Genomic DNA, 57,671 nt, shown 5'->3' with positions numbered 1-57,671 from the left:
CATTCCAGTCGCCAGATCCCATCAGCGGCAGCCCATGCTCACCAAAATTCAGGCCATGCTTGATGGCGCGTAACGCATGATCCCACAGGTTTTCACTCTGTTGGCTGATGTTCGGCAGGCTATACACCGATTCCTCCTCAGCAGGCAGAGGTGGCGCTTCGAGATAGGCAACCTGCTGTTCGAGTAGCGCCAGATCGTCCGTGGCGCTGATGTAATGACAAAGCGCAAAGGGGAGCCAGAGGTAATCATCCGAACAGCGCGTTCTGACACCGCGTCCTGAAGGTGGATGCCACCAATGCTGCACATCGCCTTCAATAAACTGTCGCGAGGCACACAACAGCAATTGATCGCGCAGCAGCTGCGGTGCGGCATGGGTGAGAGACAGCGTATCCTGCAACTGATCGCGAAAGCCGAAGGCGCCACCCGACTGATAATAGCCGCTGCGTGCCAATAATCGGCTGGCCAGGGTTTGATACAGCAACCAACGATTCGCCAGCAAATTCACCGCGCGATCGGGAGTAAACACTGCCACTTTATCTAACAGGCCGCGCCAATGTCTTTTGACTCTCTCCAGCTCGGCTTCCGCGCGATCGGTCGGCAGGAACTGCTGCATTAGCGCCAAAGCCGATCCGCTATCTTCTGCCGCGCCTAAAACAAAGACGAAGGTGCGCGTATCGCCATCAATGAGCGTGGTCAGCGTCTGCAGGCTGGCGCAGGGATCCAGGCCTGCACCGGTATTACCCGAAAGTCCGCGCGCTTGCATCATCGCCGGGTTACGCGTCGAGCCATTACGGCCGAGGCATTCAAGACGATTGCCGCTGAAGGCGATTTGATTGCCCGATGCGGCAAAGAACGCAGTGCGAGTCGAGCCAGCACTGACGTAAGGATTCACCGCAAGGATGGCGCTGCCAGACTCAACGTTCGCTGAGGAGGTCTGTACATGGCGTGCAGACTGGCTTACCCGTTCACCTAACACCCATTCAACGTAGCCGGTAATCGACATATAACGGGTTCTTCCGGATAGGTTGCTGAGCTGAATCAGGGTAATTTTCGCCGCATCTTCACCGGCGACAAAGGTGGTGACGCTGCTACAAATGCCTTGCTCCTGATGCACAAAGCGGCTGTAACCCATGCCGTGCTGGGTTAAATAATCGCCTTTACCGCGCAGCGGTAGCGGCATCGGCGACCAGACATCGCCGCTCTCTTCATCGCGCAGATAAAAGGCTTCGCCCGAGGTATCGCTTACCGGATCGTTATGCCACGGCGTCAGCCGATACTCATGCGCATTTTCATACCAGCTGTAAGCCTGGCCACTTTCAGAGATCACGCTGCCAAACTGCTTGTTGGCCAGAACGTTACACCAGGGAGCAGGCGTCTGATGCTCCTCAGGCAGCAAAATATGATACTCGCTGCCATCCGCGTTATAGCCGCCGGTGCCGTTAAACAGCTGCAGGGTGTCAGGCAGCGTGAGGCTGACGGGCGCAGGCGCGGCATGTTTATCGGGCAGGAAGTGAGCGGATGGCGGCGTGGGCTGAGGTTTTAATAGCACCGTGAGCTGATCGGCTAAACTGCCGTGACGTCCTTCCAGCACTACGGCCGCCACGCTGAGTAACAGCGTGATGTCCTCAAACACCAGGTGATCGCTTTGGCGGATGAAGATGCCGCCAGGTTTGTCGGTGAGCTGCTGGACATCTCCGCTGGCAATCATCTTAACCAACTGGTTTTGCAGCAGTTGCTGATAGCCTCCTTGCTCACCGTTGAGGATGACTAAATCCACCGTTAGCCCTTTTTGCCGCCAGTATTGATGCGCCTTAATCAAGTTACTCACCAGACTGAGTTGCGTACCGTTTTCAATGCGTACCAGCACAATAGGCAGATCGCCCGACAGCGAGTGGCGCCACAAGGCGGTCTGGCCCAGACGATTCTGCAGCAAACGTTGACTGTCGCCGCGCATTTCAGGACTGGCAAAAATCACCGCGCTGGCGAGTTGGTTATACAAACTGGCATCTTCAGCGGCGATATTGAGCTGACGCAGCGCCACCTGGCTGTGCGACGCCGCCATTTCAAACACCCGATTGGCGTAGACGTTGTTGCGATACTTATCAATCAGCGCCAGGCAGGCGGCACGCTGCTCGGTGACGCCATACAGCAGATCGAGCGTGATGGATTTACCGGGCCTGAGCTGAATTTTCTGGCGAATGGAGAGCAGCGGATCAAGCACCGATCCCGCACTGCCGCTGAGAACGCCGCCGGGCGCAACGGCTTGTGGATTGGCGGTGGTATTGCCACGGCCAATAAACTGCGCGCGATCGGTTTCATAGTGGGTGTCGCGCTCGCTCGCGCCATGAATCAGCAGGGCGTGAAACATCCACACCGGCTCGGTTTTGGCTTCGCGCGGACGGCGATGCGTGAGAATCGCCTCAAGCTCGGCAACAATCTCGGTCTGCACGAACAGGTTGCTGAACGCCGGATGCGCCAGATCGCTGGCAGCAGGCGCCAGCACCACTTCGGCATAACTGGTGATATCGATTTCGCGCAGCTGGCGTGAATGGTTGGTCAGGACCAGGCGGCGTATTTCCACATCATCTTCCGGTGATACCACCACATGTAGACGTGCGCTGAGGCTTTCACTGCGTGCTTCAAACTCCGCGCCGGCGTTGGTGAAACGCGCCAGATGCTGCGCCTGTGTAACCCCGCTCGGCTGGAATGTTGGGCTAATTACCTCGCCGGACTGGCGATCGCGGATATAGCAGAAGATACCATGCTGGTTGCAGGTGCCATCCGCGCGCCAGCGGGTTAACGCCAGCCCTTTCCACAGGCTATAGCCGGTGCCAGATTGCGTGACCATCACGTGGTAATTGGCGTTCGACAGCAGTTGCAATTGCGGCAGATATGCGGCCGCACCGCTAAACTCGCGCAGTTCGGGCGCGTTAGAGCGCGGCTTATTATCTGAATTGTCGACAAACTGACGACGCGGCGTATAGAGCTCAATGTCGTCCGGCACTCGCTCCTGCAGCAGTAAGTATGAGGACTGAAAGCGTGCACTCAACATGAAACGCGCCACCATCGGCGCATTGAATAGCAGATGCGAAATCGCCAGTAATCCCATGCCCTGGTGATGCGCCATGTAGGTTTTAACGGCGACAAATTGCTGACCGCGCGCCAGCCGATGAGCAGTAAAGTCGAGCGCCTCGTAAAATCCATACTTGCCGCAGGCACCCATTTTTTTCAGCTTCATCAGGTTATCGATGGCCTGAAGCGGCAGCACCATTAACGCCAGCATCGATGCGTAGGGCGCAACCACATGATCATCGCTCAGGCCGCGCTTCAGGCCCAGTTCCGGCGTACCAAACGCTTTGTATTGGTAGTTCTGGCTATCATCAAAGGCGGCGTAAGCCGATTCTGACACCCCCCACGGAATCTGCGCGGCTTCGCCAGAGGCGATTTGTTGCTTCACTGCGGATAAGGCCATTTTTTCCAGCAGCGTATCCGGGTACACCGGCATCACCAGATGCGGCATCAGGTACTCGAACATCGATCCGCTCCACGACATCACCGCCGGTTGGTTATCAAGCTGCGTGAATAAACGGCCCAATACGAACCAGCTTTTTACCGGAAGCTGATTGGCTGAGATCGCAAAGTAGTGTGTAAGCCGCACTTCGGAGGGGAAGAGGTCATAGCTGCCTTTATCGAGCAGGCCGCTGTCGAGGCTATAACCGACGCTGAGCAGCGCGGTGCTCTCAACATAGAGAAAGCGGAAATCCATTTTGGCGTGATCGTCCAGTCGACCTTCCAATTCCAGTAAGGTCGCCATACGTTCCCGCGCCGCCCACATCACCGGAGCTGATTGCTGCGCGTCCAGCTCAGGATAATGCGTACCTAATTCGCTCAGCCACAGAAGTGAAGGCAAGGTGGCAGGCAGCGTATGTTCAGGAGTGATCCAGCTGAAAAACAACGCCCACTCTTGCTGAAAATCGACAAGCTGACGGATGAACAATTCAAACCATTTCACCTGCAGCGGCGGCATCTTCATCTGCGCCAGCAAAATTTCACTCAGCGTAATCAGGGCGGAGAGCTGATGAGTGATGGCAGCAGGTGCAGCCTGTTGCAGCACCACAAACTGTTCGGCCACTTCATCCCAGCGGTCATTGCGTTCGGCACCGAGCTGCGTTTTAGCCAGTAACAAGGTGTCGTTTAAGCCCGCCATGATGACCGCCAATGACAGCAGCGGCTGCTGTTTCCACTGCGCCAGTCCAGCCTGCAAGGTTGCCAGATGCGCCGCAAGGTTGCCGCTGTCCACGGTGGAGACGTAGCGCGGCTGCAGCGGTTTAAGCGTGTAGGTGTCATACCAGTTGTAGAGATGACCCCGAAAATGCTCCATGCGATCAAGACTGTCGAGCGTGGCGAGGGTGCGCGAAATCACCTGTTTCTGCGTCACGTAACCAAAATCCCAGGCCGTTAACGTGGCAAGCAGGGAAAGGCCAATATTGGTTGGCGACGTGCGGTGCGCCACGGTGGGCTGCAGCACCTCCTGGAAATTATCCGGCGGTAAGTGGTTATGCTCGGCGGTGACGAAGTCATCAAACCACGCCCAGGTATGTCGCGCGCTAGAACGTAAAAACTGCTGCTGCTCAACCGAGAGCTTTTTCTGGCGGGCTTCGGCGGGTTTACTTAAGCGCCATAACAGCCACGGTGTTGCCAGCCAAAGCAGTGCCAGCGGCATCACCAATGCGGTCAATGAGGGGTTGAGCAGGATGGTCAAAAGTGACAGTGCAACGCCGGCCAGTGGATTAATCCACATAGCACGATAGAAATAACGCAGGGTCGGGACATTTGCGGCACTGCCAGCCGAGGCGCTTTTCCATTCGTTCAGAAATTGCCCGCTCACGTTGAGCCGCCACAGCGTGATGATAATCGCTTTCAGCGACCAGTAACTTTCATGCGGTAAGGTCGCCAGGGTGAGTCCCGCTCTGCTCAGTCGCGTCAATGCATCGGTGGCGAGGATAGATAAATGATGTTGCCAGGCGCGCTTTTTACTTTTGCGCATGCCCTCAATGCCCAGCGCCAGAATGCCAGGTAGTAGCAGGAAGAGGACGATGCAACTGAGCCAAAACAGGGGATTAGCCACAGTGGTGAAGCTCAGGCAGATCAGCAGCAGCAATGCCGGTGCCACCAGGCTACGTCGCAGGTTATCGAACAATTTCCAGCGCGAAAGCGCGCTGAGCGGATTAGCCTGATGGCCGCCATCTTCAAGACGCACCTGCAGCCGCAACCAGTTAAGTAGCTGCCAGTCACCGCGCACCCAGCGAAAACGGCGCGCGACATCGCTCAAATAGTTGTCAGGGTAATGTTCATACAGCACCACATTGCTGACCACGCCGGATCGCGCATAACAGCCCTCAAGCAGGTCATGACTGAGCACCAGATTTTCCGGGCAGGTATTACGCGTCGCGCGCGAAAACGCTGCCACATCATAGATTCCCTTGCCGACAAACGAGCCTTCGCCAAACAGATCCTGATAGATATCTGATGACATTGAAGAGTAAGCATCATTTCCGGGCACGCTGCTGGAGAGGCGCGCGTAGAGGCCTTGTCCGAACGGTGGAATCTCTTCCGCCAGGCGCGGCTGAAGAATGGCATAGCCTTCCACCACGCGGTTTAAGCGCTCATCGAAAACGGGGGCATTCAGCGGGTGCGCCATGATGCCAATTAGCTTGTGGGCGGTTTCACGCGGCAGGATAGTATCGCTGTCGAGGGTGATGACGTATTTCACCGTGCGCATTTGCGCCTGATTGGCACCGACGATGACGTTAAACATCTCCGCTTCACCCTGCAGCCAGCGATTCAGCGCATGCAGTTTGCCGCGCTTGCGCTCGTAACCCATCCATACGCCCTGCGACGGGTTATGTACCCGATTGCGGTGCAGCAGGGTAAATAGCACATCGTGGTTGGCTTTACTGCTGTAGCGGCGGTTCAGCGCCTCAATTTTCAGCACCGCATAGCCAATGACTTCATCATCCTGCACCTCATGTTCGGCCACGCTGTCGGTGAAATCGGCCAATAGCGCAAACGAAATGTTGTCGAGGGCATTGCCGAGATAGCTGGTTTCCAGCGAGCGTAACAGGGTATCCGTGCCGGTTTTTGTGCTGATCAGACAGGGAATCACCACCAATGTGCGGTCGCCATCGGGCACCGCCTGTTCGAAATTGAGGCGTGGCAAAGGAACCGGAAGGCGGGTGCGTGTCGTGACCTCGCTCAGCAGCTGCAGGGCGAGCTGACTGCTGATTAAGATCACCGCTGGCACTAATAAGATCCACAGCACCACAGACATACCGGCGTGATGGGTGACCAGCAGTGTTTCGGCGCTAAAGGCGGTGGTGAGGAGCGTCAGGCTGCCTAACCAGGAGAGAAGTGGCGTCTGACTTAGGTGATGGCGTGCCTGACTCAGCAAGGAACTGCGCGGCTGCAGCTGTTGCTCAAGCTGCGCGCGCCCTTTATCCAGCAAGAAATAACCGATATGTTGCTGGCGCGGCGGCAATCCAGCCTGACGACACAGCGTCAGTGCCTGATTGGCGACGGCAAGCTCATCAAATTGGCTCTGTCGCGCCAACTCCTCTATCACATGGCGATATTGATCGCGGCTGTCAAAGTGCATCTGCGGATAAATCCCCGCCGGATCCTGCACCAACACCTGTTCCACCAGACTCAGCGATTCAACAAAATCCTGCCAGTTGATTTCACCCAGCTGACGGAGTCCGGTAATACTGTTGCTGACGGAAAGCTGGCTCAGCGACAGCTGGCGGTTAAATTGTTCAATCACATCCGCGGTATTACGGCCGGTATTAAGCAGATGTTGTTCAACCCAGGTTAGCGCCAGTGAGTGATTCTGGCCATTGAGCTTGCGCGCCAGTTCAGCGACAAAGGCTCCGGACAACTGCTCATTTTTGTGCGCCATCTCAGCAATTACCTGAATGACGCGGGTGGCATCTTTGGCCGAATGATGAACGATCTCATCAATCCACGCACCCGCCTGGCTTCTTTCCAGATGAATTTCGGCTACGCCCTGGGCAATGCGCGCAAGGTTATCGAGTAACGCAAAGCGCAGCATGGCTGGCAGCGCCCAGAGCTCACCCATTAGCAGCGGGGTAACGCGCTGATAAGCTTGAATAAAGCGTGATAACACCGCCGATTCCAGACGACCGTCGCTGTGGCTGATCATCTCATCAGCAATCGCCTGAATGCGCAGCGTGTGGCTAGGTTCGGTTAACGCGGGCAATCCCTGACCAAATTTGGTCGGCAGTAGTTGGCGCACCATGCGAATCTGTTCTTCGATAATATAGAAATTATCCAATAGCCATTCGCCGGCAGGCGTCAGATTACGCTTATCACCGGTACTTAATATTTCCGCACTTTTTATCAGCGCCTGCTCGTTCTCTGCCAGACGTTGCAATAATTTATAACTTTTCTTCGCTGTAGAGAGGTGATGAGTTTTTGCTAATCGCGCGCCATAATTTTCCATTTGCTGCTCGGAAAAAACATCTGGCCGGTTCGCCTGATAAATGCCGCTTTCATGTAAAAATTCAATACTGGTACGTTCCGTTGCCGGCAGCGCACTACTGTTTATGATCAACCCGGTGGGAAGTTTATTTTTCATAATGGCATCACAAAAAAATCCAATGGATTATAAAAGCCAACACTATCAACAGGAAATTGACGGCATGAGGGAAGGTGAGGGAAATTAATGATTCTATTGAAAGTATAGCGTTAAATGCATTTAACGTCTGGTTTAAAAAGTAAAACTAAATCTAAAACATTTAACTGAGCGTATTGATGGAGTTGAGTGGTTTTAATCTTAACCTAAAGGGTTTGTCGGCGTGAAAAAAATCTGGTGTGTTAGAATGAGTTATCTGAAAAAGGAAAATAATTATGAGCTGGTTAAACCAATTTTTAGAAACGCTGGGACGCCGCGAGGTCAAAGCGCAATGTCCGGTGTGTAAAAAGCTTTGCTCACAATCCTCAATAAAACAAGCACGCGGTCAGGCAATGTTGTGCCCACACTGTAAATCGTTATTTATCATGGAAGAATAAATTATTATTGCTTCGTCACTTCTGCATGTTAATCGATGAAATGATTCGGCCTGGTATTCAAAATATTGATGAAAAGGTTAAAGCTATGCGCCATATCCTTGAATGGATTGATTTAAATGAACAAGCACCAGGCTATAAGCAGGAGTGTATTGTGCAATTTGAAAGCGGCGAAGTGCAGGGCGGCTGGCTGTATGGCGGCCAGTCGCGTAGCGGTGAGCATATTTTTCTTGAATCGCATGCTGAGTATGAAGTGAGTATGGATGTCGCTTTCTGGATGTCACTGCCACCCGCGCAACCAGAGCAGTTAGCGGCTTTTCCTCCAACGATATGAATACAGTAAAATAATTATTTATCATATTCGATAAATGCACGCTGCGCTTCGGCCTTGTCGACAAATTGAAATGATTGCGGATGTATTAATTTCTCATCACAATACCAAATGTCATTTATACGTTTAAATTTGTCACCCTGATGAAATGATTGATCATTGTCTAAACGCATCACGGCATATTTACCGCTGGTAAAGGCAACTTCATACAAGGAAATTAAACTGAGTGACGATAGAGATCGTTCATGAACGATCTCGCAGCACAGTTCAGGAATGCTACTCTTTTTCATTGTTTCGTCTCCAGATTCGCTTTGCCTAAGTCTGGCAATAATTTTAATAATGTGGCGAGTTTATTTTTCAGGCTTCGCTTGTGAATTAACAATTGTTAACCATGATTAAGTCAGGCTTATGTGCCAGCGGGGATGAAGATTATCCCGCACCCACAATTTTATCTGACGATTTCACGATTATAAAAGGTAATAATATGACGATTAAAACATTACAAGATCTGTTCGTGCATGATTTATCCGATATTTATAGTGCAGAAAAACAGATCACTAAAGCGCTGCCAAAAATGATTCGCGCGGCGACCGATCCTAATCTAGTCGCTGCGTTTAAACAGCATCTGGAAGAGACGCGTGGTCAAATTGAACGTATTGATCAATTGGTTGAGCTTACCGAAGGTGTGCAGATTAAACGCATGAAATGCCATGCGCTGGAAGGATTAGCCGAAGAGGCGCAGGAAATTATTGATGAAGTTGAACAGGGCCCGGTGAGAGATGCTGGCCTGATTGGCGCTGCGCAAAAAGTCGAGCATTACGAAATCGCTACCTACGGGACGTTACGCGCATTAGCGCTGAAACTCGATTATCAGGATGCGGCTAAGTTGCTGGGTGAAACGCTGGAAGAAGAAAAAGCCACCGACGAAAAACTGACGCTGATTGCTGAAGAGCAAGAGTGATTTTAGTGAAAGATAGCTTGCCTTACGCACCTCTGCGTGAGGCTTCTTGCCTTAGATAAAACCCTCGACGCTTCTAACATCGCATGCTGCTAATGACAGCCCTCTCATTGACTTTATCTTTGTTCCATCTCCGCTACTTGCGCGATCGTAACGGCATTACTGGGCATATCCTTATTTCACGTGTTAAATAAACTTCCGGTAAAGCCTGATGCAGATCAAGGTATGGCAACAGCGGGTAGCCTACTTTACGCTTCGTAAAGAAATGTCAACCCGGTTGGCACGCAATGACTACGGGAGTGAGAAAAGTGATCAATACAAAATTTTTACGGGGTGCACTGCTGCTGATGGCGATTATTGCAGTTAGCCCGGCACAGGCTATCAGCGCTGCGCATCGTTCTGCCCTTGAACGTTCGGGATGCGACATGCAAACAGAGGCAACCTGGTGCGATATTCACAAAACCAAAGCGCAGAATGAGGCTAATCGTCCTGCTGCTGAGCAGATAAAAAATACGCAGGAAGCTGAGCGCCGCAAGATCGTTTCCTTTCTGGAATCACATGTTGTGGCACAACCTAAAGCGCGTGCTTTTGCGGCACTGGTGGAACAGGGTTTCATGCGTGAAAATGATGGCGATTATTTCAAAATTACCGATCGTTCAGCGTGGCACGTGTTGATGACATTCAACGCGGATGGCAAGGTTGAAACTGCTGACCTCAAGTAGCGGATGAATATTACTTTTTCCTGAAAACACCCTAAGATGTACTCCGTTTATCCCCGCCAAACTGTTCACTTAGCCAGACTGAAAACGCCGTCATGGCGGCGCTTTCGCTGCGCGACTGCAATCGCGTAAGCCAATAGCTTCCCAGATTGATCTCCGCATTAAAGGGGCGCACCAGCCGTCCGGTTTGCAGCAAGTGACTGAAGATGTTCACCGGCGCTAACGCTACGCCGGCTTCCTGCATCGCCGCTTCAATCATGGTTAACGACGAATCAAAAATCATCACTGGATGAGCGGGAGAAGGCGGATGCTCGTTGATGCTTTGCAACCATTGGCTCCACTCATCACGGCGAAAAGATCGCAGCAGGGTGAATTTGTGCACATCAGCAGGTTGCTGCAACTGCCGGGCGATGGACGGGCTACACAACGGTGACAACGGGGCGGGGCAAATACACTTAGCCTCGGTGCTGTGCCACGCCCCGCTGCCAAAGCGAATGGTGTAATCGTGACCTTCTGCTGCTGGATCGACGCGATTGTTATGGGTGGAGAGCTGCAGCTCAATATGGGGATGCCGATGATTGAAGTCATTCAGGCGCGGCAGCAGTAAACCCGTGGCGAAGCTGCCCACTACGCCGACCTTTAATTTTTCACGCATTCTACCCGCTGAAAAGCGATCCAGCGTATCGGCAATGCGATCGAAAGAGTCATTCAACACCGGCAGCAAACTCTCACCTTGCGGCGTCAACATCAAGCCGCGTGAAACCCGGACAAACAGCGGGCAGCCGAGCTGCTGCTCCAGTAATTTTACCTGCTGGCTCACCGCCGCATGGGTAACGTGCAGTTCAATCGCAGCGTTAGTAAAACTTAGATGACGTGCGGCGGCTTCAAAGGCTCTCAGCGCATTAAGTGGGATGTAGGGGCGAGTCACGGCTTTACCTGTAAGATTTTCTTTTATCTGCCACTAAAATTAACCGTTTGTTGCCCGCTGTCAAATTGGGCAAACTGCAGGCGAAATAACCACCCGGAAGACTAATAATATGAAATTGATTTCTCGCACCCTGCTAGCGTCGCTGCTGGCATCAGTTAGCGCAATCAGCATGGCCGCCCAACCTGAGGTTGAAGCCAGCGTGAGCCAGATCATCAAACCCCTAATGCAACAGCAAGCGATTCCCGGCATGGCCGTAGCGGTGATAGTGAAAGGCCAGCCTTACTTTTTCACCTGGGGCCTGGCGGATACACAACACCTGCTTCCGGTTACGGCAGACACGCTGTTTGAACTCGGATCGGTAAGTAAAACCTTCACCGGTGTCTTGGGCGGCGTGGCCGTAACCAAAGGCGAAATTAAGCTTAGCGATGCTGCTAACATATACTGGCCGGCACTTAATGCACCGCAGTGGCGTCCTATCACGCTGCTGCAACTGGCGACCTATACCGCAGGCGGCTTGCCGTTACAGGTTCCCGATGCGGTCACTGACGAAGATAAGTTGGTGAATTTCTATCAACAGTGGCAGCCGCAATGGCAGCCCGGCGCCACCCGACAATATGCCAATAGCAGCATCGGTCTGTTTGGTTTACTGGCGGTGAAACCCAGCGGGCTGTCATTTGAACAGGCGATGCAACAACGCGTGTTGACGCCGCTGAAGCTCGATCACACCTTTATCAACGTGCCGCAAAAAGAGCAAAAACGGTATGCATGGGGCTATCGCGACGGCAAGCCGGTGCGCGTTTCGCCTGGCATGCTGGACGCCGAAGCCTATGGCGTAAAATCGTCGATAAAAGATATGGCGCGCTGGATGCAGGCCAATATGGATCCGCAGCAGGTTGAGGACAAAACTTTGCAGCAGGCTCTCGAGCTAGCGCAAACGCGTTTTTACCGCACCGCGGCTCTCTATCAGGGATTGGGCTGGGAAATGCTGGATTGGCCAGGTCAGGCAGCAATGACTGAGAAGGGCGCAGACAATAAGGTAGCGCTCGGCGCGCAGCCGGTATTAGATGCCAGGCCACATCCGCGCGTGAACGCATCATGGGTACACAAGACCGGCGCCACTGGCGGCTTCGGCGCTTATGTCGCTTTTATCCCAGAGAAGCAGTTAGGTATCGTCATGCTGGCCAATAAAAATTACCCGAACACCGAGCGGGTAAAAGCCGCGATGCAGATTTTAACGGCGTTGCAGTAAGCGTGAAGGGGCGATAATTTCGCCCCATGTAAACCAGACAGCATTAATTTAATGGCTTAAATCGGCTTAACTCCAAAGGAGTAATAATCATTATTTGTGACTAATTTACAATTCTCTTTGCTCTCTAACTATCACGCAACTGACTGTTCTGGATGACTTTATTTTAACTGCTTAAATTAGCAGCGTTTTTTTACAAAGATAATTCTGTACTCTCAATGTGCATTTGTATATTTTTGTCATCCGGCGCGAAAGAGAAAATATCCTTCGTGCTAAACCTCAAAATATACTTACTTTCAGCAGGCTCTCTTGATAGATACTTTCTACTTCTTAAAAAATATTTTCCTCCTATTACGACCCCTTCGGTTGTTAAAAAAACAAGCAATCACTGCTAAGCGCGACTTTCGCTTATCGGTGCCTGAATGTCTGAACTGAGTAGAAAACACCGTTTTCGCGCAGTTTACGACGATGTAGATGTAATGAGTATCCCACTTAATGCTGGTCTTAATTACCAGGGAGCAGTCATGCAAAAAAATAATATGAGTACCGATTTTGTCAGCTATTTTAACTGTGGTTCGGTGCATTTAAAATCCGAAGCCGAAATTCTCGGCTCGGTTATCAGAACCCTGATTGCGGACAAGAAGAGCGTCACCAACAAGAACATTATTATGCATCTTATTGCCGAGCTGGAGAGTACGCATGACAGAGCATTGCAAGAGTGTTTACGCAGCACGCTGCAGATTGTTGTCGGGCGAACGCCGGACGATGCCGGTATTTAATATTGCGAGGAAGATAATCGTAAAATTAACCTATTGGCTTTAAGAAGATGTTTTTTCCTGAATCAGGATTAATCTGACAGTAACACACCACGGTAATTGGGTTATGATAACTGGACAGACCAGGTTTAACTGGCAAGATCCAACCCCCCAAAATAAGCGATAATTAGATGAATTACAGCAATTTTGAAGCAAAGGTCAGCTTCTGGCCACATATGCATTTCACAGCAATTGAAATGGCGCAGTGCGGCGAATTTTATGAAATCTACGCCACCGATTTGAGCCGTCTTAGCAAGAGCAAACTCTTTCTGGGCCGCACGCATGACAAGCATCTGGCGGATACCTACTGCAAACACTTCGAGGAGTGGCTGCCTAAGGTTAATCGCGCAATAAAATTGCGTACGGTTGCACCTTTATCACATGGAGGGGTTGCGCAAACCTTCACTAACCAATGTGAGTTAGAAACGCTTCCCGGCCAGATAGATGCCAGTCGTAATAGCAACCATTGGTAAGTCTGGATGGAAACAAAATCTTACTCACTCAACGGTTAAATTGTATGCGTTCGACATGTCCTTCGCTTTCTAATATTAAAAAATTGAACCAGGCTGAAATTGAAATAGAGGTTCAATGATTATTGAAGTGGAAAAGTGAGGCATGAATGGACTTTGTACAACGTACTATTGATTTGGCGATGAAAAATGTTGAGGAGGGTGGGCGGCCCTTCGCAACCGTAATTGTGCGTGACGGTAAGGTGGTGGCAGAGAGTGCTAATCGTGTTGCGCAGACTAACGATCCTACCGCGCATGCCGAAATTTTGGCTATTCGCCAGGCCTGTTGTGAACTGGGTAGTGAAAATCTTACCGACTGCGAAATCTATATTCTCGCCAGCCCTTGCCCTATGTGTTTAGGCGCGCTTTATTACTGTAGTCCCAAGCAGGTCATTTATATTACTAAGCGTGAAGAGTATTCAACTTATTATCGTGATGACCGGAAATATTTTGAATTGGATACTTTCTACGATGAGTACAGTAAACCCATTGAGCAGCGTCGCTTGCCGATGAAATATCAGCCTCGCCCACAGGCGCTGGACGTTTATAAGCGCTGGCAGTTGCTAAACAAATAAGTGTACACGTTTAGCGCGCAGAGGCTATCGCGCGCTAAACGGTAAATATTCGCTAACGGTTTAACATCCCCACTCGTCTCTTCCTGGTAAGCAAAACTTCCCGCTTCGTTTATTTCAGCATTCACCTTTCCCGTCCTTATCTGGTGCAGATCTCACCCTTTTGCACCGGCAAAATGCATAACCTGCGCTTATTACCGCTAACAAATTTCATTTATTTCATGCACCTGAAAATATGGCACGGCGGTTGCTAATCGATTGGTAGAGATGTTGGACCAATTAAGGCAATGCCATGCAGATACCGGTTGAGCTTCATCCTATTTCCACCCCGCGCAGCGACACGCTGATTCTTGATGCGCTCACGCGTTATATGGCGCAGTCCGGTGCACAGCCCGGCAGCCGTTTGCCGCCTGAGCGGGTGCTGGCAGAGAAGCTTGGCGTGAGCCGCAATACGGTGCGGGAGGCGCTAAAACGTTGGGAAGCGTTAGGCATTATTCTGCGCAAGAAGGGCAGCGGCACCTTTCTGCAGGCTGAGGTCGGCATTAATGACAGCTTTTTATCGCTGCGCTTTAAAAATGACTCAACCAACATGCTGCACGCGCTGGAAGTGCGCCGCATTATCGAATCTGAATCCTGCGTGCTTGCCGCCCAGCGAGCAACGACAGAAGACCTGCATGCAATAGAGCAGCGCCTAGAGGAGATGGAGCGGGTGCATCTGGCGATTGGCTCAGCCGGGCCAGAAGACTGGGCATTTCATGCCAGTATCTATCGCGCGGCGGGTAATCCACTGCTGCTGCAAATGCTCAACGGCATTTATGACTCGTTTCACGCCTTTTTCGAATCCCCACCGGAACAGGCGCTGTTTTCTGACTCTTTCCCACTGCACCGCGAACTCTTTAACGCCATCCGCCAGCGCGATTGCGCGGCGGCACGCGCTATCTGCCATCAAATTCTCGATATCACCGAACGCGACATGAAGGATGTGATTAATGCCAAACGATAAACCGCTTGCCCAGCAAACGCTGCTTACCCACGATCGGCGCCATGAAAACGGCGCGGTGACCACGCCGATTTACCAATCCTCGCTGTTCACCTTCAGCGATTACGACAGCATGATTGCGCGCTTTCGCGGCGAGAGCGATCAGCCACTCTATTCGCGCGTCGATAACCCGACGGTAAAAGCGCTGCAGGAGAAAATGGCCGCGCTGGAAGGCGGCGAAGCCTGCCTGGCCTTTGGCAGCGGCATGGCGGCGATCAGCAATGCCATTCTCAGTGTGGTGGTGCCGGGGCAGAAAGTGGTGTGTGTTAATCACGTTTATCCCGATACCTACCGCTTCTTGCGTGGCTTCTGTCAGCGCTTCGGCATTGTTACCGAATTTGTTGATGGCGATGATGAGGCCGCAATTCGCGCCGCGTTGAGCGACGCCAGCCTGCTGTATCTGGAGAGCCCGTCCAGCTGGGTAATGAGCGAACAAAACCTGCATAATCTCGCCGGGCTGGCGCGTGAAGCGGGCGTAATTAGCATCATTGATAACAGCTGGGCGTCGCCCATTTTCCAGCAGCCGCTGATGTGCGGTATCGATATCGTGGTGCACTCGGCATCGAAATACATCAGCGGCCACAGTGATGTGGTCGCCGGCGTGGTGATCGCCAGCCAGCTGCTCATCAACAACATTACCCGTTCTATCAGTCCTTACCTTGGCGGCAAGCTGTCGGCACATGAAGCGTCGCTGCTGATGCGCGGCCTGCGCACCTTGCCATTACGTATGAAGCATCATCATCAGAGTGCGCTCACCCTTGCGCAAAAACTGGCTGAACATCCACTGGTAACGGCGGTGTGCCATCCGGGATTGCACCCGCAGCCGTGGTCCTCATTACGCGGTTACAGCGGTCTGTTCGCCTTCGAGGTGGCTGAGCAAGTGGATATTCCGCAGCTGTGTAACGCGCTGGAACTGTTCCATATGGGCGTGAGCTGGGGCGGATTTGAAAGCCTGGTGATGCCGGCGATCTCGGTGATCAATCAGGCCAATGAATTTAACTCGGCGGTCGATTTTGGCGTCTCGCCACGGCTGATCCGCATTTCGGTGGGCCTGGAAGAGACCGACGATTTGTGGGCCGATCTGCAGCAAGCCCTTGCCAGCGCTAACCGCGCGTAATCAATCACTGGAGAAATGTCATGACAACACGTTTTGCCCTGAAAGCGCTGGTTTTAGCCGTTGGTCTCAGTGCCGCCATGAGCAGCCTCGCCGCCAAACTCACGGTAGTGGAGGTGATCACCAGCCCGCCGCGCACGGCGCTGCTGCAAAAAATGCTTGATGAATATAAGACACAGCATCCGGGTACCGAGATCGAACTGATCTCCCTGCCGTGGGGCCAGGCGTTTGAAAAACTCGGCACCATGTTGCAAAGCGGACAGGTGCCGGATGTGGTGGAGATGCCGGACACCTGGCAAGGCCTGTATGCCAGCAACAATATGCTGGAAGACCTTGAACCACGCCTAAAAAGCTGGGATGCCACGTCGCAGCTGACGGATAAAACCTTTGCCATGGCGCGCGCCGCAAACGGTAAAGCCACCATGGTGCCGTACGGCTTTTATCTGCGTGCGCTGTTCTGGAATAAAAAACTGTTTCAGCAGGCGGGCCTGAGCGAGCCGCCGAAAACCATGGAGGAGTTCGCCAGCGATGCGCAGCGCATCAGTCAGTTAGGCAACGGCATCAGCGGTTATTGCATGCGCGGCGGCGTCGGTGGCACCAACGCCTGGATGATGTTTATGGCGGCGATGAACGGATCGCCGGAATTCTTCGATAAACAGGGTAACAGCACGCTGACGCAGCCGGGCGCGATCAAAGGTGCGCAGCTGCTGGTGGATATGTATCAAAAAGGTGGCGCCTCGAAAGACAGCGTCAACTGGGGCTTTAATGAGATCGTCTCGGGCTTCTACTCCGGCAAGTGCGCGATGCTCGATCAGGATCCGGATGCGCTAATCGCCATCAAAAACAGCATGGCGGCTGATGATTTCGCCGTAGCACCGATGCCGGTAGGTCCATCAGGCAAAGCCTTCCCGACGATTGGCTATACCGGCTGGTCGATGTTCAAGCAGGGCAAGCAAAAGGATCTCGCCTGGCCGCTGATTACCTTCCTCAGTGACAAAACCAACAACCTGGCGTGGTCGAAATTCGTTGGCACATTGCCGATCTATAAAGGGGCCGAGCAGGACCCGTTCTATCAGACGCCGCAGTTCGCCGGCTGGTTTAAAGAGCTGAACGATCCTAACTATGTGCCGCTCACCATGCCGACCCACCTCAAAGGCTGGGGCTACTTTAACTCGGTGATTGTGAAAGAGAGCAGCCAGGAAACCCTGCTGGGAGAAAACGACACCGAGAGCATGGTGAAAGATTGGGCGAAATATCTCAGCAAAGAACAGCAAGCCTGGCTGGCTACCCAGTAATCCCTGAACATGCGGAGTTCAAATATGATGCTTGATACTTCCCTGCCTAACAGCACTGCTCGCGCCAGGCGCCTGCGCTGGACGCGGTTGGCTGAGCCGTGGTGGTACTTGTCGCCGGGCCTACTGCTGATCGCGCTGTTTATCTTTGTGCCGATGGCGATCGGCATCTCGTACGCCTTTCAGAGTATTAATCTGCTCAATCCGCTGGAAACCGGTTGGGTAGGCTGGGACAACTTCAGCGAGATGTTTGATGACCGGCGCTTCTTTAAAGCGCTGGGCCACACGTTGAACTGGACGCTGAGTTCTCTGTTGTTGCAGTTCTTCTTCGGCCTGGCGCTGGCGTTGCTGCTCAATCGTGAATTCCGCATGCGTCGCTGGGTGCAGGCGCTGGTGTTTTTGCCGTGGGCGGTGCCGGCGTTTCTCTCCGGGCTGACCTGGTCATGGCTGCTCAATCCGGTCGTGGGGCCGCTGCCGCAGTGGCTGAGTGATTTGGGGGTGCTGAGCGAGCCCTATAATATTCTGTCGGATCCGCAGTTGGCGATGTGGGGACCGGTGATCGCCAACGTCTGGTTTGGCATCCCGTTCTTTGCCATTACGCTGCTGGCGGCGTTGCAATCGATCCCTAAAGATCTCTACGAAGCGGCATCGATTGACGGCGCCAGCGGCTGGCAGCAGTTTCGCCGCGTGACGCTGCCGTTTCTCGCGCCGATGATTGCTATCACCGTGATGTTACGCACCATCTGGATCGCCAACTTCGCCGATCTGATTGTGGTGATGACCGACGGCGGGCCAGCAGGCTCGACCTCGATTCTCTCCAGCTACATCTTCACCACCGCCTATCGCAAGCTCGATTTCGGCTATGCCTCGGCGATGGCGGTGTTTCTGTTACTGCTGATGACCTGTTATGCGCTGGTGTTACTGCGCATACGCCATCAGCTGTTGAAATAAGGAGCGACCATGCGATTGTTACCGCTGATAGGGCATCGTCTGAGCATTGCGGCTTACCTGGTGTTCGCGCTGTTTCCGCTCTACTGGATTATCAAAATCTCCGTTACGCCGGATACATTGCTGTTCAGTCAAGGCGTCACGCTGCTGCCGAGCGGCGTGACGCTCGATCACTTTCGCAAGGTGTTAACCGACAGCGATTTCCCCACGTTTTTCAGTAACAGCCTGATTGTTTCGTTTAGTACCGCGCTGCTGACCACGCTGATTGCCGCCGCAGCCGGCTACGCCTTTTCCCGCTTTCAGTTTCGCGGCAAAGTGCTCATTGCCGGGCTGCTGCTGTTTACGCAGATGTTCCCGCTGGTGATGATCATTGCCCCGATCTACAAGGTGATGGCGCCGCTTGGCCTGACCAACAGTTTGCTGGGTCTGATTCTGATCTACACCGCGTTCAACGTGCCGTTTGCCACCTTTCTGATGCAGTCCTTCTTCGATGCCATTCCGAAAGATCTGGAAGAGTCGGCGATGCTGGAAGGCTGCACCCGTTTTCAGGCGCTGTATCGCGTACTGATGCCGTTAACGCTGCCGGGCATGGCGGCCACGCTGGGCTTTGTGTTCACCGCCGCGTGGAGTGAGCTGCTGTTCTCGCTGATGCTGATCAATAAAAACGAAGTGATGACCTTCCCGGTCGGGCTGCTGAGTTTCGTGTCGAAGTTCGCGGTTTCGTGGGGCGAAATGATGGCGGCGGTGGTATTGGCGTTGATTCCCGCGTGTCTGTTCTTCGCCTTTATTCAACGTTATCTGGTTCAGGGACTCACCGCCGGTGCGGTTAAGGGGTAAATGATGGCTGAAATTACGCTCAAAAAGATCGACAAGCGCTATGGCAACGTAGAAGTCCTGCGCGATATTAACCTCACCATTAAAGATGGCGAATTCGTGGTGCTGGTTGGCCCCTCCGGCTGCGGGAAATCTACGCTGCTGCGTACCATCGCCGGACTGGAGCTGGCGAGCGGCGGTGATATCCGCATCGGTAATCAGCTGATGAACGATGTGGCACCGAAAGATCGTGATATCTCGATGGTGTTTCAAAGCTACGCGCTCTATCCACACCTGACGGTGGCGCGCAATATGGGCTTCAGCCTGGAGATTCAGAAACGTCCACGGGCGGAGATTGAAGAAAAAGTGAAGCGCGCGGCGGATATTCTCAGCCTGACGCATCTGCTTGATCGCCGACCGAAAGAGTTATCCGGCGGCCAGCGCCAGCGTGTGGCAATGGGACGCGCCATCGTGCGCCAGCCACAGGTTTTTCTGTTCGATGAGCCGCTGTCGAATCTTGATGCACAGCTGCGTGGGCAAATGCGCGTCGAGATTAAGAAACTGCATCAGCAGATGAACAACACCATTGTCTACGTCACACACGATCAGGTTGAAGCCATGACGCTGGCTGACCGCATCGTGGTGCTCAACAACGGTGTCATTCAGCAGGTCGGTACGCCGCTGGAGCTGTATGACACGCCGGCGAATAAGTTTGTTGCCAGTTTTATCGGCTCACCGTCCATGAACTTCATCCAGGGCGTGATGGCTCAAGGTGGCGTGCGTATCGGCGACAGCGCGCAGCTGCCGCTGAATGTTGACTGGGCGGCGCAACCGAGCGGACGCGCTGTGATTTACGGTATTCGCCCGGAGAATATCGCTATTGCTGCAGCGGGAACCGCCGATACGCTGCCGCTGGAGGTATCGCTGGTGGAACCGACCGGTTTATCCGAACTGATTCATGGTTCCCTATTGGGGCACGACATCATGCTGTTCACCACCCAGCGATCCGGCGCGCAGGCGGGCGATATCCTGCCGGTGACCCTGGATGCTGACCGCGCGATGTTATTCGATGCCGATTCGCAAAAGCGGCTATGATGGCACCGGCACGCATTACGCGACGAGAGGGTAAACACCGATGACAGCAGCAACGCCCGGCATTCTGATCCTCGCCGCGGGGAAAGGAACGCGCTATATCGCCAGCGGCGGTAGCGGAAATAAGCTGCTCGCCAGGCTGGACGACCAGACCACCACAGTGATTGAAACGGTCATCGCCGAGGCGAAGCTGAGCGGGCTGCCGGTGGCGCTGGTGACGCGACCGGAATATCAGGCGGTGCAACAGCATGCGGCTAAGGCTGGCGTACAGCTGATTGTTTGTGACAGTCGCGGCAGCGGTGAAACGATTGCCGCTGGGGTAGCGATGACCGGGATGTGGTCGGGTTGGATCATCGCGTTGGGTGATATGCCGTGGATTGCTGCAGAACATTACCAGCAGGTATGGCGCGCGCTGGAGCAGGGCGCACCCCAGGTGCGACTGACGCATGATGGTAAACCCGGCCATCCGGTCGGCTTTAGCCACGCATTTGCTGATGCGCTGCGTCAGCTGCGCGGTGATGAAGGCGCGCGATCGCTGTTGCACCCTAAACTGCTGCTGAGCTTGCTCGCAGATGCCCGGGTGCAACGGGATATCGATAGCCTGTGAACGTGGTTAATCAATCGCTTCAAGGCGCGCGGCAGCCACATCGGCAATAATTGATAAAGCCAAGGTGCGCGCATCCCGCGCCTGAGCGAAAATGCCGATGGGCGCTTTGATGCGCGCAATCTCCGACGGGCTAAAGCCCAGCGTCAGCAATTTTTCTGCCCGTCTGGCATGGGTGCGCTGGCTGCCCAACGCGCCGATATAGAAGGGCGTGGATTGTAGTGCGGCTAATAACGCCGGCAGCTCGCGATCGAGATCGTGATACAGCAGAATCACCGCCGTAAACGCATCAATAGCCTGCGCCTTAACTTCATCACCGGACTGCACGTCGTAGCCAGCAGCCTGAGCAATGGACGCGGTTGCCTGCGCCTCAACGGAACGGCCATACACCACAATGCGGGTGTTAGGTTGATAGCGCATCATGAAGGCATCATCCTGCCAGCCGGTCGGCTGCGCGGCGTCAACGCGAGTGAGCCGCTGGAAGGAGGGTAGATAACACAACGTGGCGGGGTTTCGCTGTGCCAGCGATTCCAACACCTGATGTAACGGCTGGGCCGCACGCAAGCGGTGAAATAACAGCGTAATGCCGCCCCCGCATGGCAGCACAATATCCAGATAGGGCGATCCTTCGCCATAGCTGACCAGGCGATCTTTGCCGCTGGCCATGACTTCCAGCGCTTCGTAAGCCGCCGCCGCTTCGACGCAGCCACCCGATACGTAGCCGCAATAGCGCCCATCTGCACGCACCACCATCTGCGCACCTAATGCTCTGGCTGCACCGCCGCGAATCTCCACCAGCGTGACCAGCACCGCCGCGAGGTGGGCGTCGAGTGCCTCAGCGGCAAACCGCAGAATGGCTGCGCTGTCGTCGGTCTGCAAAGCCTGCTGCGGCTCTATCCGCGGTTGCACATCCTGATCAATCAAAACCTGTTGCAAGCTGCTCTCCTGTGCGGACGTTTAGGCCAGAGCGGGAAGGCCCATCAGCAATTTATCCAGCGTGACCGGATATTCGCGCACGCGCACGCCGGTAGCGTTATAAATGGCATTCACAATCGCCGCGCTAACGCCACATAACCCCAGTTCGCCCACGCCTTTGGCTTTCATTGGCGAGGAGATCGGATCGGTGTCGTCGAGGAAAATCACTTCCTGTTCAGGGATATCGGCATGAACCGGCACTTCGTAGCCCGCCATATCGTGATTGACGAAAAAGCCCAGACGTTTATCGACAATCAGCTCCTCCATCAAGGCGCCGCCCAGCCCCATCGTCATGGCACCGATTACCTGGCTGCGCGCGGTTTTTGGATTGAGAATGCGCCCGGCGGCGCAAACCGCCAGCATGCGGCGCACGCACACTTCCCCGGTGGCGACATCGACGCCCACCTCGACGAAATGCCCGGCAAAAGTGGATTGCTGAAACTGCTGATCCAGATCGCCAAACTCAATGCTGTCTTCCACCGAAATGGTCTCTTCTGCGGCAGCCGAGGCCAGCGACGCGCTGTGCTGGCCATCATGTACCCTGCCATCGCTGAACGTGGCCGTTTGCGCATCAAATCCCAGCCGGGCAGCGACCGCTTCGCGGAGCTTCACGCAGGCGGCGTAAACGCCGGAGGTTGAGGTGTTGGCTCCCCATTGCCCGCCGGAACCGGCTGAGATAGGGAAACTTGAATCGCCCAACCGCACGACAACCTGTTCGATCGCCACACCCATCATCTCCGCCGCGGTTTGCGCAAGAATGGTGTAGCTGCCGGTACCGATATCGGTCATGTCGGTTTCAACGGTAACGATGCCGCTCGCATCCAGCTGCACGCGTGCGCCTGAGGTCGTCACCATGTTGTTACGAAAGCCTGCCGCTACGCCCATGCCAACCAGCCAGCGGCCATCCCGAACGGTAGCCGGTTGCGCCTGACGGCGCTGCCAGCCGAATCTCTCCGAGCCGGTGTGCAGGCATTCGACTAATTGGCGACGTGAGAAGAAGCGTTCGGGATGTGCCGGATCCACCTGGGTATCGTTAAGGATGCGAAACGCAACCGGATCGATGCCGACTTTTTCTGCGATCTCATCAATGGCGATCTCCAGCGCCATCAGTCCTGGCGCTTCACCAGGTGCACGCATGGCGTTACCTTCGGGCAGATCGAGCTGCGCCAGACGCAAGCCGGTAAAACGGTTAGCGCCGGCGTACAGCAGTTCGGTCTGCTGCACGGCGGTTTCAGGTGTGCCATCCGGCAGATTGCCCGACCAGCTCTCATGCGCAATCGCCGTAATGTGGCCGGTTTGATCGGTGCCGATGCGGATATGCTGAATGGTTGCCGGGCGATGGGTGGTGTTATTGGCGATCAGCGGCCTCGGCAGCATCACTTTAACCGGACGCTGGATAGCACGCGCGCCTAATGCCGCCAGCACCGCATCGCTGCGCAGGAACAGCTTGCCGCCAAAGCCGCCGCCAATATAGGGCGAAATAATGCGGATGTTTTCTAACGGCAGATTGAGCGTGGCGGCCAAATCGGTACGGCACCAGTCGATCATCTGGTTTGAGGTCCAGACGGTCAGTTTATCGCCGTCCCAGCGCGCCATCGAGGCATGCGGTTCCATAGCGGTATGGCTTTGATCCGGCGTGGTGTAGTGCGCGTCCAGTGTCACTTCGGCAGCAGCGAAAGCCCGCTCAAAATCTCCGACGCGTTTATCCGGTTGATCTTCGGGCGCCGACGTGACCGCTGCTTTTTCGGCAGCAAGATCATAGGCGCCCTCTACACGTTGACACTGCACTTGCACCAAACTGGCTGCCGCGCGTGCCTGTTCAAAGGTTTCAGCCACCACCAGCGCTACCGCCTGGTGATAGTGTTCAATGTTGCCGTCAGCCAGCAGCAGGGCGGTATTTTTATCACCTTTACCCAGCTCACCGGCACTCTTTGCGGTGACCACCGCAAGCACTCCTGGCGCACATTGAGCGGCGTGAGTATCGATTGCCGTGATTTTGCCTTTCGCAGTAGGCGCGCCGACCACATAGCCATATGCGGCATTGGGTGCTTCGCTGTGCCACTCGTAAGCATAATGCGCCAGACCGGAGGTCTTAAGCGGTCCATCGATACGATTAAGCGGCTGACCGACCACCTTAAGCTGATCGATGGGATTTGATCCTGCAGGCTTTTCGAACTTCATCAGTTAACCCCTCGCTTCCGCTAACACCGAGGCAAGCGTTCGCTTCGCCAGAATGATCTTGAATTCATTTTCCGCCGTTGGCTGCGCGCTGGCGAACAGCCGATCGCTTGCCGCCTGCGCACCTTGGATTAAGGCATGGTCAGCCGCCTCCATGCGCCACGGCTGGTGCGCTACGCCACCGAGCGCCACGCGCCCCGAACGATCGGGCTGAATGATTGCCGCCACGGAGACCAGAGCAAAGGCGTAGGATGCGCGGTCGCGCACCTTGCGATAGATATGGGTGCCACCCAGCGGCGCGGGTAAGCACACCGCGACAATCAGCTCGCCGGGTTTCAGCACCGTTTCCAGATGTGGCGTGGTGCCTGGCGCACGATAAAACTCCGCAATCGGAATCTGGCGTTCCGTGCTGTCCGGGCTGACGGTTTCAATCACCGCATCCAGCAGGCGCATGGCCACCGCCATGTCGCTGGGATGAGTGGCGATACAGGCCGGGCTCACGCCCACCACCGCATGTTGACGGCTGAAACCATCAAGGGCGGCACAGCCGCTACCGGGCACGCGCTTGTTGCAGGGCTGATTGGTATCGTAGAAGTAAGGGCAACGCGTACGCTGCAGCAGATTGCCCGCCGTGGTGGCCTGATTGCGTAACTGTCCAGAGGCACCCGCCAGCAGGGCGCGTGCTAACACGCCATAGTCGCGTCGGACTCTGGCATCGGCCGCCAAATCGGTATTACGCACCAGCGCACCAATCCGCAAGCCACCTTGCGCCGTGGCTTCAATTTTATCCAGCTCAAGGCCGTTGACATCAATCAGATGGGCAGGGGTTTCGATTTCCAACTTCATCAGATCAAGCAGATTGGTGCCGCCGGCGATAAATTTCGCACCGGCGTGTTGCTGCGCACTGGCAGCCGCTTCGGCGGCGGTTTTCACACGTTGGTAGCTGAAGGCTTTCATGGCGTTTGTCCCTCCGCATACTCCTCAATTGCCGCCAGGATGTTGGCATAGGCGCCACAGCGGCAGATATTGCCGCTCATCCGCTCGCGAATTTCGTCAGCGGAGAGTGGCGGTGCCGAGACCAGATCGTGGGTCACGTGGCTGGGAATACCCGCTTTGATCTCCTCCAGCACCGCCAGCGAAGAACAGATTTGCCCCGGCGTGCAGTAACCGCATTGATAGCCGTCGTGGTCGATGAATGCGGTTTGCAGCGGATGCAACTGGTCAGGATTGCCGAGGCCTTCAATGGTGGTGACGTCGGCATCCTGCTGCATCACCGCCAATGTCAGGCAAGAATTGATGCGCCGCCCGTTGACGATCACCGTGCAGGCACCGCATTGGCCGTGGTCGCAACCTTTTTTGCTGCCGGTTAGGTGCAGATGCTCACGCAGGGCATCCAGCAGCGTGGTGCGGGTATCGACGTCGAGTTGCTGGCGTACGCCATTAACTCGCAGAGTCACTGATGCGCTATGGCTGCTCATGCCAAATCTCCAGTAAATGAAAAAGAGAAATCAGGATAGAACCTGTTTTTGTATGGTTATAGAGAGATAAGCATAGTCGGCATTTGCAAAAGAATTATCCGGAATCTCTGCTAGTCGCTGATAAGCCTTTATAAGGTGAGTTTTTCGGCGAAATAGATAATTAAAAATAAACCGAAGCGGTTATTTAGGGCGATATGTTGGCGTTATCGCGCGTTAATTAAGCGCCTCGCTTAAAATTACTTCAGTTTAAATTGAGACTAATTATCCCTTTGCGCGTGATTTATAAGTGAAGCGGCTATTTAAGTGAAATTTTGCTCTACAGTTAATAGGGTCTTAACTGGAGGAGCATGTGACATGTCGAAAGATAAAAAAGAACAAAATTTAGAACATACCGCGCCACATAAGGGGCCAGAAACCTCTCAACCGGGATTAGGTGACTTAGCGCCTAAAGATGGCGGACACAAACCTGCCGCCGAACCGACGCCGCCGGGAAAACAACCCACTGCGCCCGGCAGCCTGAAAGCGCCAGAGATTAAAAACGATAAGCTCGATCAGCTGAATGAATACCGCAAGAATGGCGAAAACGCTGGGCTGACCACGAATCAGGGCACGCGCATTGCCAACGATCAGAATTCGCTGACTGCCGGCGCGCGTGGGCCGACGCTGCTGGAAGACTTCATCATGCGTGAAAAAATCACGCATTTTGACCATGAACGCATTCCTGAACGTATCGTGCATGCGCGCGGTTCTGCCGCACACGGCTACTTCCAGCCTTATCGTTCGCTGGAAGCGCTGACTAAAGCGGGTTTTCTCAGCGACCCCGACAAAGCCACACCCGTCTTTGTGCGTTTTTCCACTGTGCAAGGCGGCGCTGGTTCGGCGGACACCGTGCGCGATATCCGTGGATTTGCCACCAAGTTCTATACCGATGGGGGCGTGTTTGATTTGGTCGGCAACAATACGCCGGTGTTTTTCATCCAGGATGCGCATAAATTCCCGGACTTTGTGCATGCGGTGAAACCTGAGCCGCACAATGAAATTCCGCAAGGGCAGAGCGCGCACGACACCTTCTGGGATTATGTGTCGCTGCAGCCTGAAACGCTGCATAACGTGATCTGGGCGATGTCCGATCGCGGTATCCCACGCAGTTATCGCACCATGGAAGGCTTTGGTATTCATACTTTCCGCTTGATCAACGCTGAGGGTAAAGCCACCTTCGTGCGTTTCCACTGGAAACCGGTAGCGGGTAAAGCCTCGCTGCTGTGGGATGAAGCGCAGAAACTCACCGGGCGCGATCCAGATTTCCATCGCCGCGATCTGTGGGAAGCCATCGAAGCCGGCGATTTCCCGGAATATGAGTTAGGCCTGCAGCTGATCCCGGAGGAGGACGAATTTAAATTCGACTTCGATATTCTGGATGCGACCAAACTGATTCCAGAAGAGTTGGTTCCGGTCGAGCTGGTGGGCAAAATGGTCCTGAATCGTAATCCGGATAACTTCTTTGCTGAAACCGAGCAGGTGGCGTTCCACCCAGGCCACATTGTGCCGGGGCTGGACTTCACCAACGATCCGCTGCTGCAAGGACGTTTGTTCTCCTATACCGATACGCAAATCAGTCGACTTGGCGGTCCGAACTTCCATGAGATCCCGATTAATCGCCCGGTTTGTCCTTACCACAACTTCCAGCGCCAGGGCATGCACCGCACGGAAATCGACACCAATCCGGCCAATTACGAACCCAACTCCATCAATAATAACTGGCCACGTGAAGTGCCACCGGCAGCCAAAGCGGGCGGATTTGAGAGCTATCAGGAGCGGGTGGAAGGCAGCAAGGTGCGCGAACGTAGCCCATCGTTTGGCGAGTATTATTCGCAGCCAAGACTGTTTTGGCTGAGCCAGACGCCTGAAGAGCAGCAGCACATCATCGGCGCGTATTCATTTGAGTTAAGTAAAGTGGCGCGACCGTATATCCGTGAGCGCGTGGTGGATCATCTGCTGCAGATCGACGTCACGCTGGCCGAAGGCGTAGCGAAAAATCTGGGGCTGAAACTGAGTGATGAGCAGCTGAACACGGCGCCGCCAAAAGATGTCAACGGTCTGAAAAAAGACGACAGTTTGAGTCTTTATGCGCAACCGAGCGGTGACATCAAAGGGCGTCAGGTCGCTTTGTTGCTCAGCGATGGCGCAAAAGCAGCCGATGTGCTGGCGGTGCTTCAGGCGCTGAAAGCGCAGGGCGTGCATGCCAAAATTCTGGCGGCGCATATGGGGCAGGTGCTGGCGGATGATGGCTCAGTGCTGCCGATTGATGCCACTTTTAGCGGGCTTCCATCACTGACGTTTGATGCGGTGATTGTTCCCGATGGCAACATTGACGCCTTACTGCTGAGCGGCGATGCGCGTTATTTTCTGCTCGAGGCTTACAAGCATCTCAAACCTATTGGTCTTAGCGGTGACGCGCGCCGGTTTAAAGCGCAGTTCAACGTGCAGGATAATGAGGCAGAAGAAGGTTTGGTCGAAGACGTTAAAGCAGAAGGGACCTTTATGGCAGATTTCCTTTCGGTAATGGCGTCGCACCGTGTCTGGTCACGCAGTAAAAAAGCCCTGACCGTGGCGGCGTAAACAGCAAAGGGCGGAATGTGAATTCCGCCCTTTACTCATCAGTGAGACGGCAAGTGGCTGCTATGCTGGGCCATCACCGGCTTCACTTCGAAGACACCCTGAGATGCCATTACTGAACAACTGATCGCCGCCGCTAGCGTTACACCAATCCATATCTTTTTCATTCGTCATCTCCGCCGAAACTGTTATTACCTCTTCAGGTTTAGCAGCAATTATTTGAAAGTCGAGAATGGCTGAGTTTTTAAGAAATATCTTTAGCGCATCTCGCTAAATAATAATCCTGTCACGCGTTACTTAAAGTGGTTTATATGGGTGACTACTGTATTGGCTATATATTTCGACAAGCAATGACCTGAATGAAATCCGAATTTTCTGCCAGGATTGATGCGGGCTTAATTGCGTGGCCGCAGGGTTTGACCACTTCACTTTTTATGCAATTCAGGAAAACCATTTTGGAAAATCAGCAATATTTAAATCCACAACGTAGCGAAGGATTCGCCGGACTGGGCGACTATGCGGCTATCGGGGAGGGCAGATCGGTTGCGCTCATCGCGCCGGATGGTTCGATTGACTGGTGGTGCGCTCCCAATCTTGATTCCAAACCCCTGTTTGACCAGATCCTTGACCCGCAGATTGGCGGGTTCTTTCAGATCGTGCCGCTGGCGGATTATCGGGTGACGCGCAATTATCGCGAAAACAGTAATGTGCTGGAGACCCGTTACGATACCGATAGCGGATCGGTACTGCTGACCGAGTCGATTAACAGCACGCTGGCAGGGCGCTTACCCTGGAGCGAGCTGGCCAGGCGTATTGATGGGCTGGAGGGGGAAGTCACGTTAAAAATTACGCTGCGGTTTGCCACTGCCGCCGAGACGCGCTCGCCGTGGATTGCTGACAGTGCGCAAGGCAAGGTGTATCACATTGCCGATTTGATGGCGATGCTGCGTACCAGCGAAGAGATCATCCTCGACCACGTCGACGATGAACGGATTAGCGGCACCTTAACCGTGAGTAAAGGTGCTCGTTCACTTTGCGCTTTGCTGGTAACGGAAAAAGAGCCGCTAGCGGTACCGGACATGAAGGCCATTGATGGGCGCATTGACACCAGCGACACGGCCTGGCGCGACTGGGTCAACAGTCTGAGCTACAGCGGCCGTTATTCGTCATTAGTCATACGTTCAGCGCTATCGTTAAAATTCCTGTGGTACTCCCCAACGGGCGCACTGGCAGCCGCAGCAACCACTTCGCTGCCCGAAGGCATCGGTAAAGAAAAAAATTACGATTACCGCTACGCGTGGGTGCGCGATGCCTGTCTGATCATCAAAGCGTTCATTTGCCTCGGCGCGCTGGAAGATTGTAAGGCCGCGTTTTCCTGGCTCACTAAAACCATTATCGATCACGGCGTCAGGTTGCGTGCCTGCTATACGCTGGAAGGCGATATCGTCCCTGAAGAGCGCTTTCCAGCACTGCGCGGATATCAGGATTCGCAACCGGTACGCGTTGGCAATAACGCGCGCGATCAGATTCAACTCAGCATGTATGGCGATATGCTGGCCACGGCGCAGGGCTTTGTGGAAGCCGGGCACGTATTGGATCTCACCACTGCGCGCTTGCTGGGTGAGCTGGCTAACTGCTGTGCGGATAGCTGGCGCCAAAAGGATTCTGGCATTTGGGAGTTGCCGGAGGAGCAACATTACACCCATTCGAAGATGGCGTGCTGGCTGGCGCTGGATCGCGCGGTGATTTTAGCCGAGCGAAAATACATCGAACCAACCTGGGTTGAACGCTGGAAGCGCGAGCGTGACCGTATCAGTCAGTGGATTGAAAGCCATTGCTGGTCGGAAAAACTGCAGAGCTATACCTTTTATGTCGGTAGCGATGAGCAGGTGGATGCCGCGCTAACGCTGATGCATCACTACGGCAACAGTGTTAACCCGGAAAGAATGCGCGCAACCTACCGCGTGATCCGTCGCGAGCTGGGTAATAACGGCGCGATGCTCTATCGTTACAGCGGCGTGGATCGCGAAGAGAGTACCTTCCTGGCATGTTCGTTCTGGATGGTAGAAGCCTGGGCGGCGATGGGGGATGGTGCAGGGGCGGAAGAGATGATGACGGAGATTTTGGCGCTGCTCAATCGACGCGGTAACGTCGATATTTTCAATGAAATGTATGATGTCCGTAGCCAGTCATGGCGGGGCAATATGCCGCAGGGACTGAGCCACTTAGCCCTGATATTTGCCGCGCAGGGGTTAAGCAACGCGGAGAAAAGCAAATCGTAACAACTACGGGTAGTTTATAGGCATCAACACTAAAGCGGCCCATCCACAAGCGATGTGGATGGGCCGTTGAGCGACTGGTTATATAAAACTTACTTCGACTGCTGCTGTTTGCTATCCGCTTCTTTCTGTTTCTTGTTGGCCATGTGGTGACCCACAGCACAACCCGCTGCCGCACCGGCAACGCCATGATGCGCCATATGACCGGCAACGCCGCCGACCGCAGCGCCTTTCAGGCAGCCTTTAGCTTCAACCTGGGATGTAACAGACAACAATAAACCGGCAGTGAGCACGATAAATGAAAGCTTACGCATCTGGATTCCTTCCTTTCTAGTTAGCAGGGCACAATAAGCCCTGACACAGCGTAGTCACGGTGAAAAAGCAGCGCGTTAAAAAGTGTAAACGTATGAGACAATGCCTAATGACTGGGCTGCTCAATCGCCTGTTCCAGAAACTGGATGAACGCTCTTACTTTGGCATTCAATGCCGAACGTTCGTTGACGCAGGCAAAGATATTCATCGGTAAGGATTGCGCTCGATTTTCATCACTTTGATCGGTGTCGAACAAGGCGATCAATTGGCCGCTGTCTAACAATGGCTGAGCAACAAAGCTTGCCAGACGGGCAATGCCGCCGCCGTTGACTGCTATTTTTGCAATGATATCAATATCATCGCTAATAAACTCAGGGTTGAGCCTGGCGTTAACTGATTGGCCATTAACCCTAAAAGTCCAGGGAAGAAAACGTCCATCTGTGGGATAGCGGAAAACCAGACAGGCGTGCTGGATAAGATCTTCGGGCGTTTTAGGCATGCCCGCGCGCTGCAGATATCCCGGAGATGCGCAGAATACAAATGGCAGTGAAGCAATTATCTTTGCTCTCTATATGGCGACCATCATGGCGTTTTTGATGAGTTTAGTCATTACTTTCGCCGAGTTTGGAGTAGGGCCGCATTACATGGAAAATGTGATGAATGCGTATCAGGTTGCAATGCCCGCGGCTTTTGTCTGCATTCTGGTGGTGCGCCCGATTGTGGTGCGGTTGGTTGGGTTTACGGTGCATGGACACTGATTTAAACCCACACAATTGCTTTGCATGTTGAGTTTTCTACACGGCTTGGAAAATCATTTAACGCTTGAATTGCAGCTTGTTTGCCTGCTGAAGCTTTTCTAAGGCAAGTGTTGTGTGGCCAAACCCGACGTAACTTTCATGTAGCAACGTCAGTATGCAGAGGTGAAGAGCCACATCAATGCGATCCTTGCCAGCATTGCAGCGTCGTGATTTAGCCGTTACAAATCAAAGTGCATGTAATGTATATTATGTTAAATGATATATCTAAACGCGTACTCTAAACTTGTTCAGTCCTATCACCTGCTCTTTTGAAAAATCGCATTGGTAAATGTTCTACTTAGCCAGCAAGCCTGCTGGCTAGTTGAAATGTCCTCGAAGCGCCTCACTTTGTCATCTGCAACTCATACACCACGCAAGGTACATCGTAATGTCGCTCAATGCCTTTGTAGGTCATTCCCAGCCGCTGCATCACCTTGTGCGAAGCGCTGTTTTCAGGATCGGCAACGGCGACTAAATAGTTCACGCCGATATCCTCAACCGCAAACTTAACGATCGCCTGCGCCGCCTCTGTTGCATAGCCTTTGCCATGATGATTGGCATTGAGACGCCAGCCAATTTCCAGCGGTGCACCATCCTGATTAGCCAGATGCTGAAGGCATGCTGCCCCAACTACCTCACCGGAGGCTTTTTCCCGCATTGCCCACCATGAAAATCCATACTGCTGCCAGCGCGCCTGCACGCGCTCAATCGTGGCTAGTGTCTCTTCCGGCGTTTTTACCACGCCATTGCTGATGTAACGCATGATCTCAGGATCGTTTTCCATCGCATGCAGGCCATCAAAATGGGCGAGTTGAAAAGGTTCCAGCCGCAACCGAGTGGTCTCTAATTCCATGGTTCCTCCAGCGTTACAAGCGCTCTTTAAGCAGCCCTTAATGGGATTTTTTCGCCGTAAAGTCTCTTTAAACAGCCATTACCGTGTTTAGGTTAATTGACCTTATGCAGCGCCTGCACCAGCGTCATGGCATAAGGCGAGGCTTCTGAAATATCCAGCTGCTGCTCAAGTTCAATAAGATGATCGCGCATCAGCTGCTGTGCATTGGCGGTATTTCCGGCGTTGAGTTGATCAATGATGTGCTGATGCTCATCACATTGGCACACCGGCATCTCATTACGCTGATAAAGCATGACAATCAGCGAACTTAGCACCATCAAATTATGCAGAATATCTTCCAGCACTTTGTTATCGGCAATTTTGCCCAGCAGCAGATGAAACGCGCCAAGCTGATACACCACCCGTTGCCGCTCCTGGCTATGAATCGCCTCGTGTTCCTCTTTTTGCTGCTGCTGCAATTGCCAGGCAAATGCCGCCATTTTTTCCGGCGTTATGCAGGCAATAATCGCCGATTCAATGGCGTGGCGAGCGGTGAAGATTTCACGCGCTGTAGTGGCGGATGGCTGTGCAACAATCGCACCTACATTGGGCTCAATGGTGACAATATGCTGCAGCGCCATGCGCTGCAGTGCCGCCTGCACATGGTTGCGGTTCGCCGTAAGTGCATCAACAATCTGCGCTTCAATCAATCGCGTTCCCGGCCGTAGCTTATGCTGGGCAATGGCCATGGTTAGCGAATCATAAATGCGGGTGATCTCTTTTTGTCTGGGGGTTAATTTCGCGCCCATACTCAATCCTGTATCGGTCATGTCGGTCCCCCTGAAATATACATCATTTAGGCGCGGTAAACGCGTTGGCCGCGGAAGTAACTGGCTGAAATTGCTGGCAGACGCGCCACCGCTTCGGCTGAGCAGCTGGCGTTGAGCAAGATAAAATCAGCCGCGTCGCCCGCCATTGGCCAGACGCGTGCGCCCTGCTCATTCAGCGGCAGTATATCGCCGGTGGCAATCGCCAGCGCCCGATTGAGTTCAAACTCGGTGCCGCGCCCATAAAGTTGAGCCCACAAGTTGGCTTTTTCCAGCATGCTGCCGCTGCCAAATGGCGACCAGTGATCAATCACGCTGTCGGTACCGGTCATCAGCTTTACGCCACATTGGCGCAACAACGGCAACGGCATAGCGTTTTTCCCCAACGGTAAACCGGACGCTAGACTAACGCCCAGCGTCGCCATACGTTCACCCAGCGCCTGCACTTCAGCATCGCCAATTTGTGCCAGACAATAAGCATGACTTAGCGTCACTCGCTCTTGCAGGCTCGGCGCCTGTTCTACTCTGTCCAGCAGATAGCGAATACAGGCAATACCGCTGCTGGCATCTTCATGTAGATGAATATCCACGCCGCTGTGACTGTCGTGCGCCAGATCGAGCATGATGTCCAGAGAACGCTGCATATCACCATCAACTTTGGTGGGATCAAGCCCGCCGGTCCATTGGCAGCCGAGTGCCAGCGCCTCACGCATCAGCGAGGTTACGCCCGAGCGCAATAGACCGTGCTGCGGAAACGCCACAATTTCGCAGTTGATGACGCCATCAAACGCTTCCAGCGCCTGCAGCAGATGTTCAAGGCTGCGCAGTCCGCTTACCGGATCGATATTGCAGTGGCTGCGTATCGTCGTCGTGCCGTTGCGCAGCAGCAGTGTGATCAACTGTTGTGCATGCTCCACCGAATCCGCTAACAGCGTCGGTAAAAGCTGTTGCTCCAGCGCGATCATCTGGAAAATATCCTGCTCGTTATTCGGCTTAGCGGCTCGCCACGGTCGGCCATAAAACGTCTTATCCAGATGGATATGCATATCGCGCAGTGCCGGCAACATCAGCAGGCCGCCCGCATCCACCTGCGGCAATGGGCTTGGTGCTTCGTGCTGCGGCGTGATGGCGACAATGCGGCCGTGGTGAATTTCGAGCGCAAACAGATCGCTACGCGTACCCTGAATATGGCCGTTATTTTCAATAAATCCGGTCTCTAACCTGACGTTGGTCAGTAGATAGTGTTCACTCATCGGCTGCGCCTCGGGTTACGCGGGGAAATGACGATGTGACGATCTCTTCCACCGACGGATGGCCCACGGTTCTCTCCGGATAAGTAGAAATGATGTGCGCAAAGACCTGTTGCGACTCGGCGTGTAACGCGGCGGCGCTCTGCCCGCTGTTCACCAACTCGCGATCCCACACCACTTTGCGTCCGGCGATAATCACGCCGGAGACATCCCGGCCATTGCCATTCAATACCAGCGATGTGATCGGATCGAAGATCTGTCCCAGCGCGGGTTGATCGAGATTGACCAGCATCATATCGGCCTGACATCCCACCGCCAGCCGCCCGAGGTCGTCGCGTCCCAGCGCCTGGGCACCACCTAGCGTCGCCATGCGGTAATAATCTGCCGCGCTAGCAGCCGCGATATCGCCGGTAACCACACGCGTAAGCACCACGCCCATCTGCATATTGGTAAACATATCGGCAGGAAAAGTATCGCTACCCAGCGCCAGATTGATGCCAGCCGCTTTGAGTGCCGGATAGTGCTCCAGATATTTGCCGTGGCGACCGGAAACCAGCGGACAGGCCACCACGGACGCGCCAGATTGTGCCAACCGGGCAATATCTTCAGCGACGCTTGCCGAATTGGGATTCACGCCGCCGAGGAACTGGCCATGCGGCAACAGCATATGGCGATTAAGCAGGCCATTCTCATCGAGAACCTGCAGCGAGCTGCGCCCCTGATAGCGCCGGGCGATTTCACCCACCTCCAGCTCACTCTGGCAGCAGTGCAACCGCGTCGGGCAAGCTAATGATGTGACAACGTCACCCAGATCTTTTAACCACACGGCATCCCCACCCTCAATGCGATCGGGAGCCAGCATGCCACTTAGGGTGGAAACGCCGCGCTGCTGCATGCGCTGGTAGAAATTGACCGCATCGTCTAATCCCTGTTGGGCGCGCTGACGATTGCCGTTCCATGAAAACTGCCCCTGACTATCGCTAGCGTAGTAGCCGGCCATAAACGCCGGTCCCAGCCATGCACGCGCGCCTAAAGATTCAGCAACATCGGCGGCGTACAGGTATTCATCGAAATCTTCGGCCCATTCGCGGTAGAGAATAGAGGTGATAGGCGCAAAGCTGGTGATGCCGTTAAGCAGCAGATGGCTGTAAGCATAATGCTTGGCGAAGTTAAGCTGCTCGCGGCTGTAGAGATCGCGCCGGTGCCAGTCGGCGGCGACAATGCGCCCTTTTTTCCAGCCCGGCTGGTTGTCGAACGCCAGCACGGTGGTATCGAGATCGCCCAACGCATCAAGGTCAATAAATCCAGGACCGACCAGACAATTCCCGGCATTGATCTCTTCATCAACCTGGCCGGTGTAATCAAAGCCAACAAACAGAAGGCGTTCGCCCTGCCACACCACTTCGCCATCCGGCAGCAGGCAGTGATCGCCATTGCGATAGCCCACGACCCAAGCGGCGCGCAGGCGAGTAACTTTCTCGCTCATCAGAACAGGCACTCCCCATTTGCGGCGATCAGTTTGCCGCCTTTGATCACTTTACGATCGCGTGGCAACTCCACTAGCGCTTCCACCATGCTGCGGCCGGGAATCAGCACCAGGTCGGCGCGATTGCCCGGCTGCAAACCATAGTTATCCAGTTCCATTACGCGGGCACCGCCGTAAGTAATGGTCTCGGCGGCGCGCATAATTTCCCGATCCTGACGCCAGCGATAACGCAGTCCCATGGTGACCGCGCGCTGCAGCATGTCGCCGCTGCCATACGGGCTCCAGGTATCGCGCACGCCGTCATTACCGGCGCAAAGGGCGACGCCCGCTGCGGTCAGCAATTCATACGGCGGCACCGCGATATCCGCCGGCGCGGTCGTCGCCACTGACATGCCCAGCTCTGCCATCTCTTCGGCAAACTGTTGCTGGCGCGCCGGTTCAACCATGCCAAGACAGAAGCCGTGGCTCAGCGTAACGCGATTCTGCATCTGATAACGGCGAGTAAAGTCCAGCAGCAGCTCAAGGCTGAACGCGCCCAGTTCACCGCGTTCATGCAGATGAATATCCAGCTTTTTATCGTGGCGCACCGCCAGGTCAAAGATGATCTGCAGATGACGCACCGGATCTTTATCGTATGAGCAGGGATCTAAGCCGCCCACCAGCTCCGCGCCCATCGCCAGCGCACGATCCAGCAACGCTTCCGTTCCCGGACTTTGCAGAATGCCACTCTGGGGAAACGCGACAATCTCAATATCGACCTGGTCAGCCAGCCGACGACGCGTCTCCAGCACACCTTCCAGGTTTGCCAGGCCAATTTCGTTATCAATGTCGACATGGGTACGAATAAACGAGGTTCCCGCCGCAATCGCGCGCCGCGTAATGAGCTCTGACTGCAACTGCGCATCGGGCTGCTGTTCGCGGCGGTAATCACGCTCATTAGCGATAATCGCGGCAAGGTTGTGCGGCACTTCATTGCGATACCAGTCGCGTCCCAGCAAGGTTTTATCCAGATGAGCATGGCCATCTACCAGGCCAGGAAAAGCCTGCATGCCTCGCGCATTAATCAGGGTGGTGCCGGGTGCTAGAGGCAGATTAGCGCCACGCGCTGCAATCACGCCATTTTCCAGCAACAGGTCAACGGGTTGGCTTTCATCAAACGGCGTGACGTGTTGAATTAATAGACTTTCCATCAGCTCTCTCCTCATGATTAACAGGCCGCAGCGACCGCCGCCGGGAAATGACACTCAATCTGATGTTCTTCCGACAAGTTATGCACCGGCGGCATCATTTGCTGGCACAGCGGCTGTGCGTGACTGCAGCGTGCCGCGAAGGCACATCCCGGCGGAGGTGACATCGGATTGGGGGCTTCGCCGACGATCGGTTCACGTTCCGTCGACGGGCTATCAAACTGTGGGATCGCCGCAATCAACAGACGCGTGTAGGGATGCGCGGGACGGGAAAAAATCTCCTCCACGCTGCCCTGCTCGACGATACGACCGAGGTACATGACGCCAACCCGATCGGAAATATGGGAAATCACCGCCATGTTATGGCTGATGAAAAAGTAGGTTAGCCCATGCGTCTGCTGTAAACGGCGCATCAGGTTTAATACCTGCGCTTGCACCGAGACATCCAGCGCTGAGGTGGGCTCGTCGCAAATCAGAAAGCCCGGCTGGGTCGCCAGCGCACGCGCAATGGAAATGCGCTGGCGCTGGCCGCCGGAAAATTCATGCGGAAACTTATCCAAATCGTTGGCGGAGAGCCCAACCTGTTCCAGCAGCTGACCACAATAGCTGCGCGCCTGACGCGTGCTGCCCACTTTTTTACTCAGCACCAACGGCTCGGCCAGCGAACGCCCAATACGCCAGCGCGGATTGAGGCTGGCATATGGATCCTGGAAGATCATCTGAGTACCGTTCTGTGCCGCGTGCGTTTCGCTGGCGTCACCCTGCCAGGCGAACTTTATCGACCCTTCTGACGGCGTATACAGCCCTGCCAGCGCCCGCGCGATAGTCGATTTACCGCAGCCGGATTCGCCAACAATGCTAAAGGTTTCCCCCTGACGAATGGAGAGATTGATGCCGCGCACCGCATGCAGCTCGCGCCTGGCGCCGCGACGAAACAGCGAGCTGCGCTTTTCACGGCCGAGCTGAAAACGAATGTGCAGATCGCGCACGTTCAACACTACAGGCGGCAGCACTTTTTCACTTGTCATGGCGTCTCTCCGTAGGGGTAAAAGCAGGCGATTTGCGACAGATGGCTGAACTGCATGTCGGGCTGATGTTGGCGGCAGCGCTCGGTAACATGTGGGCAGCGTGGATGGAACGCGCAGCCGCCCGGCAGCGAATTGAGGCGCGGCATGGCGCCATCAATCTGCGACAGGAATTCATGGCGTTCGCGCATCGAGGGAATCGAGTTGATCAGACCGCGCGTGTAGGGGTGTTTAGGGGCACGAATCACCTCCGCGACCGGGCCCATCTCGACAATCCGTCCGGCATACAGCACCGCGACTCGCGAGCACACATCCGCCACCACGCCCATGTCATGGGTAATCAGCATCACCGCCGTGCCATGCTGCTGGCAGAGACGTTTAAGCACCCGTAACACCTGCGCCTGCACCGAAACATCCAGCGCGGTCGTAGGTTCATCGGCGATCACTAGCTGCGGATCAACGCAGAGCGCCAGCGCGATGACGACGCGCTGACGCATCCCGCCGGAGAGCTGGTGAGGATACTGTTCCATGCGCTGCGCTGGGCTGCTCATGCCAACTTCGGTGAGTAGCGTAATCGCCCGTTCACGGGCCTCGGCGGCGGAGAGCGGCAAGTGCGTGCGGATGGTTTCGGTTAGCTGCTGGCCAATAGTTAGCACCGGATTAAGGCTGGTGAGCGGATCCTGGAAAATACAGCTGATGGCTTTGCCGCGCAGCTTACGGCGCGCATCATCATCGAGGTTATCGATGCGCTGCCCCTGAAACCAAATCTCACCCTGTTTAACACGTCCTGGCTCTTGCAATAGCCCGCTGATGGCGGCGCCGGTCAGGGATTTCCCCGCGCCGGATTCACCCACCATGCCCAGCACTTCGCCCGGCTGCATGGTGAGCGAGAGGTTATGGATCGCCTGCAAATTTCCTTTCCGGTGCAGAAATTCAATACTCAGATCGCGAACGTCAAGCAACGTCTCGCTGGCTGTCTGGCTCTGCTGTGCCATGGCGCGCTCCTAACGTAATTTCGGGTTAAGGGCGTCCAGCAACCAATCGCCCAACATGTTGAATGAGAGAGAAAGGATCACCAGCAGCGCGGCTGGGAAAGCCACAATCCACCACTGTCCGGAGAACAGATATTGATTGCCTTCGTTGATTAAGGTGCCCAACGAAGGTTGATCCGGCGGCATCCCCACGCCGAGAAACGACAGCGTGGCCTCGGTCAGAATCGCTACGCCGAGGTGCAGCGTTGCCATCACCAGCACCGGACGCAGAACGTTCGGTACAATGTGGCGCAGCATGATGTGGATATGATGCGCACCGCTGATGCGCGAGGCCATAACATATTCCCGCCCTTTCTCCAGCATCGTCAGACCGCGCACCGTACGCGCATATTGCATCCAGCCGGTCAGCGCAATGGCGCCGGTGAGGATCGCCGGGGCAAAGTGCCCCATCAACTCTTTCGGGATCACCACCCGCGCCACGCCGCTGACCAGCAGCGTGAACATAATGGTGGGAATACTCAGCATGGCATCGGCAAAGCGCATGATCAGCGTATCGACTAAACCGCCGAAGTAACCGCTCAACACGCCGAGTGCCACCCCCAGTATCACCGACAGCAGCACGCTAATCCCGCCAATGATCAACGAGATATTCAGGCCATACAGCATCAGCGAGAGAATATCGCGCCCCTGTACATCGGTACCCAGCCAGAAGCGCGCATCGCCGCCGCTCATCCACGATGGCGGTAACTCTGAATCCATCAAGTCGAAACTGGTGGTATCAAACACATTGTGCGGCGCAATCCAGTGGCTGGTGATTGAGCACAGCAGGATGATCAGGCAGCAGCTGAAGGCCACCACGGTACTTTTGCTGCGCCAGAACAGCCACAGCAGATCGCTTTCGGTGAAGGCTCGCCACTGCTGAGCCAGCCGGGTACGCCGCCGCACGGGCGCGACCGCAGGAGGAAAATTATCGTTAATCATGGCAACTCCTTACTGAGCCCGCATGCGCGGGTCGATCAGGTAATACAACAGATCAACCAGGGTGTTGATCACGATAAAAATCAGGGCGGTAAACAGCAGATAGCCGGAAAGCACCGGCACATCAACGAAGTTAATTGACTGAATCAGCAGCAATCCCATGCCCGGCCACTGAAAAACCGTTTCGATCACGATGGCGAAGGCGATCAGTCCGCCAATCTGCAAACCAATCACCGTTACCACCGGTAATAAGGCGTTCCTCAGCGCATGACGAAACCAGATGCGGTAGTTTTCAATGCCGCGAGCGCGGGCAAACTTGACGTAATCGGACTTCATTACCTCGAGCATTTCGGTGCGAATCAGTCGCATGATGATGGTCACCATCGACAGTCCCAGCGACAGCGCCGGCAGCACAATAGAGTGCCAGCCAGAAGCAGTTAATAGCCCGGTACGCCAGAAACCGAGCTTCACGACGTCGCCACGGCCGCTGGAAGGGAACCATCCCAGCCAGACGGAGAAGACGATAATCAGGATGATGCCGGTGAGAAACCACGGCAGAGAAACGCCAATCAGCGACAGGATCTGCACCCCTTCTTTCAGCAGTTTGTTACGGCTGATGGCAGACCAGACGCCAAGCGGAAAACCGATCGCCATCGCCAGCACCACCGAAACGAACACCAGCTCCAGCGTGGCGGGCAAGCGCTCCATAATCAGTTGAAATACCGAAACCTGGTTGTAGTAAGAGATGCCAAAATTGCCGTGCAGCAGGCGCGTAATGTAGTGCCAGAACTGCATAATTACCGGGTCGTTGAGACCGAGGCTGGTGCGCAATGCCGCGCGTTCGACTTCGGTTGCGCTCTCGGGCAGCATGCTGGCAACCGGGTCGCCAAGGTACTGAAACAGAATAAAAGACAGCAGCGCGACGCCCGCCAGCAACATCAGCGCCTGCAGTAACTTGCGCACAAAAAAAACCATAACGGCCTCCTGACTTCAACGCGGCGCGATGCATTGCGCCGCTCCGATACGAGAAATTACTGGCTAACCTTGCCGTACCACAGGCGCTGAACGTTATCCGGCGTCTGTTTCAGCGTCAGCTTTTTGCTCATCGCCCAGACGGTGGGTTCAAAGTGCATCGGCAGATAGGGCAGGTCTTTATTCGCCAGCGCCACCGCCTGACTCAGCATGGTAAGACGCTTCGTGTTATCCAGCTCGCCGACCGAGTCGTCGATCAGCTTGTCGGCCGCCGGATTGCTGTAGCGCGGAATATTGAAGGTGCCGAGACTTTTCCCGTTGCTGGTGTGCAGCAGCTGCACCGCCACGCTGTAGGGATCCATAATTGGCAGGTTGGCCCAGCCCAAAACGCCGACATCGGTACGACCATTCACCAGAATCGGGTCATAGACGCTGGCCGGATGCACGTTCAGCGCCGCTTTCACGCCAATTTTTGACCAGTAACTCTGCACCGCCTGGCACCATTGGGCGGCATTGATGTAGGTGCCTTCCGGGCAATCAAAGTTGAGGTTGAAACCTTGCGCATAGCCCGCTTCTGCCAGCAGCGCTTTGGCTTTAACCGGGTCATACGGGAAATCGACGCCGGCTTTCGCGTCGTAGCCCGGAATATCCGGCGCCAGATAGTTACTGGTTGGCTTGGTGAGACCGCGCATCACTTTCTGTGTGATCGCCTCACGATTGATGGCCATATAGAGCGCCTGGCGCACGCGGATATCTTTCAGCGGGTTGTCCGCTTTGGCGTTTTTAGCATTGAGCGTGTCACGCATGTTCAGCGTCAGATAATCGACGCGCAGCGATGGGCTGACCTGCATCTGCACCGCCGGGTTATTCTGCAATCGCTGAATGTCCTGCAGGGGAACCGAAGTCACCAGATCGTATTCACCCGCCAGCAGGCCTGAGAGCCGTGTGGCATCGGACGAGATTGGCTTAAAGATGATTTTGTCGATATTGGTGGTGCCCGCAGCGGCATTCCACCAGTTCGGATTACGCACCAGCACCATCTGCGTATCGCGCTGACGGCTCTGCAAAATAAACGGTCCGGTGCCGTTGGTATTATTGGTGGCGTAACCTTCCGTACCCTGGCTGATATCGGTAGGTTTCAGGGCGTTGTGCTCGCTGAGCCACTTCTTATCCATGATCATCACGCCGGTCAGCTCGTTGATGGCGATACCGGTCTTTTTCACCAGATGAATATCCACGGTGTATTTGTCTACCGCTACCGCATCTTTAATGGTCGACGCGTTGGCACGAATCCCCGACGCCGGATCCGTCACCCTGGCGACCGAGGCCACCACGTCCTCAGACGTCAGCTCATCGCCATTATGAAACTTCACCCCTTCGCGCAGCTTGAAGCGCAATGTGGTGTCATCCAGCTGCTGCCAGCTCAGCGCCAGCCACGGCTGAATCTTCAGGTCATTATCGCGCTGTACCAGCGACTCATAGATGTGGTTCTGGAAAGTCAGGGCCTTGGTAGAGGCGTACGCATCCGGGTCCAGCGTCGGGATGTCCGCATCGGTGGCCCAACGCACGACGTTCTCCGCCAGCGCAGCGTGACTGCTAAGGCCTAACGAACCTGCGACTAACAACGACAGCAAAAGTTGCTTCATTATTTATCTCTCATCAATATGCCAGGGTTATTGCTAGCAATGCTCACAAAGCCAATGCCAGTTCTTTTTTTGTTGTTCATTTCACTGCGGACTACGCCTGCTGATTGAGCTCCGGAGCCAGAATCCACTCGGCGCTGTCGTTCCAGACATCCATTTTGGTAATCTGCCCTGCAACCACCTCATAGCGATCGAGATAGCGATTACCAGCGAACTCGCGGCCGTCCGGCCACACGCCATAGAGAAAGCCGGTGCAGTAGACCACCACATGGCCTGGGCTTTTCTCCATCCAGTCAAACTCTCCAAGCTGCTTCTTAACCCATTGATAACGGGCGGCGTTAAAGGCGGTGACGCCGTGAACTGTTGGCATCACCCGCTTACCGGTAAAGGTAATTAGCACCTCAGGCGACATCAGTGCTGCGGCGCGATCCGGATCGGGCGCCATTGACGCGGCCAGAAACGCTTTCACAATCTCTACTTCTTCAGGTGCTACCGACATACTTGCTCTCCCGTGGCTAAGGTATTGGCTGTTGCAGAAATATTGAGTGAATGGGCGGCAATCTCGCCCGGCGTGGTAAGCCATACGTCTTCACACTGCGCGATAATTTTTTGCAGCGTCTGCCGCAGATGGTGCAGGCGGAAAGGCTGACCAACAATGTAAGGATGCAGCGCAATGCCCATCACCTGCGGACGCTGCTCGGCGCGCTGTTTCATCTCGATGAACTGGCTCTCGATCATGCTGCAAAAGGTTTCAATCGAGGTGCCGTTAGGAATGATGGTGGGGATATCATTGATCTCCTGCGGATAAGGCACCGAGAGCAGATCGCCGTGCGAGGTTTGCAGTGCGACGGGACGATCGTCATGCGCCCAGTTCAGCGTGTAACTGAAGCCGTTCTGTCGCAGCAGGTCTGGCGTGTCGTGGCTCTCTGAGATCCACGGCGACAACCACCCCGCCACCGGCCGTTGCTGATAGGCACTCAGTCGCTGCTGGCAACGGGCGATCAGCGCATATTCATCTTCACGGCTAAGTTCGCCCTGGCGCTGCGAGTTGGTATGACCGTGCCCAATCAGCTCGCTACCAGGCAAGCTCACCCAGCGATCGAGCAGCTGGGGGCAGTAATCGAGAATGGAGGTGTTAGCGATCACCGCCGGTGGAATACCGAGCTCGGCAAACAGATCGGCCAGATACCAGCCACCGACCCGATTACCGTAGTCGCGCCACGCGTAGTTCAACACATCAAGACGATTTGCCCCTTGCGACAGCTTCGCGCCTTCCGGCATACCAAAGGCAAAATGCTCAAGATTCATAGCGATATACAGCGCCAAACCGTTACCCTGCGGCCACACGGGCAAAACCTGATGCTCAATGGAACTGTAGGCATAACGCTGATGGCTGGCGATATCCCACATAATCTGCGGCGATGACATTACGGCCTCCTGAATTAACACACCTGTAGCGATGGAAGGAGTAAAGCAAGCGGCATGCCACACTAGCCAAATTGCTAGCAATATTTCTGGTGCAGCAAGTAATGACGCGATTCAGGGGGATAAACAGGCTAAGAACAGATGAAGCAGATGGCCATTTTTAGCAGAGAACAATGATTGAAATGTGAGCTAATGGTGCACTCTTTGCCCTGAAAACGAGCAAGTGAAACCGAAGACCTGGCGTTGCTGTCGTGCTCCAATCCCTTTAAAGCGTCAAGGTGTTGGTCTTCCAGGTATGAAAATAATCTGTGATTAAACCTGCACTTTCACTATTGATTGCTGGTTAACTGCGCAGCACGAGGCGCAGAATGGAATATATAACCATGTATGAATATATATTCAACCATCAATCCTCTGAGGAGCAGGCCCTATGAGTAGCTATACGTATCCGAAATTCGGTGCCGGATTATGGCACTTTGCCAACTATATCGATCGCTACGCCGTTGACGGTTACGGGCCTGCACTGAGCACGCTCGATCAGATCAAACTCGCCGGCAGCGTTGAAGACCTCTCTTACGTGGATGTGCCCTATCCGTTTACCGAAGGCGTGACGGTCGCTCAGGTTAAGCAAGCGTTGGCAGATGCCGGGTTAAAAGCGATCGGCGTAACGCCGGAGATCTATCTGCGCCGTTTCTCCCGCGGTGCCTTCACTAATCCCGATGCTGCCATCCGTAAACAGGCGTTTGATTTGATGCACGAAGCCGCCACCGTGGTGCGCGAACTGGGCGCCAACTACGTGAAAGTCTGGCCGGGACAGGATGGTTGGGATTATCCGTTCCAGGTCGATCATAAAAACCTGTGGAAAATGGCGGTGGACGGCATGCGCGAACTGGCGAGTGCGAATCCTGACGTCAAATTTGCCATTGAATATAAGCCCCGCGAACCACGGGTAAAAATGACGTGGGATTCTGCAGCACGCACCCTGCTCGGCATTGAAGATATCGGGCTGGAGAACGTCGGTGTGCTGCTCGATTTCGGCCACGCGCTGTTTGCGGGTGAATCTCCGGCCGACTCCGCGCAGTTGATCATCGATCGCGGTCGTCTGTTTGGAATGGATGTGAATGACAACCTGCGCGGCTGGGATGACGACTTGGTGGTCGGCACCGTTCATATGACGGAGATTTTTGAGTTCTTCTATGTGTTGAAGATCAACAATTGGGATGGCGTGTGGCAACTCGATCAATTCCCATTCCGTGAGGATCATGTTGAAGCTGCCAACCTATCGATTCGTTTCTTAAAACACATCTATCGCGCGCTGGATAAACTGGATATCGCCGCCTTACAGGATGCACAGCGTGAACAAAACCCATTGAAAGCCCAACGCATTATTCAAAACGCCCTGTTAACCAGCATCGAACAATAACCTGTTAGCCCGGCAAGTTTGTCGGGCTAACTGCTACTTTAGTAAAATTTGCACCCGGTTGCAAAAATGGAAGCAGATCGTGATGATTTTGTGACCAGGGTGTTAACTTCGCGCTTTGCAGCGTTGACTAATATTCAACCGCATCCGAAAGTGGAAACGCTTAAACGGTAAGCCCTCGCATATCGAATCTCTTACGTTGGGCTTAATCTCGTTAATTTTGCACCCGGTTGCAATAACATCATAACCTTCCCCTGCAGAGATAAAAAAATGAAACTAATCAAAGTGGTATTAATAATCTGTGGTCTGCTTAGCGTGTTCACCGTCCAGGCGAAAACCTATATGGTCGGCGTCGCCCTCGCTAACCTCGATCTGAACTTTGTTTCCATCTTACGTAGTCAGATGGAAAAACAGTTAAAAGAGAAAGGTCTGAAGAGCCAGTTCGCCGATGCCAAAGGGGATGTTTCGCTACAGATTCAGCAGGTGGATGATTTTATCAATCAGGGAGCTGACGCGATTATTATCAACCCGGTAGATACTCAGGGCGTGATGCCGGTGATTGCCGCTGCAAAAAAAGCCAACATCCCGCTGATTTTCGTTAACCGCAAACCCGAAGTGAAGTTGAGTGGCAAGATGGCCTACGTGGGGTCTGACTCTGCATTAAGCGGCAAGATGGAGATCGAAGCGCTGGCAAAACGTCTGGACAATAAAGGCAATATCGCGATTTTGATGGGCGCCCTCTCCACGGAGGAAGCGCGCCAGCGCACCAAAGCCGTTGAAGATTACGTGAAAGATCATCCCGGCCTGAAAGTGATCCAGAAGCAGAGCGCCAACTGGCAGCGTAACGAAGCAGTGGATAAAACCCTTTCGTGGCTGCAGGATGGCAATGACATCAATGCCATTATCGCTAACAACGATGAAATGGCGATTGGCGCGATCATGGCGCTGGATCAGCTGAAGAAAAGCAATGTGCTGGTGGCCGGTATCGACGGCACGCCGGATGGTTTGCAGTTCATCAAGAACGGCAAAATGGCCGTAACCATTTTCCAGGATGCAAAAGGTCAGGCAACTGGCGCAGTCGATGTGGCCAACAATATGCTTAATGGTAAGCAAACTGAAGCCTATAACTGGGTGCCTTATCAAACGGTTACGTTGGACAACTATCAGGAATTCACCAGTCAAAATCAGAAGTAAGATCGGGTGTTTTCAGTGATGCTAGCGTTACGTCGGTGGCCTGCAAAGGCCATCCTGCATTGAACCGGAAAATTTCCGATGCCTAAAACGCAACGCTCAGTACGAATTTTGTTGCTTCCATTGCACTGCCAACCCGCTATGTTGGGGAAAAAATGGAGGTAAACATGCATAAGCCGTCTTCGCCCTGGTGGTGGGATCTCTCCACGCGGGAATTCAGTGAGCTGGATATGGCGAATATCGTCGCCGTCCTGCCGATTGGTGCCGTTGAACAACATGGTCCGCATCTGCCGGTGCGCGTGGATGCGGCCATCAACGCTGGAATTATTCAGCGCGCCGTCGAACTGCTGCCTTACGATCTGCCACTGCTGGTGATGCCCGCCTTGCCGATCGGTAAATCGGACGAACATCTCGCCTATCCCGGCACCCTTTCCCTGCCTTATGACGTGTTAGGCAAAGTCTGGTTTGAAGTGGCGAAGAGCGCCTGGCGCGCCGGGATACGCAAGCTGATTTTCTGGAATTCGCATGGTGGACAGCCGCAGCTGATGGAAATCGTCTGTCGCCAATTGCGCATTGAACTCGGTATGTTTGCCGTCAGCGCCAGCTGGTTCCGCACCATTGATGCTTCTGATCTGTATAGCGCGCATGAACTCAATCACGGCATTCACGGTGGAGAGTCCGAGACCAGCATGATGCTGCATCTCCATCCAGAATTGGTGCAGATGCAGTATGCGGATGATTTTGTGTCTACGTCGGTGGCGCTCGAAGCCAGCGGCGGTATTTTGACGCCCGAAGGCGGCATTGGTTTTGGCTGGATGGCGCAGGACCTGCATCTTTCGGGCACCACCGGCAACGCCGCGGCCGCCGATGCCGAACGCGGTGCTATCGCCACCGATCGCGCCGCGCACGCCCTGCTGAAACTGGCGCGCGAGGTGCACAGTTTTGATCTCGATTTTCTTACTGAGCGAACCGCATACAAAGACGCGCGATAAATCGCGCCGCTACAAATACCGGCACATTCCGTAGCGGCGCAATTCATTGCGCGTCTTGTTAGCGCAATTCTGACATCATGCCTTTAATGGTTTCGGCGAATACGCTGCCAATCGCGCTGGTGCCGCGATCGTGGCCGATCAGCATCAGCGTTTGCGTGTGCTGCGCCAGTTCGCGCACCGGGATATAGATCAGTCGGCCGCTGCGCTGGTCGGATTCGATATCGATCGGCGTCAAAAATGTCAGCGTTTGATCCATCATCGCCGACTGGCGCATCACCTCGATCGAGTTAGTCTCGATAACCGCCTGCAGAGTGATCGAGGCGCGTGCAAACACTTCGTTCAGATACGGGCGGATCACCATCGATTTATCAGCAATCACCACCGGATAAGGCAGGCAATCACTCAGGCGCAAGCTGGATTTGTCCGCCAGCGGATGCCCTGCTCCCACTACCGCGCCCAATCGCACCGGCACGCTGGCAATATTGCGGTGCACCGGCTGCAAATCGAAATCAAAACCAATCCCCAGATCTGCCTCGCCGCTGGCCACCGCGTTGGTAATATTTTCGCCGGTGGTGAGCTGTTGCAGCAGCAGTTTTACCCGCGGATTAGCGCGCCGAAATTCAGATGCGACGCGCGGGATTAGATTCGCCGCCAATCCGCTCATCATCGCCACCGTCACTTCGCCGCGCCGTAGCCCTTTCAGCTCCTCGATCTTCATCTGCGCGATTTCAATCTCTTTAAAGCTCTGCCGCACGTGATGAATCAAGGCTTCACCGGCGGCAGTGAGGATCATTTTACGCGGCAGACGTTGAAACAGCGGCGTGCCTAACTCCTCCTCCAGCGCAATCAACTGACGGTTAATCGCCGAGGCGGAGATGTGTAAACGCTCGGCGGCTTTACGGATTGAGCCGCTCCGCGCCACCTGATCGATATAAACAAACAAACGGTGCTGAAGCATATTTCATCCTGCGTTGCCTTTTAGGCATCGGTAAGTGCTAAAAATGATGCTTTTAAGATAATGATCTTCCGGTGATTAATACATCAAAACCACACCAGGAGAACACATGATGGCAGACGTATCCCGCAGAAAGTTTGCGAAGTTAGTGGCTGGCGCGCTGTTATTACCCGCGCTGGCACCGATGTTGTCGCGCAAGGCGCTGGCGGCGAATAACAGCATAAAAATCGCCCTGCTGTTGCCCGGTTCGGTCGCTGATGGCGGCTGGAGTTCGCTGGCCTATGCGGGATTGCAAAGCCTGCAAAAAGCCGGTTTTAGCGTGGCGCACAGCGAAAGCGTCTCGCAGGCGCAGATGGACCAGACTATTCGCGGCTACGCCGACGATGGTTACACGCTTATCATCGGTCACAGCTTTGAATATGGTTCGGCATTCGCCGAAATCGCGCCGGAATATCCCGATACCTACTTCTTCGCGTCAACCTTCAAGCCAGGGGAAAAATCACCGGGCAACGTTGAGTACGTGAACCTCGCCTACCTGCAAGGCGCTTATGCTGCCGGCGCGCTGGCTGCGCTGATCTCAGACAAAGGTAAAGCGGTAGGATTTGTCGGCGGCGGCGATAACCCGACCCAGCAAGCGATGATGCGCGCCTTTATCCAGGCTGCAGAGAAAACCCGTCCGGGCATTAAAGGCATGGGCGTGGTGACTGGCGATTACGATAATGCGGCCAAAGGACGCGAAGCGGCGACCACCATGATTGGCAACGGTGCCGATGTGATTTGGCACGCCGCCGACGTAACCGGCCTCGGCGCGATGCAAGGCGCAGCGGCGGCGAAAGTGAAAGCCATCGGCTGTTATGTCGATCAACGCGACGTCGCGCCCGACTACGTGGCCTGCAGTTTCCGCCAGAACCTCGACTGGATGGTGGAACAGGTTGGCGAATCCGTGGCAAACAAAACCTTTAAAGGCGGCGACGAATGGCATCCCACCGTCGCTAAAGCCTGGTCAGTGGTCAACGGCAGCGAGCATTACAATGCCAAACTGGTGAGTGCCAGCGCCTGGGATAAATTCCAGCAGATTTGGCAGCAGTTGGACAGCGGCGCGCTGAAGCCAACGGTTTGATAAGCGGGATCGACTCATGACAGCAACGGCAAACATCCGCGTCGCGCTTAACAACATCACCAAACGTTTCGCACGCGTGGTGGCTAACGACGACGTCTCGCTCAGCATTAAAGCGGGTGAAATTCACGCGCTGCTGGGTGAAAACGGCGCTGGGAAAAGCACGCTGATGCAGATCCTTTATGGCCTGTATCAGGCCGATGAGGGCAGCATCGTGGTGGATGGCAAAGCGCAGCGTTTTCGCGATCCCAGCGATGCCATCGCCTGCGGTATTGGGATGGTGCATCAGGAATTTATGCTGGTACAGCCGATGAGCGTGGTGGAGAACGTGGTGCTGGGGCTGAAAGAGAGCGCCAGCGGCGTGCTCAACCTGCATGCAGCGGCGGCACGCTTGCAGGCGCTGTCGGACAAGCACGGGCTGGCGATTGATCCCTGGGCCAAAGTGCAGCATCTGCCTATTGGCGTGCAGCAGCGCGTGGAGATCCTCAAACTGCTGTATCGCGATGCGCAGGTGCTGATTCTCGACGAACCCACTGCGGTGCTCACGCCGCAAGAGAAAGCCGGGCTGTTCGCGACCCTGAAATCGCTGTGCTCCGAAGGCCGTTCGGTGGTGATCGTCACGCACAAACTGTATGAAATCATGGCTATCGCCGATCACGTTTCAGTGATGCGCGGCGGAAAAATGGTGGATTCGGTCGATATTAAAGAGACCTCTGAACGCGATCTGGCACGCCGCATGGTGGGCCGCGATGTGGTGCTGCGCATGGAAAAAACGCCGTGCCAACCGGGTAAAACCGTGCTGCAGGTTGATAGCATCGCGGTGCGCGACGCCAGCGGACAGCAAAAAATCTGGCGCGTTTCGCTGAACGTGGCCGCTGGAGAAATCCTTGGCATTGCCGGCGTAGAAGGCAACGGGCAATCAGAGCTGGCGGAAGCGTTGCTCAATTTGCGCGAGCTGGAGGCTGGTCGCATTCTGCTTAACGGCGAAGATATCAGCGACGATTCACCCGCCACGCGGCGTCGTAAAGGCATCAGTTTTATTCCGGCCGATCGGCGCGGCGTGGGTTCGGTGACCGACCTTTCGATTACCGACAACGCCCTGCTCGGCCGCCAACGCAGCTTTACCCGCGCGGGCGGCTGGCTGCTCGACCGCCAGCGTATTAGCCAACATGCGCGCGATATCATCGCCCGATTTGCGGTGCGCACGCCGGATGCCGATTTTGAAGCGGGCAAGCTCTCCGGCGGCAATTTGCAGAAACTGATTCTGGGCCGTGAAGTCGCCAGCGATCCCTGCTTGCTGATTGTGGAGCAACCGACGCGCGGGCTGGATGTCGGCGCGATTGAGAGCGTGTGGCAAGGTTTGCTGTCCGCGCGCGATCGTGGCTGCGCCATTTTGATGATCTCCGCCGAGCTGGAGGAGATTATTAATCTCTCCGATCGCATTGCGGTGATGTACAGCGGTCAGATTGCCGGTGAGCTGGATGCCGCCGCCGCCACGCCAGAACGCCTCGGCGAACTGATGGCCGGGGCGCATCTGAAAAAAAGCGGAGGCAAACATGAAGAAGCTGCTTGAACGGCGTCTGGCCCCGGCGGAATCCACCGGTGCACTGGTGCTGACCAGTTCTTGCGGCATCGTTGCCGCGTTCATTATTGCCGGCTTGCTGTTTATTCCGTTTGGTGGCAATCCGCTCTCAGCCTACGGCTTCCTGTTTGACGCCGCTTTTGGTTCGCTACGCAGTTTTGGCCTGAGCCTGGTGCAGTCGACGCCTTTGATGCTGATCGCGCTGGCCACCATTGTGGTGTGGCGCGCCGGACTCGGCTATATCGGTTTTGAAGGCTGTTTTCTGTTAGGTGCCGCCGCCGCCAGCTGGATTGCGCTCTCCGGCACGCCGCAAGGTTTCCCGTGGGCAATTCCTGCGCCGCTCTACTGGCCGATGGTGCTAATCGCTGCCTTTCTCGCCGGGGCGATTTGGGCTGGCTGGGTCGGTGCATTGCGCGTTCGCTTCGGCGGCAACGATGTGCTGATTTCGCTGATGGCCAACTATGTCGCGCTGTTCATCGTGCAATATCTGGTCTCCGGCCCGATGCGTGCGCCGGGCGATTTGCCGCAGACACCGCGATTACCGGTCGATAGCTGGCTGCCCTTTGTGATGACCGGCATGCGCGCGCATTGGGGCATCGCCATCGCGCTGGTCGCCACCGTGTTTGTCTTCTGGCTCATGCGCGCTACGCCTGCCGGTTTCGAAATAAAAATCGCCGGTCTTAATCCGCGCGCGGCGCGCTACAGCGGCGTTGATGTCAATCGTCGCCAAATGAGCGCGGTATTAATCGGCGGTGGCCTGGCGGCGCTGGCAGGATTGTGCGCGGTATTAGGCGTGCAGCATCGCCTGATGGAAGGCATCTCCGGCGGCGTGGGATTTATCGGCGTGGTGGTGGCGTTACTGGCACGTCTCAACCCGCTGCTGGTGATCCCGACCGCCATACTTTACGGCGGACTGGAAGTGGGCGGTAGCGCGATGCAGCGCCAAACCGGATTGCCGACGTCGGTGGTGCTGATTCTGGAAAGTTTGGTGGTACTGCTGATTCTGGCGGGCGATCTGCTGCGTTATTACCGCATCAATCTGCCCGGCAAGGGTAAAACCCGCAGCCAACTGGCGGAGGAGCAATCATGAGTCTGTGGATGAACCTGGATACCGCCTTTTTCGTCAGCTGGCTGGCGGCGGCGGTGCGTTTGGCCGGTCCGGTTTTACTGGCAGCGCTGGGCGAGATTTACGCCGAACGCTCTGGCGTTCTCAATATTGGCATTGAAGGTACTATTCTGCTTGGCGCGCTCTCCAGCTATATGATGGCGGTTGCAAGCGGCTCGACCGCTCTGGGCTTTATCGCCGGTGGCGTCGGAGGCTTGCTGGTTGGCTGCGTGCTGGCCGCACTCTATTTACGCGCCCATGCCAGCCAGATTGTGGTTGGCATCGTGTTCAATATTCTCGCTGCTGGACTCGCCACCTGGATTTACGCGCTGGTGATGGGCAATGAATCCTCTCCGACCATTCCGATGCTGGAACCCTGGCATGTGCCGCTGCTCTCTTCGCTGCCGTTTATCGGGCCGATTCTGTTCCAGCAGCCACTGCCGCTCTATCTCACCTTGCTGCTGGCGGTGCTGGCGCACGTTGGCTTGTTTCACACCCGCTTTGGCTTGTCGTTGCGCGCCGTCGGCGAAAATCCCCGCGCGGCGCATGCTGCTGGCCTTAACGTCTTAAAGATCCGCACCTGGGGCGTGCTGTTCTCCTGCGTGGGTGCGGGTTTAGCCGGCAGCTATCTGGTTACCGCGCAGATCGGTCTGTTCCGCGACAACATCGTCAGCGGGCAAGGCTTTATCGCGCTGGCGATTGTGATCTTTGGTCGCTGGAGCCCGCTTAAAGCGCTGATCGCTGCCTTTATTTTTGGTGCCGCAGATGCCTTACAACTGTCGCTGCAGCTGTTTGAAAACACGCTGCCGCCGCAGGTACTGCTGGCCCTGCCATATCTGCTCACCATTCTGGCGATGTCCGGCGTGGTGGGACGCACATTGCAACCCGGCGCGTTAACGCAGCCTTATCGAAAGGAATAACTTATGAAATCGTTTCGTTTCAACAATCTTGCCGATGTTAAGGCGTTTCGTATCACTCCGGATAGCAGCAACTACTTCGCCATCCTGTTCGACAAACCGTTAGACGGCATTGAAAACATCTTCGTGGTAGAGATCTTCAACGTTGGCGGCGCGACGCCGCCGAATGAACACGCCAGCGCGCACGAATTTTTCTATGTGCTGCATGGCGAAGGTATCGCGCGCTGCAACGATGCGGAACTGGCGATCAAAAAAGGCGATTCGTTGCTGCTGCATCCGGGCAACGACCACGCTATCCGTAATACCGGTGATAGCAAGCTATATACGCTGACGGTGATGACGCCGAATGAAGGCTTTTCGGAACTGATTCGTAGCGGTGACCCTGTCACGCTGGATGCAGAAGATCTGCGCATCTTAACGGGAGCCTGATATGCCGGAAAATGTTTTAGGCAGCAGTCGATTCAATCAGTGGCGCGTCTCAGCGCAAGTAATCGACACGCAACGTCCGCATCCGGCATCGCGTGCGGTGCAGCTGACGACGCGCGATCGTGCGGTGATTTTTGACGTAACGCGCACCGCCATCATCGTGGTGGATATGCAGAACGACTTCTGTCATCCCGACGGCTGGCTTGGGCATATCGGCGTTGATGTCACGCCGGCGCGCGCGCCAATTGCGCCGCTGCAAAGCTTGCTGCCAACGTTGCGCGCCGCCGACGTGCCGGTGATTTGGCTCAACTGGGGCAATCGCCCCGATAAGCTCAATCTCAGCCCGGCGTTGCTGCATGTCTACAACCCGCACGGTGATGGCGTTGGTTTAGGCGATCCGCTGCCGGTTTCCGGCGCGCCGGTGCTGCAGGCGGGCAGTTGGGCGGCGGAGGTGATCGATGAGCTGACGCCATGTGCCGAGGACATTCGCGTCAATAAATACCGCATGTCCGGTTTTCAGGACAGCGAGCTAGACAGCATCCTGCGCAATCTCAACGTCACCACCCTGCTGTTTGCGGGGGTAAATGTCGATCAGTGCGTGCTCTGCACCCTGCAGGATGCCAACTTCCGCGGTTACGATTGCCTGCTGCTGGAAGATTGCAGCGCCACCACCTCGCCCGACTATTGTCGCGACGCCACGCTGTATAACGTGCAGCAGTGCTTTGGTTTTGTGGTGCAGGCGCGGGAACTACAACAGCAGCTGGAGCGTGAATCATGAGTTATTTATTGGCTGACGGCTGGATCATCACCATGAATGCTCAGCGCGAGATTCTGCAACAAGCCAGTTTGCTGATTGAAGGCCATCACATTGCTGCCATCGGTACGCGCGAGAATTTGCAACGGCGTTATCCGGAAGCAGAAATTATCGACTGTCGCGAACGCATTATCATGCCCGGCATGGTGAATACCCACACGCATCTGTTCCAGACGCTGCTGAAAGGTCTCGGCGATGACATGGTGCTGAAAAAGTGGTTTACCTGCATGACCGGGCCGAGCGCCGTGGCGTTGACCGAAGAAGATGTCTATGCCGCCGCGCTGCACGGCTGTATGGAATCGCTGCGTTCTGGCGTCACCTCGCTGGTTGATTTTATGTATGCGCATCCGCGCCCAGGTTTGACCGCGAAAGTGATCGAAGCCTTTGAAATCAGCGGTATTCGTGGCCATGTTTGCCGTGGCTTCCTCACCAGCGGTGCTGAGCACGGTATTCCCGCCGAACTGATTGAGACGCCAGAGCAGGCGCTGGCCGATGCGCGCGCGGTGATTGAGCGCTATCACCAGGTGGATGGCCGGGTAAAAGTCGGGCTGGCACCGAGCATGATTTGGGCGCTGGATGAAAAAGTGCTACGCGGTACGCGCGCGTTGGCGAATGAAACCGGTGTGCTGATCACCACCCACGTGGCCGAAACCGATTTTGAAATTGAGCAGGCAACATTGCGCTTTCAGGCAACCGATACCGAGTTCCTCAGCGATATCGGCTTCCTTGGCCCTGATGTGCTGGCGGTCCACTGTGTGCAGTGCAACTCGCGCGATATCCGGGCGCTGAAGCATCACGACACGCGCGTCTCGCACAATCCTTGCAGCAATCTCTATCTCGCCTCGGGCGTGCCGCCGATTCCGGAAATGCTGGCCGCCGGATTAACCGTAGGTTTAGGGTCCGATGGTCCCGCCAGCAGCAACAATCACAATCTGTTCCAGGCGATGAAAGTGGCGGCGCTGCTGCAGAAAGGCGTGCATCGCGACCCGACGATTATGACGGCGGAAAAAGTGCTGGAGATGGCTACCATCGACGGCGCGCGGGCGATTGGTCTCGATCATCTGGTCGGCTCGCTGGAAGTGGGCAAGCGCGCTGATGTGGTGATTGTTGATACCTCACATCCAGCAATGACGCCGATCCATCATCCGGTCTCTTCGCTGGTTTATTCCGCGCTCGGCCACGAAGTGAGTGATGTGTTTGTCGACGGTGCCTATCTGCTGCGCGCCGGTGAATTTACCCAGCTTAATCAACGGGAAGTGATGGCGCGATCGCAACACGCTGCCCATTCCCTGGCAATGCGCACCGGCAATGATAAAGCGCGCGGCTGGCGTTCAGCGGCATTTTGATCGGCGCGAATCGCAATATCGCTAAAGTGCTAATATTTTATCTTTTAAAGCCTTTAAATGATGATTTATTAGCATCCTCGCCTTATATCCCGAGTTATTCCTATGGCGGCACATTCCGCTTAACTTATTTTTTGCTACAACATTCAAACTCATAGCCCTCTGCAAAATGCGCTTTTAGCCCTAAGCTTTAAGACATCCAGCCACTATTAATGAGGTTTCAATGAGTTTACTGTTTAGTGCTACGCAACTGGGTAAGTTAACGCTCGATAATCGCATCGTGATCGCTCCGATGTGCCAATACTCCGCGCAGGATGGCAAAGCCACTGCCTGGCACCGCATCCATTTAGGCCAACTGGCGCTGTCGGGTGCTGGCTTACTGATCATTGAAGCGACCGCGATAGAAGCCGCAGGTCGTATTTCTCCGGGTGATTTAGGCTTGTGGGACGATGAAACAGAAGCCGCTCTGTCAAGCGTGCTGCAGGATATCCGCCACTACTCTGACATTCCGTTCGGTATTCAACTTGGTCACGCCGGGCGCAAAGCGTCATGCGCCGCGCCGTGGTTAGGTGGTCAGCAGCTGTCACTGGATCAGGGCGGCTGGCAAACTGTTGCGCCTTCTGCGCAGGCATTTAATCCTGAAGATCGCGCGCCAGCGGCGCTGGATAAACAGGGTCTTGATCGCCTGAAACAGGCTTACGTAGATAGCGCCCAGCGTGCGGCGAAACTGGGTATCCAGCTGATTGAGCTGCATGCCGCACATGGCTATTTGTTGCATCAATTCCTGTCATCATTAAGTAACCAGCGCGACGATGAGTACGGCGGCTCGCTGGAAAATCGCATGCGCTTCCCACTGGAAGTTTTCCATGCGGTGCGTGAAGCGTTGCCAGATTCCGTTGCGGTTGGCGTGCGGCTTTCGGCCACAGATTGGGTTGACGGCGGCTGGGATGTTGAGCAGTCGATTATCTTCAGCCAACAGCTGGAAGCCGCGGGCAGTGATTACGTGCACGTTTCCAGCGGCGGTCTTTCACCACAGCAAAAGATTACGGTTGGGCCAGGCTATCAACTGCCGTTTGCGCGTGACATCCGTAAACAGGTGAAAATTCCGGTGATTGGGGTGGGTTTGATTACCGAACCGCAGCAGGCTGAACAAGCGCTGCAGGTTGGCGATGCTGACCTGATTGCGCTGGCTCGCGCGGTGCTGTATGACCCGCGCTGGCCGTGGCATGCTGCCGCCGAGCTGGGCGCGCAAGCCAAAGCGCCACCGCAGTATCTGCGTTCCGAACCGCACGGTTTGAAAGGCACATTGATTACAAATAAAGCCTAAAAAAATGGCGCGATAATCGCTAATGCCGATCAGTTAAGCAGCGCACTGGCTCAGTTGGGGTTCCCTGGTCGCCATGAATGGCGACCCTACAGGCGTTACAGCGATGACGAGTCAGGAATCGCGATTGAGTGAAGGCACCGCGTAGCGGCGGGATGGGCTGGCGCA

Annotated in this window: 51 protein-coding genes and 1 pseudogene (1 of these 52 running past the window's edge); 29 read left to right on the top strand and 23 right to left on the bottom strand. The window is 55.0% G+C overall.

The annotated features are described in order from the left end of the window. Nucleotides 1-7,654, bottom strand: the 5' portion of a protein-coding gene (locus tag PMI17_RS14125; RefSeq protein ID WP_009128037.1) for a GH36-type glycosyl hydrolase domain-containing protein. Its footprint begins 962 nt before the window's first position; only the first 7,654 of its 8,616 coding nucleotides appear in the window; it begins with the start codon at nucleotides 7,652-7,654; its stop codon lies beyond the left edge, outside the window. Between the two features lie 272 nt (nucleotides 7,655-7,926). On the opposite strand from PMI17_RS14125, the gene PMI17_RS25540 reads away from it, so the two are divergent. After that, nucleotides 7,927-8,088, top strand: a complete 162-nt coding sequence (locus PMI17_RS25540) for a YnfU family zinc-binding protein (protein WP_009128036.1) — start codon at nucleotides 7,927-7,929, stop codon at nucleotides 8,086-8,088. A gap of 25 nt (nucleotides 8,089-8,113) precedes the next feature. Next, complete coding sequence (locus PMI17_RS14120) at nucleotides 8,114-8,419, top strand: hypothetical protein (protein WP_235440737.1); 306 nt, start codon at nucleotides 8,114-8,116, stop codon at nucleotides 8,417-8,419. Nucleotides 8,420-8,433: 14 nt separating this feature from the next. Here PMI17_RS14120 and PMI17_RS14115 read toward each other — a convergent pair whose 3' ends face one another. Next, on the bottom strand, nucleotides 8,434-8,706 hold the full coding sequence (locus tag PMI17_RS14115; protein WP_009128033.1) for a hypothetical protein: 273 nt from the start codon (nucleotides 8,704-8,706) through the stop codon (nucleotides 8,434-8,436). Between the two features lie 194 nt (nucleotides 8,707-8,900). Here PMI17_RS14115 and PMI17_RS14110 point away from each other — a divergent pair, with 194 nt between their 5' ends. After that, complete coding sequence (locus PMI17_RS14110) at nucleotides 8,901-9,377, top strand: ferritin-like domain-containing protein (RefSeq protein ID WP_009128031.1); 477 nt, start codon at nucleotides 8,901-8,903, stop codon at nucleotides 9,375-9,377. 296 nt (nucleotides 9,378-9,673) lie between these two features. After that, a complete protein-coding gene (locus PMI17_RS24510) occupies nucleotides 9,674-10,096 on the top strand; it encodes a hypothetical protein (RefSeq protein ID WP_157178884.1) in 423 nt (140 codons plus the stop codon). A 31-nt stretch (nucleotides 10,097-10,127) separates the two neighbouring features. On the opposite strand, the gene ampR is transcribed toward PMI17_RS24510, so the two are convergent. Next, on the bottom strand, nucleotides 10,128-11,021 hold the full coding sequence (ampR, locus tag PMI17_RS14100) for a LysR family transcriptional regulator AmpR (protein WP_009128025.1): 894 nt from the start codon (nucleotides 11,019-11,021) through the stop codon (nucleotides 10,128-10,130). 109 nt (nucleotides 11,022-11,130) lie between these two features. Here ampR and ampC point away from each other — a divergent pair, with 109 nt between their 5' ends. The 11 genes from ampC to PMI17_RS14045 all read left to right on the top strand — a co-directional run bounded on the left by ampC (nucleotide 11,131) and on the right by PMI17_RS14045 (nucleotide 21,068). After that, on the top strand, nucleotides 11,131-12,270 hold the full coding sequence (gene ampC, locus PMI17_RS14095) for a class C beta-lactamase (protein WP_009128023.1): 1,140 nt from the start codon (nucleotides 11,131-11,133) through the stop codon (nucleotides 12,268-12,270). Between the two features lie 521 nt (nucleotides 12,271-12,791). Next, nucleotides 12,792-13,046 carry a biofilm/acid-resistance regulator YmgB/AriR gene (locus tag PMI17_RS14090; protein WP_009128021.1) on the top strand — a complete coding sequence of 85 codons (255 nt, stop codon included), beginning with the start codon at nucleotides 12,792-12,794 and terminating at the stop codon, nucleotides 13,044-13,046. 167 nt (nucleotides 13,047-13,213) lie between these two features. Then, nucleotides 13,214-13,555 (top strand): hypothetical protein, encoded by a 342-nt coding sequence (locus tag PMI17_RS24900; protein WP_009128019.1) that lies wholly within the window; start codon nucleotides 13,214-13,216, stop codon nucleotides 13,553-13,555. 146 nt (nucleotides 13,556-13,701) lie between these two features. After that, nucleotides 13,702-14,166, top strand: coding sequence for a nucleoside deaminase (locus tag PMI17_RS14080; RefSeq protein WP_009128016.1), 465 nt, complete (start codon nucleotides 13,702-13,704; stop codon nucleotides 14,164-14,166). A 289-nt stretch (nucleotides 14,167-14,455) separates the two neighbouring features. Further along, nucleotides 14,456-15,166, top strand: coding sequence for a FadR/GntR family transcriptional regulator (locus PMI17_RS14075; protein ID WP_009128014.1), 711 nt, complete (start codon nucleotides 14,456-14,458; stop codon nucleotides 15,164-15,166). Next, on the top strand, nucleotides 15,153-16,319 hold the full coding sequence (locus PMI17_RS14070; RefSeq protein WP_009128013.1) for a PLP-dependent transferase: 1,167 nt from the start codon (nucleotides 15,153-15,155) through the stop codon (nucleotides 16,317-16,319). Before PMI17_RS14075 ends, PMI17_RS14070 begins: the two co-directional genes overlap by 14 nt. A gap of 20 nt (nucleotides 16,320-16,339) precedes the next feature. After that, nucleotides 16,340-17,611, top strand: a complete 1,272-nt coding sequence (locus tag PMI17_RS14065; protein ID WP_009128010.1) for a sugar ABC transporter substrate-binding protein — start codon at nucleotides 16,340-16,342, stop codon at nucleotides 17,609-17,611. Between the two features lie 24 nt (nucleotides 17,612-17,635). Next, nucleotides 17,636-18,559, top strand: a complete 924-nt coding sequence (locus PMI17_RS14060) for a carbohydrate ABC transporter permease (RefSeq protein ID WP_009128008.1) — start codon at nucleotides 17,636-17,638, stop codon at nucleotides 18,557-18,559. A 9-nt stretch (nucleotides 18,560-18,568) separates the two neighbouring features. After that, nucleotides 18,569-19,393, top strand: coding sequence for a carbohydrate ABC transporter permease (locus PMI17_RS14055; RefSeq protein ID WP_009128006.1), 825 nt, complete (start codon nucleotides 18,569-18,571; stop codon nucleotides 19,391-19,393). A 3-nt stretch (nucleotides 19,394-19,396) separates the two neighbouring features. Next, complete coding sequence (locus PMI17_RS14050) at nucleotides 19,397-20,464, top strand: ABC transporter ATP-binding protein (RefSeq protein WP_036621268.1); 1,068 nt, start codon at nucleotides 19,397-19,399, stop codon at nucleotides 20,462-20,464. Nucleotides 20,465-20,504: 40 nt separating this feature from the next. After that, on the top strand, nucleotides 20,505-21,068 hold the full coding sequence (locus PMI17_RS14045; RefSeq protein WP_009128001.1) for an NTP transferase domain-containing protein: 564 nt from the start codon (nucleotides 20,505-20,507) through the stop codon (nucleotides 21,066-21,068). A gap of 6 nt (nucleotides 21,069-21,074) precedes the next feature. On the opposite strand, the gene PMI17_RS14040 is transcribed toward PMI17_RS14045, so the two are convergent. Genes PMI17_RS14040 through paoA form a run of 4 tightly spaced genes read right to left on the bottom strand, consistent with a single transcriptional unit; the run spans nucleotide 21,075 to nucleotide 25,696 of the window. Continuing rightward, nucleotides 21,075-22,001, bottom strand: coding sequence for an XdhC family protein (locus PMI17_RS14040; RefSeq protein WP_009127999.1), 927 nt, complete (start codon nucleotides 21,999-22,001; stop codon nucleotides 21,075-21,077). Between the two features lie 21 nt (nucleotides 22,002-22,022). Next, the gene (gene paoC, locus PMI17_RS14035; RefSeq protein ID WP_009127997.1) at nucleotides 22,023-24,221 is read right to left on the bottom strand and encodes an aldehyde oxidoreductase molybdenum-binding subunit PaoC; all 2,199 of its coding nucleotides are present in this window, start codon (nucleotides 24,219-24,221) and stop codon (nucleotides 22,023-22,025) included. Between the two features lie 3 nt (nucleotides 24,222-24,224). After that, a complete protein-coding gene (locus tag PMI17_RS14030) occupies nucleotides 24,225-25,175 on the bottom strand; it encodes a xanthine dehydrogenase family protein subunit M (RefSeq protein ID WP_009127995.1) in 951 nt (316 codons plus the stop codon). Then, a complete protein-coding gene (gene paoA, locus PMI17_RS14025; RefSeq protein ID WP_009127993.1) occupies nucleotides 25,172-25,696 on the bottom strand; it encodes an aldehyde dehydrogenase iron-sulfur subunit PaoA in 525 nt (174 codons plus the stop codon). Before paoA ends, PMI17_RS14030 begins: the two co-directional genes overlap by 4 nt. 354 nt (nucleotides 25,697-26,050) lie before the next feature. On the opposite strand from paoA, the gene katE reads away from it, so the two are divergent. Next, entirely contained in the window at nucleotides 26,051-28,315 is a 2,265-nt protein-coding gene (katE, locus tag PMI17_RS14020) for a catalase HPII (RefSeq protein WP_009127991.1), read from the top strand. 38 nt (nucleotides 28,316-28,353) lie between these two features. On the opposite strand, the gene PMI17_RS25790 is transcribed toward katE, so the two are convergent. Further along, the gene (locus PMI17_RS25790) at nucleotides 28,354-28,479 is read right to left on the bottom strand and encodes a hypothetical protein (protein ID WP_009127989.1); all 126 of its coding nucleotides are present in this window, start codon (nucleotides 28,477-28,479) and stop codon (nucleotides 28,354-28,356) included. Between the two features lie 267 nt (nucleotides 28,480-28,746). Between PMI17_RS25790 and PMI17_RS14015 the strand changes: the two genes are divergently transcribed. Beyond that, nucleotides 28,747-30,594 carry a glycoside hydrolase family 15 protein gene (locus tag PMI17_RS14015; protein WP_369751417.1) on the top strand — a complete coding sequence of 616 codons (1,848 nt, stop codon included), beginning with the start codon at nucleotides 28,747-28,749 and terminating at the stop codon, nucleotides 30,592-30,594. An 89-nt stretch (nucleotides 30,595-30,683) separates the two neighbouring features. Here the strand turns inward: PMI17_RS14015 and PMI17_RS14010 are convergent, their stop codons facing one another. Both PMI17_RS14010 and PMI17_RS14005 read right to left on the bottom strand, forming a co-directional pair. Beyond that, entirely contained in the window at nucleotides 30,684-30,905 is a 222-nt protein-coding gene (locus PMI17_RS14010; RefSeq protein ID WP_009127985.1) for a hypothetical protein, read from the bottom strand. 104 nt (nucleotides 30,906-31,009) lie between these two features. Next, nucleotides 31,010-31,468 (bottom strand): annotated as a pseudogene (locus PMI17_RS14005) (substrate binding domain-containing protein); the annotation flags it as partial. Here PMI17_RS14005 and PMI17_RS14000 point away from each other — a divergent pair. Continuing rightward, nucleotides 31,401-31,661, top strand: coding sequence for a DUF2798 domain-containing protein (locus tag PMI17_RS14000; protein ID WP_052013357.1), 261 nt, complete (start codon nucleotides 31,401-31,403; stop codon nucleotides 31,659-31,661). The pseudogene PMI17_RS14005 and the gene PMI17_RS14000 sit on opposite strands and share 68 nt — an antisense overlap. 382 nt (nucleotides 31,662-32,043) lie before the next feature. On the opposite strand, the gene PMI17_RS13995 is transcribed toward PMI17_RS14000, so the two are convergent. The 12 genes from PMI17_RS13995 to PMI17_RS13940 form a co-directional block, all read right to left on the bottom strand. After that, the gene (locus PMI17_RS13995) at nucleotides 32,044-32,553 is read right to left on the bottom strand and encodes a GNAT family N-acetyltransferase (RefSeq protein WP_009127979.1); all 510 of its coding nucleotides are present in this window, start codon (nucleotides 32,551-32,553) and stop codon (nucleotides 32,044-32,046) included. Between the two features lie 92 nt (nucleotides 32,554-32,645). Further along, entirely contained in the window at nucleotides 32,646-33,341 is a 696-nt protein-coding gene (locus tag PMI17_RS13990; RefSeq protein ID WP_009127977.1) for a GntR family transcriptional regulator, read from the bottom strand. A gap of 47 nt (nucleotides 33,342-33,388) precedes the next feature. Next, complete coding sequence (locus PMI17_RS13985; RefSeq protein WP_009127975.1) at nucleotides 33,389-34,612, bottom strand: amidohydrolase; 1,224 nt, start codon at nucleotides 34,610-34,612, stop codon at nucleotides 33,389-33,391. Then, the gene (locus tag PMI17_RS13980; RefSeq protein ID WP_009127973.1) at nucleotides 34,605-36,095 is read right to left on the bottom strand and encodes a chlorohydrolase family protein; all 1,491 of its coding nucleotides are present in this window, start codon (nucleotides 36,093-36,095) and stop codon (nucleotides 34,605-34,607) included. The genes PMI17_RS13985 and PMI17_RS13980 overlap by 8 nt, the downstream gene beginning before the upstream one ends. Further along, a complete protein-coding gene (locus tag PMI17_RS13975) occupies nucleotides 36,095-37,285 on the bottom strand; it encodes an amidohydrolase family protein (protein ID WP_009127971.1) in 1,191 nt (396 codons plus the stop codon). The genes PMI17_RS13980 and PMI17_RS13975 overlap by 1 nt, the downstream gene beginning before the upstream one ends. 17 nt (nucleotides 37,286-37,302) lie before the next feature. Next, entirely contained in the window at nucleotides 37,303-38,310 is a 1,008-nt protein-coding gene (locus PMI17_RS13970) for an ABC transporter ATP-binding protein (protein WP_009127968.1), read from the bottom strand. Continuing rightward, entirely contained in the window at nucleotides 38,307-39,302 is a 996-nt protein-coding gene (locus PMI17_RS13965) for an ABC transporter ATP-binding protein (protein WP_009127967.1), read from the bottom strand. The genes PMI17_RS13970 and PMI17_RS13965 overlap by 4 nt, the downstream gene beginning before the upstream one ends. 9 nt (nucleotides 39,303-39,311) lie before the next feature. Then, on the bottom strand, nucleotides 39,312-40,280 hold the full coding sequence (locus PMI17_RS13960; protein ID WP_009127965.1) for an ABC transporter permease: 969 nt from the start codon (nucleotides 40,278-40,280) through the stop codon (nucleotides 39,312-39,314). 9 nt (nucleotides 40,281-40,289) lie between these two features. Beyond that, complete coding sequence (locus tag PMI17_RS13955) at nucleotides 40,290-41,252, bottom strand: ABC transporter permease (RefSeq protein ID WP_009127963.1); 963 nt, start codon at nucleotides 41,250-41,252, stop codon at nucleotides 40,290-40,292. A gap of 56 nt (nucleotides 41,253-41,308) precedes the next feature. Continuing rightward, nucleotides 41,309-42,895 carry an ABC transporter substrate-binding protein gene (locus tag PMI17_RS13950; protein WP_009127961.1) on the bottom strand — a complete coding sequence of 529 codons (1,587 nt, stop codon included), beginning with the start codon at nucleotides 42,893-42,895 and terminating at the stop codon, nucleotides 41,309-41,311. A gap of 91 nt (nucleotides 42,896-42,986) precedes the next feature. Next, entirely contained in the window at nucleotides 42,987-43,391 is a 405-nt protein-coding gene (locus PMI17_RS13945) for a nuclear transport factor 2 family protein (protein ID WP_009127959.1), read from the bottom strand. Then, nucleotides 43,382-44,320, bottom strand: a complete 939-nt coding sequence (locus PMI17_RS13940) for a polysaccharide deacetylase (RefSeq protein WP_009127957.1) — start codon at nucleotides 44,318-44,320, stop codon at nucleotides 43,382-43,384. Before PMI17_RS13940 ends, PMI17_RS13945 begins: the two co-directional genes overlap by 10 nt. Before the next feature lie 427 nt (nucleotides 44,321-44,747). Between PMI17_RS13940 and PMI17_RS13935 the strand changes: the two genes are divergently transcribed. The 3 genes from PMI17_RS13935 to PMI17_RS13925 all read left to right on the top strand — a co-directional run bounded on the left by PMI17_RS13935 (nucleotide 44,748) and on the right by PMI17_RS13925 (nucleotide 47,920). Beyond that, nucleotides 44,748-45,740 carry a sugar phosphate isomerase/epimerase gene (locus PMI17_RS13935; RefSeq protein ID WP_009127954.1) on the top strand — a complete coding sequence of 331 codons (993 nt, stop codon included), beginning with the start codon at nucleotides 44,748-44,750 and terminating at the stop codon, nucleotides 45,738-45,740. Nucleotides 45,741-46,007: 267 nt separating this feature from the next. Continuing rightward, the gene (locus PMI17_RS13930; protein ID WP_009127952.1) at nucleotides 46,008-46,931 is read left to right on the top strand and encodes a substrate-binding domain-containing protein; all 924 of its coding nucleotides are present in this window, start codon (nucleotides 46,008-46,010) and stop codon (nucleotides 46,929-46,931) included. A gap of 164 nt (nucleotides 46,932-47,095) precedes the next feature. Beyond that, nucleotides 47,096-47,920 carry a creatininase family protein gene (locus PMI17_RS13925; RefSeq protein WP_009127950.1) on the top strand — a complete coding sequence of 275 codons (825 nt, stop codon included), beginning with the start codon at nucleotides 47,096-47,098 and terminating at the stop codon, nucleotides 47,918-47,920. Nucleotides 47,921-47,978: 58 nt separating this feature from the next. Here the strand turns inward: PMI17_RS13925 and PMI17_RS13920 are convergent, their stop codons facing one another. Beyond that, entirely contained in the window at nucleotides 47,979-48,878 is a 900-nt protein-coding gene (locus PMI17_RS13920; protein WP_009127948.1) for a LysR family transcriptional regulator, read from the bottom strand. Nucleotides 48,879-48,984: 106 nt separating this feature from the next. On the opposite strand from PMI17_RS13920, the gene PMI17_RS13915 reads away from it, so the two are divergent. From PMI17_RS13915 to PMI17_RS13880, 8 genes are all read left to right on the top strand, one after another. Continuing rightward, complete coding sequence (locus PMI17_RS13915; protein WP_009127945.1) at nucleotides 48,985-49,995, top strand: BMP family protein; 1,011 nt, start codon at nucleotides 48,985-48,987, stop codon at nucleotides 49,993-49,995. 16 nt (nucleotides 49,996-50,011) lie between these two features. After that, on the top strand, nucleotides 50,012-51,565 hold the full coding sequence (locus tag PMI17_RS13910) for an ABC transporter ATP-binding protein (RefSeq protein WP_009127943.1): 1,554 nt from the start codon (nucleotides 50,012-50,014) through the stop codon (nucleotides 51,563-51,565). Further along, nucleotides 51,549-52,664, top strand: coding sequence for an ABC transporter permease (locus tag PMI17_RS13905; RefSeq protein WP_009127941.1), 1,116 nt, complete (start codon nucleotides 51,549-51,551; stop codon nucleotides 52,662-52,664). The genes PMI17_RS13910 and PMI17_RS13905 overlap by 17 nt, the downstream gene beginning before the upstream one ends. Next, nucleotides 52,661-53,599 carry an ABC transporter permease gene (locus PMI17_RS13900; protein WP_009127939.1) on the top strand — a complete coding sequence of 313 codons (939 nt, stop codon included), beginning with the start codon at nucleotides 52,661-52,663 and terminating at the stop codon, nucleotides 53,597-53,599. Before PMI17_RS13905 ends, PMI17_RS13900 begins: the two co-directional genes overlap by 4 nt. A gap of 3 nt (nucleotides 53,600-53,602) precedes the next feature. After that, nucleotides 53,603-54,025 (top strand): cupin domain-containing protein, encoded by a 423-nt coding sequence (locus PMI17_RS13895; RefSeq protein ID WP_009127937.1) that lies wholly within the window; start codon nucleotides 53,603-53,605, stop codon nucleotides 54,023-54,025. 1 nt (nucleotide 54,026) lies between these two features. Continuing rightward, a complete protein-coding gene (locus tag PMI17_RS13890; RefSeq protein WP_009127935.1) occupies nucleotides 54,027-54,800 on the top strand; it encodes a cysteine hydrolase family protein in 774 nt (257 codons plus the stop codon). Then, a complete protein-coding gene (locus PMI17_RS13885) occupies nucleotides 54,797-56,182 on the top strand; it encodes an amidohydrolase family protein (protein WP_009127933.1) in 1,386 nt (461 codons plus the stop codon). Before PMI17_RS13890 ends, PMI17_RS13885 begins: the two co-directional genes overlap by 4 nt. Nucleotides 56,183-56,402: 220 nt before the next feature. Beyond that, entirely contained in the window at nucleotides 56,403-57,506 is a 1,104-nt protein-coding gene (locus PMI17_RS13880; RefSeq protein ID WP_009127931.1) for an NADH:flavin oxidoreductase/NADH oxidase, read from the top strand. Nucleotides 57,507-57,671 lie beyond the last annotated feature (165 nt).

Origin of the sequence: Pantoea sp. GM01 (assembly GCF_000282675.1) — a bacterium.
GTDB classification, from domain to species: Bacteria; Pseudomonadota; Gammaproteobacteria; order Enterobacterales; family Enterobacteriaceae; genus Pantoea; species Pantoea nemavictus.
Note: the sequence above shows the minus strand (reverse complement) of the source record. Positions and strands in the feature narration are given on the sequence as shown.

Coding starts and splice junctions, on each gene's coding strand:
- PMI17_RS25540 (WP_009128036.1), top strand. CDS start 7,927: ATGAGCTGGTTAAACCAATTTTTAGAAACGCTGGGACGCCGCGAGGTC.
- PMI17_RS14120 (WP_235440737.1), top strand. CDS start 8,114: ATGTTAATCGATGAAATGATTCGGCCTGGTATTCAAAATATTGATGAA.
- PMI17_RS14115 (WP_009128033.1), bottom strand. CDS start 8,706: ATGAAAAAGAGTAGCATTCCTGAACTGTGCTGCGAGATCGTTCATGAA.
- PMI17_RS14110 (WP_009128031.1), top strand. CDS start 8,901: ATGACGATTAAAACATTACAAGATCTGTTCGTGCATGATTTATCCGAT.
- ampC (WP_009128023.1), top strand. CDS start 11,131: ATGAAATTGATTTCTCGCACCCTGCTAGCGTCGCTGCTGGCATCAGTT.
- PMI17_RS14090 (WP_009128021.1), top strand. CDS start 12,792: ATGCAAAAAAATAATATGAGTACCGATTTTGTCAGCTATTTTAACTGT.
- PMI17_RS24900 (WP_009128019.1), top strand. CDS start 13,214: ATGAATTACAGCAATTTTGAAGCAAAGGTCAGCTTCTGGCCACATATG.
- PMI17_RS14080 (WP_009128016.1), top strand. CDS start 13,702: ATGGACTTTGTACAACGTACTATTGATTTGGCGATGAAAAATGTTGAG.
- PMI17_RS14075 (WP_009128014.1), top strand. CDS start 14,456: ATGCAGATACCGGTTGAGCTTCATCCTATTTCCACCCCGCGCAGCGAC.
- PMI17_RS14070 (WP_009128013.1), top strand. CDS start 15,153: ATGCCAAACGATAAACCGCTTGCCCAGCAAACGCTGCTTACCCACGAT.
- PMI17_RS14065 (WP_009128010.1), top strand. CDS start 16,340: ATGACAACACGTTTTGCCCTGAAAGCGCTGGTTTTAGCCGTTGGTCTC.
- PMI17_RS14060 (WP_009128008.1), top strand. CDS start 17,636: ATGATGCTTGATACTTCCCTGCCTAACAGCACTGCTCGCGCCAGGCGC.
- PMI17_RS14055 (WP_009128006.1), top strand. CDS start 18,569: ATGCGATTGTTACCGCTGATAGGGCATCGTCTGAGCATTGCGGCTTAC.
- PMI17_RS14050 (WP_036621268.1), top strand. CDS start 19,397: ATGGCTGAAATTACGCTCAAAAAGATCGACAAGCGCTATGGCAACGTA.
- PMI17_RS14045 (WP_009128001.1), top strand. CDS start 20,505: ATGACAGCAGCAACGCCCGGCATTCTGATCCTCGCCGCGGGGAAAGGA.
- paoC (WP_009127997.1), bottom strand. CDS start 24,221: ATGAAGTTCGAAAAGCCTGCAGGATCAAATCCCATCGATCAGCTTAAG.
- PMI17_RS14030 (WP_009127995.1), bottom strand. CDS start 25,175: ATGAAAGCCTTCAGCTACCAACGTGTGAAAACCGCCGCCGAAGCGGCT.
- paoA (WP_009127993.1), bottom strand. CDS start 25,696: ATGAGCAGCCATAGCGCATCAGTGACTCTGCGAGTTAATGGCGTACGC.
- katE (WP_009127991.1), top strand. CDS start 26,051: ATGTCGAAAGATAAAAAAGAACAAAATTTAGAACATACCGCGCCACAT.
- PMI17_RS25790 (WP_009127989.1), bottom strand. CDS start 28,479: ATGAAAAAGATATGGATTGGTGTAACGCTAGCGGCGGCGATCAGTTGT.
- PMI17_RS14015 (WP_369751417.1), top strand. CDS start 28,747: ATGCAATTCAGGAAAACCATTTTGGAAAATCAGCAATATTTAAATCCA.
- PMI17_RS14010 (WP_009127985.1), bottom strand. CDS start 30,905: ATGCGTAAGCTTTCATTTATCGTGCTCACTGCCGGTTTATTGTTGTCT.
- PMI17_RS14000 (WP_052013357.1), top strand. CDS start 31,401: ATGCCCGCGCGCTGCAGATATCCCGGAGATGCGCAGAATACAAATGGC.
- PMI17_RS13995 (WP_009127979.1), bottom strand. CDS start 32,553: ATGGAATTAGAGACCACTCGGTTGCGGCTGGAACCTTTTCAACTCGCC.
- PMI17_RS13990 (WP_009127977.1), bottom strand. CDS start 33,341: ATGGGCGCGAAATTAACCCCCAGACAAAAAGAGATCACCCGCATTTAT.
- PMI17_RS13985 (WP_009127975.1), bottom strand. CDS start 34,612: ATGAGTGAACACTATCTACTGACCAACGTCAGGTTAGAGACCGGATTT.
- PMI17_RS13980 (WP_009127973.1), bottom strand. CDS start 36,095: ATGAGCGAGAAAGTTACTCGCCTGCGCGCCGCTTGGGTCGTGGGCTAT.
- PMI17_RS13975 (WP_009127971.1), bottom strand. CDS start 37,285: ATGGAAAGTCTATTAATTCAACACGTCACGCCGTTTGATGAAAGCCAA.
- PMI17_RS13970 (WP_009127968.1), bottom strand. CDS start 38,310: ATGACAAGTGAAAAAGTGCTGCCGCCTGTAGTGTTGAACGTGCGCGAT.
- PMI17_RS13965 (WP_009127967.1), bottom strand. CDS start 39,302: ATGGCACAGCAGAGCCAGACAGCCAGCGAGACGTTGCTTGACGTTCGC.
- PMI17_RS13960 (WP_009127965.1), bottom strand. CDS start 40,280: ATGATTAACGATAATTTTCCTCCTGCGGTCGCGCCCGTGCGGCGGCGT.
- PMI17_RS13955 (WP_009127963.1), bottom strand. CDS start 41,252: ATGGTTTTTTTTGTGCGCAAGTTACTGCAGGCGCTGATGTTGCTGGCG.
- PMI17_RS13950 (WP_009127961.1), bottom strand. CDS start 42,895: ATGAAGCAACTTTTGCTGTCGTTGTTAGTCGCAGGTTCGTTAGGCCTT.
- PMI17_RS13945 (WP_009127959.1), bottom strand. CDS start 43,391: ATGTCGGTAGCACCTGAAGAAGTAGAGATTGTGAAAGCGTTTCTGGCC.
- PMI17_RS13940 (WP_009127957.1), bottom strand. CDS start 44,320: ATGTCATCGCCGCAGATTATGTGGGATATCGCCAGCCATCAGCGTTAT.
- PMI17_RS13935 (WP_009127954.1), top strand. CDS start 44,748: ATGAGTAGCTATACGTATCCGAAATTCGGTGCCGGATTATGGCACTTT.
- PMI17_RS13930 (WP_009127952.1), top strand. CDS start 46,008: ATGAAACTAATCAAAGTGGTATTAATAATCTGTGGTCTGCTTAGCGTG.
- PMI17_RS13925 (WP_009127950.1), top strand. CDS start 47,096: ATGCATAAGCCGTCTTCGCCCTGGTGGTGGGATCTCTCCACGCGGGAA.
- PMI17_RS13920 (WP_009127948.1), bottom strand. CDS start 48,878: ATGCTTCAGCACCGTTTGTTTGTTTATATCGATCAGGTGGCGCGGAGC.
- PMI17_RS13915 (WP_009127945.1), top strand. CDS start 48,985: ATGATGGCAGACGTATCCCGCAGAAAGTTTGCGAAGTTAGTGGCTGGC.
- PMI17_RS13910 (WP_009127943.1), top strand. CDS start 50,012: ATGACAGCAACGGCAAACATCCGCGTCGCGCTTAACAACATCACCAAA.
- PMI17_RS13905 (WP_009127941.1), top strand. CDS start 51,549: ATGAAGAAGCTGCTTGAACGGCGTCTGGCCCCGGCGGAATCCACCGGT.
- PMI17_RS13900 (WP_009127939.1), top strand. CDS start 52,661: ATGAGTCTGTGGATGAACCTGGATACCGCCTTTTTCGTCAGCTGGCTG.
- PMI17_RS13895 (WP_009127937.1), top strand. CDS start 53,603: ATGAAATCGTTTCGTTTCAACAATCTTGCCGATGTTAAGGCGTTTCGT.
- PMI17_RS13890 (WP_009127935.1), top strand. CDS start 54,027: ATGCCGGAAAATGTTTTAGGCAGCAGTCGATTCAATCAGTGGCGCGTC.
- PMI17_RS13885 (WP_009127933.1), top strand. CDS start 54,797: ATGAGTTATTTATTGGCTGACGGCTGGATCATCACCATGAATGCTCAG.
- PMI17_RS13880 (WP_009127931.1), top strand. CDS start 56,403: ATGAGTTTACTGTTTAGTGCTACGCAACTGGGTAAGTTAACGCTCGAT.